This is a genomic window from Cryobacterium sp. AP23 (assembly GCF_054075385.1).
The window spans coordinates 112119-167069 of sequence record NZ_CM133415.1 but is presented as its reverse complement, the minus strand read 5'-3'; the positions used below and the strand labels follow the sequence as shown (position 1 = coordinate 167069).

The window sequence follows — 54951 nt, the reverse complement described above, 5'->3', positions numbered from 1 at the left end:
TCAGCGAATCCGCCCCAGGCCGGGCAGGAACCGGCCCACCCGTGCCGCGTACTCCGAGTACGCCGGATGCTCGTCGACGAGCATCCGCTCCTCCCACCTGGCCTTGCCGGATAACAGGCCCACCAGGGCGAACCAGGCCAGGATGTGCAGCAGAGACGACCCGACCAGCACCAGGCCGAGCCCGGCCGCCATCAGACCGGTGTAGATCGGATTGCGCATGAGGCCGTACACCCCGTGCGTGGCCAGCGGCACGTTCTCGCGCGGGATCGGGCTGGCGGTCATGGCGGGCCCGAGGGTGGTGGACCCCCGCACCGCCAGGGCTATGCCCGCCGCACCGAGTGCGATCGCCGTGGCGAGCACGAAGCCGTTGACCGGCCATACCGTGCCGTGCGGAATGATCAGCAGGGCCACCAGCAGCAGCACCTGACCGAGCACCAGGAGGAACGCGAACGCACGTTTCATGCCCCGAGAGTACGCCCGCCCTCGCTGGTGCGGCAGCCCGTAGCGCAAATGCGCTCGGGCGGACGCCGGAACGGCAAACGGCCCGCGAACTCGAGGTTCGCGGGCCGTTCAGGGCGTAATGCCGGGGCGGTGGGTTAGTACCAGCCGACGGATTCGGACTTGGCCCACGCCGCGCACGGGGTGCCGTAGGTGCCGGAGATGTAGCCGAGACCCCAGGAGATCTGGGTGGCGGGGTTGGTGGCCCAGTCGCCGCCGGCCGAGGCCATCTTGCTGCCGGGCAGCGCCTGCGGGATGCCGGTGGCACCGCTGGAGGCGTTGTAGGCGTTCACGTTCCAGCTGGACTCCTTGTCCCAGAGGCTGACGAGGCAGCCGAACTGGTCGCCGCCCCAGCCGTACTTGGCGCTCATCATGTCGCGGGCGATCGCCTGCGCGCCGCTCGGGTTCGTCGGAGCCGACGGGGCAGACGGGGCCGGTGCGCTGCTGGCCTGCGGGGCGGCCTGGGCTTCCTGGGCGGCGCTCGCCGCGGCGGCTTCCTCTGCGGCAGCTTCCTCGGCAGCGGCCTGCTCAGCGGCAGCCTGGGCGGCGGCCTCGGCTGCGGCAGCGGCAGCGGCGGCAGCAGCGGCCTGCTCGGCGGCGATGCGGTCGGCCTCAGCCGTCGCGGACTGCACCGGCGGCACCTGCGTGTTCGTCGTGTCGACGAGGTCGTAGATGCGCTCGGGCGCCAGCTGCTTGTAGTTGCTCAGCATGGCCACGCTGGTGGCCAGGTCGGTGGCGTCCGTCTTGTTCTGCGCGGCAGTGATCACGGCGGTGGCGCCGGCGATGGTGCCCTCAGCGGCCTTGTCGGCGTGCGCGGTGGCGACCGTGCTGTAGCTGCGCAGCTGCTCGGAGTGCAGTCCGGTGCTCTCGGTGAGCGCGGCCGTCTCGGCGACGCGGTCGTTCTGGGCCGCCATCGCGGGCTGCAGCACGAAACCGGTGCCGGCCATTGCGCCGACGACAAGCACCGCGACACCGGCCGCGGTGCGGCGGGTCATGCGGGCACGGTGGGTGTTCGTGGCCCGGGTGTTACCGGGCGCCTCCCCCACGGTCTCGTCGGGGCTGGCGGATGGGCGGGAAAACGGCGAAGTCAAGGTTCAGTATGTCTTTCACAGGGCGAATCGCAGCGGGCACGGATGAGCTCGGGTGTGGCGCTGTAGCCGGTGCGATTCTTAGTCGACGTTCCACAGGCGGGGGCCCGCCCGGGCGAAGTCACCACCCTGCAACATGTTTCTGCATACATCCTCACTTTGTGCCGAGAATGTCCTCCGAGGCCCCCAAATACCCTTGCCTTTTCCGCGCACTTCTGCAGGGTCAGAGAAAACCCTGATCAGAACGATTTGTCTGCGCGAACCCGCGCCGGTGTTGCCGTGTTTCGCCGCTCAAACCCGCCCAAAATTGGTTCGACTGATTTTCCTCGCCAAACGGGAACGCCGGTCAATCGACGAGTCAGCGGGACCGGCCCGCGTGGCGCCGGGCGGCGCGCGGAGCGAGGGTGACATCGGCGATCGTCTTGAGGGTCGGATGCGCCTCATCGCCGTCCCGGACCACCCCGGTGATCCACCGCATCCGCAGCCCCTGCGGGGTCTCGGCGACACTGGCGAGGCAGTTCTCGAACCAGGGGCCACGGATCCCCCGCCACGCCAGCGGCGCGGACGGCACACCGGCCGACCGGGCCAGCAGTTCGCTGGGCCGGTTCGCAATGGCGTAGGACAGCACCGCGGAGAACGAGCGCAGCTGCAGGGCCAGCGGGTTGCGGATCGGCGAGCAGACGGCCTGCACGATGCGACTGCCGGTGGAGCGCTGCACCTCGGCGAGATAGGAGTAGTGCACGTCCCCGGAGAGGAAGACGATGCTCTCCGGTGCCGGGCCGCGCCGGCCGTCTGCCACCTCGGTGATCATGTGAGCCACGCGGCGGAAGCTCGATTGGAACGCGGCCCAGTGCTCCAGGTCGAGCGCCTGGCGCAGCTTCTCGCTGATTCCGGCCAGCCGCCGGCCCCAGGCCCCCTCGGCGGTCGCCTCGTTCCAGGACTCCAGGTGGTGCAGCCCGGTGGGCAGGAGGAACGGCAGCGACGTGCCCACCAACAGGTGCCGGAAGCCGCCGCGCATCCGCTCGTCGAGCCAGGTCGACTCGTCCTCGTCGATGAGGGCACGCCGAGCCGGGTCGAGCACCCGCGCGGCGCGGGAGTCGACCACGATCAGCCGGCTGTCGCCGAGGTCGCGGCAGTAGCTCCAGCGGTAGCTGGACGGCTCCGAGTCGGCGCGCTCGACGAACCGGTCGAGTGGGTCGCTGAGGTCGAGCTCGGCGTCGTCGTCGTGCGCCGCGACCAGCCGCCAGATCTCATCGGCCGCCCGTTCGGCCGGCGATAGGTTGCCGAGGTGCTGGTACACCCAATACGAGGCCAGGCCGGCGACCAGCCGCCGGTGCCACCAGGAGGTCTGCTCCATCTCGCGCTTCCAGCTCAGCGAGGCGTTCCAGTCGTCGCGGATGTCGTGGTCGTCGAAGATCATCGCGGTCGGCACCGTCGAGAGCAGCCAGCGGTTCGCCGGGTCGGACCAGGCCAGCCCGTAGAGATGGGCGTACTCCTCGAAATCGGCCAGCTCCTCGCCCGGCGGTTCGGCCGGGTCCCGCTTGGCGCGGATGAACTCCTGCATCTGCTCGCTGGTGGTGTCGGCGTAGACCTGGTCGCCGAGGAAGAGCATCAGGTCCGGCCAGGCGAACCGTTCCGGCCGGGCGGCCATCTGCACCGCGAACGTGCGCAACGCATCCACCCCGTGGCTATGGTTGCCGTTCGTATCGTGCGGCACGCTGGTGCGGCAGGACCCGAACCCGATCCGCATCGGAGCGCCCGGCGCCAGTGTGGTGATGAAGGATGCCGGGTATCGCCAGTTCGCCGGCGGCCACACCTCCTCGTCGTCGATGTCGACGGTGTAGGGCGTGACCGTCCCCGGCTCCAGCTCGTCCACGTGCACCAGCGCGAAGTGGTGCCCGTGCACGGCGAAGGTGCGAGCCGACCAGGCCCGGCCGGCCGCCCGCACCGTGACCAGCGCGGCATCGGCCGTTTCCACCCACACCGCAGCGGTGGACGCATCGACGTACCGCAGCATGGGACCGAGGATCAGTGCCGCGCCGGTCATGGCCCGGTCATCGATCTCTCGGCGACCGGCCGCAGCAGGAACAGGCGGACGGTGCGCCCGGAGTCGCGCTCGTAGCCGCGGTAACCCGGCCACTGCGTTTCGATGCGATGCCAGGCCGCGTCGCGGGCATCGGGCGCGATGAGGCTGCTCCGCACCGGCACCGTGCGGCCGTGCACGGTGATGGCGGCATCCGGATGGGCGAGCAGGTTGTACGTCCAGGCCGGGTGTCGTTCGCGGGCGAAACTCGTGCCGGCCACGATCGCCCGGCCGTGCCCGTCGGGGGTGTACATCAGCGCGGACTCGCGCGGCTGGCCGGACTTCGCCCCGGTGGAGTGCAGCACGAGCGACGGCACCAGCAGCGCGCTCAACTGCACCCGCCCGCGGCTGGCCCGGTTCAGGAGGCGTTCGATCGGTGGCAGCACCGTCGGGGCGAGGGCCCGGAACAATCGGGTGCGGGTGAGGGGCGCGATGAACGACCGCACCAGGTGCACAACGGTGGACATGCGGACAGTCTGTACCCGTTGCCGCGCCCTCGCACCGATGCCCGGTTCCGGTATCGGCCGGCGTCGGCACCAGAGGCTTTCGCCTCCCCCGAACGGGGGTGACGGTTGTTACCGTGAGACTCCCCGTTCACCCGCACAACTCCCCACAGCCAGGAGCCGGCATGCTGTCCCCCACGTCCCACCCCCTCATCGAAGCCACGCTCCCCCTGGTCGGCGAACGGCTGCCCGCCATCGCCACCGGGTTCTACGCCCGCATGTTCGCCGCGCATCCGGAGCTCTTCGACGGCCTGTTCAGCCGGTCGAACCAGAAAAGCGGCGTGCAGCAGCAGGCCCTCGCCGGCAGCATCGCCGCCTTCGCCGCGCACCTCGTGAAGGACCCCACCAGCGCGCCGGAGATCATGCTCTCCCGCATCGCCCACAAACACGTCTCCCTCGGGATCCTGCCCGAACAGTACGACGTGGTGTACCAGTACCTCTTCGAATCCATTGCGCACGAGCTCAGCGATGTTCTCACCGCCGAGATTGCGGCCGCCTGGACCGAGGTCTACTGGCTGATGGCGCACGCCCTGATCAAGCAGGAGAAGGGCCTGTACGCCGCAGCGGCCAGCGACAAACCGCTCGCGCCGTGGACGGTCACCCGGAAGGATCCCGCCGGAAGCGACGCCATCACCTTCACTCTGGTGCCGGCCGACGACACCCCCGCGTCCGCGTCCCGGCCCGGCCAGTACGTGGGCGTGACGGTGCGGATGCCCGACGGCATCCGCCAGGTGCGGCAATACTCGCTCTCGGCCGGCACCGACACCCGGACCCGGGTGTTCACGGTCAAGCTGGACAACGACGGCGAGGTGTCCCCCGTGCTGCACCGGGACGTGCAGGTCGGCGACCAGCTGACCCTGTCGAACCCGTGCGGCGACATCACCCTCAGCACGGGCAACGGCCCCCTGGTGCTGGCCTCGGCCGGCATCGGCTGCACCCCGCTGGCGTCGATCCTGCGCTCCCTGGTCGAGACCGGCTCCGAGCGCGAGGTACTGGTGCTGCATGCCGAAAGCACCATCGAGCGCTGGGCGCTGCGCGAGCAGATGCGCGCCGATGTCGCGATCCTGGAAGCGGCCGAGCTGGAGCTCTGGCTCGAGGCGCCAAGCGCCAAGGACACCGCGCATGCCGGCTTCATGTCACTGGATTCCGTGACCATCCCGTTGGATGCGTCCGTGTACCTGTGCGGTCCGCTGCCGTTCATGCGCGCGATGCGGGCCCAGGCGCTGGCGTCCGGGGTGCCGGCCGCGAGGATCCACTACGAGGTCTTCGGTCCGGACCTCTGGCTCGCCAGCGCCTGAGCCGACCGGTTACCGGCCGGCCCAGGCATCGGTCGCCACCGGCCTCACGCCGCTAGTCGGCGAGGATGAGGTAGAGCGCCCGGCGAACCTCATCGAGCTTCTCGCTCGCGGCGGCCCGCTGGGCATCCGTCGCGGAGGACCGGAACTGGTGCACGACGCCGAAGAGCTTGCCGACACTCTCGTGGAACGCCGCGTCGGCGTCGGACTGCCCCGGGGTCGCGTCCCAGGCCTTCTGCAGCTCGTCGGCGTGCTCGGCCAGGTAGGCCCGGCCCGCCTCGGTCAGCGCATAGTCGGTGCGCTTGCCGTCGCCGGTCGGTGAGATGAGTTCCTCATCGACGAGCTGCTGCAGGGTGGGATAGATCGAACCGGGGCTGGGGCGCCAGGCGCCACCGGTCTTCTCCTCGATGGCCCGGATGAGTCCGTAGCCGTTGGAGGGCTGGTCGGCGAGCAGCGAGATGATCGCCGAGCGCACGTCGCCCTTGTTGGCGCGGCGCGAGCCGCGGGGACCGCCGGGGCCGAAGCCGGGACCGAAGCCGCCGAAGCCGGGGCCTCCCGGTCCGAAACCGCGGCCGAAGCCACGGCCGTGGCCGGCGCCTGAATCGTGGTGGGCCCGGTGCATCTCCGGGGAGAAGCCGGACCGGCCGAAGTCGGGGTGGCCGAAATCTGAATTGTTGTTGTGATGAGTGCGCTTCATGATCGCAATCGTCCTTTCGCGGTGTGCGCGACCCGGGCAGCTGCCGCGGGCGCGCGTCGCGGAACTTCCGCGATACTTAACGATATATCGGTGAGTATCGGAAAGTCAAGCGTCCATCAGCCGCGCACCCCCAACACGGCTCCTCCAACATGACTGGCCCAGTTTTGCTAGTGCGAAGCACACCGGTACTAGCAAAAATGGGCCACCCACAATGCACGTTCTGTTGGGTGGCCCAGAATTGCTAGTTGACGAGCCGGAACACTAGCGAAAATGGGCCAGTCCGGGCGGGCAGGGCGGATGCGTCGAGACGTCGGCGGGACGTCAGAGGGTCGGCAGCACCTGCTCGCGCACCTTGCGGCGAAGCACCTTGCCGAGCATGGTGCGCGGGGTGTCGGTGATCTGCACGATCCGGCGCGGGATCTTGTACGCCGCCAGGTGCTCCCGGCAGTGATCCTGCAGGGCCTTCTCGTCCAGGGTTGCGCCGGGCTCGAGCTCGACGGCCGCGACCACCATCTCGCCGCCGCGTTCGAGCGTCTTGCCGAAGACCGCGGCATCCGTCACCGAGGCGTGCAGCCGCAGCACGGTCTCCACCTCGGTGGGCGACACGTTGAAGCCGCCCGTGATGATGAGGTCCTTGGCCCGGTCGACGATGGTGGAGAAGCCGTCTTCGTCCACGGTCACGATGTCGCCGGTGCGCAGCCACCCGTCGGGGGTGAGGGTCTTGGCGGTCTCCTCGGGGTTGTTCCAGTAGCCCTGGAACACCTGCGGGCCCTTGATCAGGAGCTCCCCCGGCTGTCCCTGCTCCACCTCGACCGTGGGGTCACTCGGGTCGGTCACCTTCATCAGGGTCGACGAGAACGGGATGCCCACGGTGCCGGGCCGCCGGGTCGGGTAGAACGGGTTGCCCATCGCGACCGGTGACGCCTCGGTCATGCCGAAACCCTCCACCAGTAACCCGCCGGACACCGACTCCCAGAGTTCGACGACGTGGTCGGGCAGATTCATGGCACCGGAGATGCAGAACCGGCAGGAGCGCAGCGAGATGCCCCGCTCCTTCGCGGCGAGCGCGGTGCGCTCGTAGATCGGCGGCACCGCGCAGTACACCGTCGCCGGGGTCTTTTTCATGGTGTCGAGCACGGTCTTCGGGTCGAACTTGGGAAACAGCACGATCAGCGCCTGCTTGTGGATGCCGTAGGTCAGGTACAGCGTGAGGCCGAAGGAGTGGAACATCGGCAGGATCGCGTAGAAGACCTCCTTGCGGTATTCGGCCCCGTGCATCCACGCCTCCCCCTGCAGCGCGTTGCAGTGCAAGTTGTAGTGGGTGAGCATGGCGCCCTTGGGGCGGCCGGTGGTGCCGGAGGTGTACTGGATGGCGGCGAGGTCGTTCAGGCCCGGGCGGGGATGCGCCGGGTCGATGGCGCCGCGGCGGAACAGGTCCTTCCACGGGGTGGTTCCGGCGGCCGAGCCGGTGAGCGCCTGGCGGGACTCGCGCAGGCTCTTCACCGGCAGGCGCAGCGCCAGCCGCTTGAGGGCGGGGAACGCGTGCAGCAGGTTGACGGAGACGATGTGGTCGATCTCGATGTCGGCCGGGAACTCGCGCACCGTGGCGGCGACCTTGTCCCAGGCGATCACCATGCGGGCCTGGTGGTCCTCGAACTGGTGGCGGAGTTCGGGCGAGGTGTAGAGCGGGTTGTGCTCCACGACGATGCCGCCGAGGCGCAGCACCGCGTAGAACGCCACCACATGCTGCGGGCAGTTGGGCAGGATGAGGGCCACCCGGTCGCCGGCCCGCACCCCGAGGTGCCGCAACCCTTCGGCTGCCCGGTCGATCTGGGCGCCCAGCTCGGCGTAGCTGGTGCGGCGGCCGAAGAACTCCAGGGCCGGGGCGTCGCCGGCCTCCGCCACCGCGTGCTCGAGCATCTCGACCAGCGAGGTGGTGGGGTAGTCGATCTCGGCGGGCACGCCCGGTTGGTAGTGCTTCACCCAGGGCTGCTGCTCAGTAATGGCCATGCAGACATCCTCCCGCGAACTGCTCCCCCGTGCTGCACGACCCGGGGCGCGGCGCGTCGGTGCGGGCGCGCGCGGAATTCGGGCGCCAGCGGTTGACCGCTGTGGTCACCCGGTGGCACGGTATCAGCGAACACGTGCGCTCGGCCGCCAGCAGCATCGACCCTGCCGAGACAGCGAAGGAGACACCATGCCCACCGTGACATCCCGCGACGGCACCACGATCGCCTTCGACAGCCTCGGCACCGGGCCGGCCCTGATCCTGGTGGACGGGGCCACCTGCTACCGCGATGCCGGTCCCATGCGCCCGCTGGCCGCGCTCCTGGCCGACCGGTTCACGGTGTACGTCTACGATCGCCGCGGGCGGGGAGCCAGCGGCGATACCCTGCCATTCGCGGTCGACCGGGAGATCGACGACATCGCCGCCCTGATCGGGGCGGCCGGCGGCCGGGCAGCGCTGTTCGGCATGTCCAGCGGTGGTGCGCTGGCCCTCGCCGCCGCCGCCGAACTGGGCACAGCGGTCACCGTGCTGGCCGTCTACGAGGTGCCCGTGAGCATCGACCTCGACCCCGGCGCGATCGCCTACTCCCGGGCGCTCGCCGAGGCCCTGGCCGACGGACGCCGCGGGGACGCCATGGCCCTCTTCCTGGCCCGGGTGGGTGTGCCGGCCGAGCAGATCGCGGGCATGCGGCAGGCGCCGATGTGGGCCGGCTTCGAAGCGATCGCCCCCACCCTCGCCTACGACGATGCCGTCCTCGGCGACGGCCTCCTCCCCTACGACCGGATCGAGGCCATCCGGGTTCCCGCGGTCGTGCTGAGCGGCGAACGCGCGCAGGAATTCATCCGCGAATCGGCCCGGGCCCTGGCCACCGCCCTGGCCCACGGCCGGCACGTCGAACTCGCCGGCCAGACCCACGACGTAGACCTCGCCGTGCTCGCCGCCGCCCTGCACTAGACCCTGGGCTAGCCGCCCCGTGGCCTGAGCCGCTAATCAGGAAATAGTGGAGATAGTAGGACGCCTGCGGCCACACCGTCCTCAATTGCTCACTAAATCCTCTTAATCGGATGCCGCTAGTCGGTATCGGAGGCGGAGGCGGCCGCGTTCCGGGATTCCCGGGCCAGGAAGGTGCCGAGTTCGCTGATGGTGCTCATCAGCGGGGCCGGGAACACGACGATGGTGTTCTTGTCGACGCCGATCTCCACCAGGGTCTGCAGGTTGCGCAGCTGCAGGGCGATCGGATGCGCCATCATGATGTCCGCAGCCTGGCCGAGGGTCGCGGCGGCCAGCTGCTCCCCCTCCGCGTTGATGATCTTGGCCCGCTTCTCCCGCTCGGCCTCGGCCTGCTTGGCCATCGACCGTTTCATGGTGTCCGGCAGCAGGATGTCCTTGAGCTCGACGAGGGTCACCGCCACTCCCCAGCCGAGGGTCTGGGCGTCCAGGATCTCGCGCACACTCACGTTGAGCACCTGGGTGTTGGTCAGGGTTTCATCCAGGGCGTGCTGGCCGACCACCTTGCGCAGGGTGGTCTGGGCGATCTGCTCGATCGCCGACCGCACGTTCTCGATCTCCACGACCGACTTCACCGAGTCGATCACCCGGTAGTACGCGACCGCCGAGACCCCCACGCTCACGTTGTCCCTGGTGATGATGCCCTGGGATTCGATGGGAAGGGTCACGATCCGCAGCGACACCCGGTGCATCACGTCGACGAACGGGATGATGAAGTGCAGGCCCGGCTTCAACATGCCGACCAGCCGGCCGAACCGCAACAGCACGCCCTGCTCGTATTGCGTGACCACCTTGATCGACAAGGCCAGCAGCACGATCAGCAGGATCACCGCGAGTGCCAGGAGCACCCAGAACGCAACCATCAGGATCACCTTCCGACCGGGCGGGACGCCTACTGGCATCCACCGCCCTACCGGTCATTCTGCGCCTCCCCGGTTCCCTCCACCAGTGCCGCGGCAGGCTGCAGGCGGCTACACCGTGCGCTGGGTTTGAGCGGCCAGGAATTGGGCGAAGGTGCGCGGTCGCAACCCGAACACCGCACTGTGCGCCGGGCGAGCCCGGTGATTGACCTGTTCGTACCAGACCTGCTTGGCGACCCAGCCGGGGTGATGGCCGCGCCCGATGAGGTCGTCGGGGCTGGTGTGCACGTAGCGGAAGCTCCGCCCCGATGCCTCAGACATCGCCTGGGCGATCTGTGGGAAGGTCATCACGTCGCCGGCCAGCTCGACCTCCGCCCGGTCGAACACGTCAGGGGCCGCGAACGCCGCCGCCGCGGCCTCCCCGATGTCGTCGACGGCCACCAGCGGCAGCGGCACGTGGGGCGCCGTCGCCGCGGCGAGCACCCCCGTGTCCTGTTCGATGAACATGCCGGCCAGCCGGGGCGGAACGAAATTGTCCATGAAGATGGCCGGCTTGAGCAGGGTGACGATCGGGATGCCTGACTCCCGGGCTTCGCGCTCCACGGCCTCCTTGTCGTTCCAGTAGGCCTCGTCGTAAGCGCGGTCGGCCCGGGAATGTCCCGGCGTCCAACCCGACACCGACGAGTGCACGAGGTGGTGCACCCCGGTGCGCGCGGCCGCCGAGACCAGGGCGGCACCGTGCCGCACCTCGCTGGCGGGGTCGGTGACCTTGGCCGAGAGCACCACCGAGAAGAGGCCCCGTGCACCGGTCAGCAGCTCATCGAGCGACCCCGGATCATCCAGGTCGCCCTCGACCAAACGGACGCCGAGGCCGGCCAGTTGCTGCGCCGCGGGCGTGGAGCTGTTCCGCACCACGGCGACCACGGGAACGTTCCGGCGGCGGAGCGCCCGGGCCACCGCCCCGCCCTGCGCTCCCGTGGCTCCCACGATGGCGATCGGTCCGGCCGCGGTGTTGGTACTCATGGCGATGGTGCTCGTTTCGGTACAGGTCCCAGGTCGAACCCCTTCCGGGTATTCTGCCAAATCCGCTTGCTCAGAAGTCGGTGAGGTTCGCCCGCAACCCACCCCCGCCGAAGGAGTCGCGCAGGATGCCGCGGTGGCGCAGTTCCGGCACCAGCTGGTCGAGCATCCGGTGCACGGTCACGGGGTGCAGGTCCCCGTTGATGATGAACCCGTCGTTGTCGGCGGTCTCACCCAGCTCCTCGATGAAGTCGGCGAACTGCCCGGCGGTGCCCACGAAGCCGGTCCTGTCGCTGATCTTGCCCTTCCGTGCCTTGCGGGAGGCGATCTGGCGCAGGGTATCCGTGCCGATGTCACCGCCGGCGCCCACCAGGTTGTTGATGGTGCCCTGGGAGACGTGCTGGCCGAACACGCCCGGACCGATCGGCTTGTCCAGGTCGAGCACCGTCAGGTCGGTCTCGAGGTCGCTGGACTGGGCCGCCAGGACCTGGCGCAGCGCGTCGTCGGAGGGATGCGCGGCCGCGGACACGATCCTTTCCACTTCCTCCTCGCTCGCCACGATCTCCGGGGTGAGCACGAACAGGATGTTGATGTCAGACGGCACCCGGCCGCGCTCGCGGGCGGCGGCGTGGATCTTCGCCCGGTACGCGGTGACGCTCTCGGTGGTCAACGGCGCCAGGGCCAGCTGCACGTCCGAGTGCGCGCCGGCGAAGCCCAGACCCCGGCCGGAGCCGCCCGGCGACACGACGACGGGGTCGCCGTCGTCGAACGGCAACGCGTTTAACGGACCGTCGAACCGGAAATACTCCCCGTCGTGCTGGAAGGCGTCCAGCTTCGCCGCATCCGCGAACTGGCCGGTGGCGGCGTTGTCCACGTGGGCGCCGGCACCCCAGCTGTGCCAGAGCCGGCGGATGCCGCTGAGCCATTCCTCCGCCCGGTCGTAGGCGGCGTCGTGGCCGAGTTCCGGCACCCCGAAGTGCCGGGCGCTCTTGACGTCGGTGACGACGTTGAGGCCGAACCGGTTGCTGCTGAGGTGCTGCAGCGTCGCGAATTGCCGGGCGGCCAGGTACGGCGGGTAGGCGCCGGCGTTCACGGTCGGGGCGACACCGAGGTGGCTGGTGACGTCGAACAGGTACGGGGCCAGCATCAGCGGGTCGTGCTTCGGGCCGCCGTAGGCCGAGTTCACCCGCAGGTTCAGGGTCTCGGGCGAGCCGAGCGACAGGGCGTCCTCGATGATCAGCAGGTCGAAGCCGGCCTGCTCGAGTTCGCGCACCGACTGCTGGTAGATGGCCGGCTTCTGCCACTCGTAGTTCCAGCGGTAGTCGGGCCGCCCCCAACCCTGGGGGCCGAAGCCGCGACCGAAGAACCATCCGAAATGCTGCAGGTGTGCCATGGTTCCAGTCTCAGCGGCCCGGGCCGGCTGCGCTCGATTGTGTCGCTCTGTGAACCGGGCTGATTGTCGCCCGCCCCTCCGCCACGTAGCGTGGCACGTCAAGCAGGACAGGCCGAGAGGGACCAGCACCATGACCACCACCGCCACACCGTACGGCCAGGACCACTTCGGGTTCGCCACCGAGCAGGTGCACGCCGGCGAGATCGTCGGCGGCGACTTCGGCGCGCGCATCACCCCGATCTACCTCACCGCCGGTTTCGTCTTCGACTCCTTCGACCACGCCCAGGCCCGGTTCGCGGGCCAGGACGGCGGCCTCGTCTACACCCGCTACGCCAACCCCACCAACGCGGCGGTCGAGGCCAAGCTCACCGCGCTGGAACACGGCGTGGATTCGCTGCTGGTCGCCAGCGGCCAGGCCGCGATCACCGTCGCGCTGCTGGGCATCCTGCGGGCCGGCGACCACTTCCTCTCCGCACCCAGCCTGTACGAGGGATCGAAGACCCTGTTCCGGGAGAACTTCGCCCGGTTCGGCATCGAGGTGGAGTTCGTCGACAACCCGCACGACATCGACGACTGGCGCCGCCGGGTACGCCCCAACACCCGCGCCATCTACGGCGAGACCATCCCCAACCCCAAGAACGACCTGATCGACATCGGCCAGATCGCCGCCTTCGCCCACGAGTCGGGGCTCCCGTTCGTGATCGACAGCACGGCCTCCACCCCGTACCTGATCCGGCCCCTCGATCACGGCGCCTCCATCGTGGTGCATTCGGCCAGCAAGTTCCTCAGCGGCCACGGCGCCTCCCTGGCCGGTGTGGTCATCGACGGCGGCACCTTCGACTGGGCCGCGTACCCCGACAAGTTCCCGCAGTTCAACACCCCCATCGGAGGCGCCGGCACCCCGACGCTGGTGGAGAAGTTCGGCACCACCGCCTACCTCGAGTACACCCGCACCATCATCGCCGGGCGGCTCGGGCCGGTGCTGTCGCCCCTGAACGCCTTCCTGCTGCAGCAGGGCCTGGAGACTCTCTCCCTGCGGGTGGGCCAGCACTCGCGGAACGCCCTCACCGTGGCCCGCTGGCTCGAGGCCCAGCCGGAGGTGGAGTCGGTGGACTACCCCGGCCTGCCGTCGAACCCGTCGCACGCCATCGCCCGGCGGTACTACCCTCGCGGCACCGGATCCGTGTTCGGGTTCACCCTGCGCGGCGGCATCGCGGATGCCCGCACCCTGATCGACGCCCTCGAACTGTTCAGCCGGATGTCGCACCTCGGCGATGTGCGCTCGCTCGTGTTGCACCCCGGCACGACCTCGCACGCGCACCTGAGCGCCGAGGAGCGCGACCGGCTCGGCATCTACCCGGGCCTGGTGCGGCTGTCGGTCGGCATCGAAGACGAAGACGACCTGCTCGCGGACCTGCAACAGGCGTTCGCGGTGGTGCGCAGGACCCACGCCCAGGCGGTTCCGGCCGCTGCGGCGGAGTTCGCGGTGACGGATGTGGACGCCGGGTTGTCCCTCTCGGCGTGACCCTGCGGGCACGGATTTTGCTCTCCCGAACGGGGTACGTTCTCCGACCGACTACCGTAGTAGTATGACGCCTCCTGATACATCTGCACCGACCGAGGCAGATGCTGCCCGAACGACCATCAACTTTTCCGAGCTTGGACTGAGCGACTCCGTACTCAAGGCTCTCAAGGACGTCGGCTACGAGACGCCTTCTGCCATCCAAGCCGCCACGATCCCGCCGCTGCTCGACGGCCGCGACGTCGTGGGCCTCGCCCAGACCGGAACCGGCAAGACCGCCGCGTTCGCGCTGCCGATCCTCTCCCGGCTCGACCTCTCCCAGAAGAGCCCCCAGGCCCTGGTGCTCGCACCCACCCGCGAACTCGCCCTGCAGGTCTGTGAGGCGTTCGAGAAGTACGCCGCCCACATGAAGGGTGTGCATGTTCTTCCCGTCTACGGCGGACAGGGTTACGGCATCCAGCTCTCCGCGCTCCGCCGTGGCGTGCACGTTGTCGTCGGTACGCCCGGCCGCATCATGGACCACCTCGAAAAGGGCACCCTCGACCTCACCCAGCTCAAGTACCTGGTGCTGGACGAGGCCGACGAGATGCTCAAGATGGGCTTCGCCGAGGACGTCGAGACGATCCTCGCCGACACCCCGGACGACAAGCAGGTGGCCCTGTTCTCCGCCACCATGCCCGCCGCGATCCGCCGTATCTCCAAGCAGTACCTGAACAACCCCGAAGAGATCACGGTCAAGAACAAGACCACGACCTCGGCGAACACCACCCAGCGCTACCTGCTGGTCTCGTACCCGCAGAAGGTCGACGCGCTCACCCGCATCCTCGAGGTGGAGAACTTCGAGGGCATGATCGTCTTCACCCGCACCAAGAACGAGACCGAGACGCTCGCCGAGAAGCTGCGTGCCCGCGGCTACTCCGCCACCGCGATCAACGGCGACGTTCCCCAGGTACAGCGTGAGCGCACCGTGGAGCAGCTGAAGAGCGGCAAGCTGGACATCCTGGTCGCCACGGACGTCGCCGCCCGCGGCCTGGACGTGGAGCGGATCAGCCACGTCATCAACTACGACATCCCGATCGACACCGAGTCCTACGTGCACCGCATCGGCCGCACCGGCCGCGCGGGCCGCAGCGGCGCCGCGATCAGCTTCGTCACCCCGCGTGAGCGTCACCTGCTCACCGCGATCGAGCGGGCCACCCGCCAGCCGCTCACCCAGATGCAGCTGCCCAGCGTGGAAGACGTCAACGTCACCCGGCTCGCCCGCTTCGACGACGCCATCACCGCGGCCCTCGAAGAAACCGCGCGCATCGCCGCGTTCCGCGACATCGTCGGCCACTACGTGTCCCACCACGATGTGCCGGAGGCCGACGTCGCCGCCGCCCTCGCCGTGGTCTCGCAGGGTGAGACCCCGCTGCTGCTCAACGCCGACGACGTGCGCGCCGCGCAGCGTTTCGACCGTGAGCGCACCGAGCACCGCGACCGCGACCGGCCCGCACGCAACGATCGCAGGGACGATCGCGGCAGCCGCGACGACCGCGGCAGCCGCGACGACCGCCCGCTGCGCAGCGAACGCCCCGAGCGCCGCTCACGGGACAGCAACCGGGCCATGGCCTCGTTCCGCATCGAGGTCGGCAAGCGCCACAAGGTGGAGCCGCGCCAGATCGTCGGCGCCCTCGCCAACGAGGGTGGCCTGAGCCGGGAAGACTTCGGTGCGATCCAGATCCTGCCCGAGTACTCCCTGGTGGACCTGCCCGCCGACCTGTCCAGCGACGTTCTCGGTCGTCTCTCGGCGACCCGCATCAGCGGCAAGCTCATCGAGATCCACGCCGACAACGGCGCCTCCGCGGGCCGCAACGACCGCCCGCAGCAGGGCGACCGGTCCGAGCGGCCGCCGCGCCGCTACTAGGCTCGACGCACTACTCAACCGGGGGGATGAGACATGAGCGCGGAGTCACCGGCACGCCCGGGCCGACCGGCGATCCGGATGCATCAGACGCACGATGCATCCGGGGCGCCGGCACCGGCAGAATTCCTGGAGCAGCTGCCGCCGGCACCGCTTCCCATCACGGTCGGGTCCTCGGCGATGCGGTTCCTCAGCCCGCTGAACCCATCCCGCACCGACCGGGAATTCGCCTACGCCTACTCCGACCCTGCCCGCGGATCCGGCTGGCTCGAGCTCGAGGGGTTCCGGCCCGGTGATGCCCGGCGCGTCCAGGAACTCGTTCGGATGGAGGAGATCGTGCGGGTCGTCGGCCCCGAGCCGCGTAAGAACGCGGACCTCGCCTACGGCAACGCCCTCATCTTCAAGTCGAACAACCCCTGGATCATCATCGTCTTCTCGGCGGCCTTCGTCGGGCTCGGCGCCTACGCCTTCCTCTGGATTCCCACCTACTCGCACCTGATCTGGCTGTACGCGATCACCGGGGGCCTGCTGATGGCGATGGGTGTGCTCCTGGGCGTCGTGACCGCACGGAGGGTCCCCTGGTGGCATCGCGCCCGCCGGTATGCGCGCAAGGACGGCGAGAAGATACCCTCCGACCTTTCGGTCTGGGGCTGACCCCGGGCGTTTTGCCAGGACCGTGCCCTATGCTGGTTTCAGCAAGGGGAGTACTCCCACGCGGCGCACCCGTCAATACGGACTTAACGAAGAGTCCCGGGACGCCGGCTCGATCGCCTCCAGGCGCCCGGGTGGAAGAGACCTTGATCTCCGTCCATACCCCATGCCCTGGAGCTCTCCTTGAATATCACTCCCCTCATCTGGATCATCACCATTGCTGTGACGATCGCCTTCTTCGCCTACGAATTCTTCGCGCATGTGCGCAAGCCGCATGAGCCGACGGTGGGCGAATCCGCCCGCTGGTCCGCCTTCTACATCGGTCTCGCCCTGCTGTTCGGCGTGGGCATCGGCGTCGTCTCCGGCTGGACCTACGGCGGCGAGTACTTCGCCGGGTACCTCACCGAGAAGGCACTGTCGATCGACAACCTGTTCGTCTTCCTGATCGTGATGGCGGCGTTCTCCGTGCCCAAGGCGTACCAGCAGAAGGTGCTGATGTTCGGCATCATCATCGCGCTGATCATGCGCGGCGGGTTCATCGCCGTGGGTGCCGCGCTGATCGAGAACTTCTCCTGGGTGTTCTACCTGTTCGGTGCGCTCCTGTTCGTGCTGGCCTACATGCAGGTGCGTGGCCACGAGGGCAACCCCGCCGACAACCTCTTCGTGCGCCTGGCCCGCCGGGTGCTGCCGGTGACCGACGAGTACGACCGCGACAAGCTCACCACCAAGATCAACGGCAAGCGTTTTGTCACCCCGATGCTGCTCACCATCATCGCGATCGGCTTCATCGACCTGGTCTTCGCCATCGACTCGATCCCCGCGATCTACGGGCTCACGTCGGAGGCGTACATCGTCTTCACCGCGAACGCCTTCGCACTGATGGGCCTGCGCCAGCTGTTCTTCCTCATCGGCGGGCTGCTGGAACGCCTGGTCTACCTCTCGCAGGGCCTCGCCGTGATCCTCGGCTTCATCGGCCTCAAGCTGGTCTTCCACGCGCTGCACGTCAACGAGCTGCCGTTCATCAACGGCGGCGAACCGGTGCTGTGGGTGCCCGAGATCCCGATCTGGTTCTCGCTGGTCTTCATCGGCGCGACCGTTGCCGTGGCCACCATCGCGAGCCTGGCGAAGACCCGTGGGGATGCCGCCAAGGCCGACCGCGGCCAGGTCGAGGGCGAGCCCGTCGTCAAGGCGACGGACTCGCACTAGTCCAGCAGGACGGTGCTGAGGTTGTCCACCGTCACGATGGTGTAATCGCGGTACCCCTTCGGGACCGCGATCACCGTCGTCCACGGGGCCAGCTGCTCGGTGCAGCCGTCTGCTTCGGCGGGGATGATGACCTCGCTCACGATCTCCAGGTTGCCCGCCGCGGCATCGTGCCGGTACGCGGCGGGCCGGGAGGCGCATCCTGAATCGAAAATCACCAGCGTCAGCTCGTGCGGCCCCGGTCTGGCCTGCGCGTAGGAGTCCTGGTCGCCGTCATCGGCCGGGAGGGCCGGCATGGCGGCGTCGGTGCTGATGATTCGCACCGGTGAGAGATCCGCCGGGTCGAACGCCGCCGTGAACATCGCCCGCGGGAAATAGCAGTCGTCGGGGGTACCTGCAGCGGCAGCGGCCGCAGTGCAGTCCGACCCCGCCGGCGGGATCGCCGTGACCACCACCCGTTCCAGACGGATGCCGGTGGGCACCGGCAGGGTCGCTTCGAACGAACCGTCGTCTCCGACCGTGACGGTGGCGGTCTGGCGGACGGGGTCGTTCACGTGCACGGACCGCAGTTCGAGGGTCTGGGTCGTGCCGGGGGCAAGGGTTGTGCAGCGGTCGCCGGGCCCGGCGGGCGGGCGGGAGACCACGACCTCCCCACCGACCAGCGCCGCGGCCGGCGTCACTACAATGCCGCAGCCGAGCCGGTCGGTGTGGGCGATCGGCGGGGCTGGTGTTCCGTCGCTGGCCGAGCATCCGCCCAGCGCCGCCAGGCTGGTCAGCAGCAACGCCGCGAGGACAGCCCGGTCCGGCATCAGGGGACCAGCGAGGCCGGATCGAGGTAGCCGAGCACGGTCACGCCGTCGGCCCGGTAGATGGGCACCTGCCCGGCGGACGCCGGGGACACGCCGGACTCGGCGCTATCGGCGGTGGCACCCAGCAGGAGGAGCTGGGCTGCCTGCAGGTCGCCGCGGTAGGCGTAGCCGGTCTCGCCGTTCAGGGTGAGGATCGGGGCGAGGTCTCCCCCGCCTGGTGCGGAAAGGTCCGAGTCGGCAGCGGCGTCCGACGCGGCGGAATCCGTCTGCCCGCCGCTGAGGCTTTCCGCCCCCTCGAGGCTCTCGGTGACGGTCTCGGTGACCGCCGGTGCGCTGGCGTTTTGGGCGACGATGTCGTCGGTCACCCGGCCGTAGGCCACGACGGTGCCGGCCCCGATGCCGCCGGCGAACAGGAGCGCCGCCGACGCGGCCAGCGCGAACGCCGTCCGGGACAGCCGGGCCCGGCGGGGCCGCGGGGTGGCGGCCACGGTGCGCACCAGCAGGCTGCGGATCTCGGCGCTGCGGCGCGGATCGAAGGGCGCACGATCGGTGCCCTGGTCATCCGGGTGCGGTGTGGTCATCAGAGGCTCCATCCCTCGTGGATGTCGGGCGTGGCCTGCAGCATCAGCTCGGCCATCCGTTTCTTGGCCCGGTACAGCCGTGATTTCACGGTTCCGATCGGGATCCGCAGGGCCAGCGCTGCCTCGGCGGTGGTGAGTTCCTCCAGCACGCAGAGGGTCAGGATGTCTTGGTCGCGTGGGCTCAGCTGGGCGAAGACCTCGCGCACCCCCGGCGCGCTCCGGGCACGGTCCAGCTCGGCACCGAGTTCGTCCGACGGGTCCGGATGGGCCCGCTCCGGTGAGAGTTTCGACAGGGCCAGGCGGTAGCGCCGAGCCGATCGGGCCTGGTTGCGGCAGACGTTGTTGGTGGTGACCAGCAGCCAACCGATCACCGAGCCGTTCACCACCCGCGCCCGACGGCGGTGCCGCCAGAGTTCGAGGAATACGATCGCCGTGGCATCCTCCGCGTCCGCCCGCGAGGCGAGCGCCCGCAGGGCGTGCCCGAAAACCCGGTCCCGGTGCAGGTCGAACAGCTCCCCGAACGCCCCCGCGTCCCCCTCGACGGCTCGCGCCCATACCTCGTACTCGTTGGTCCCCCGGGCTGCGGTCATACCTAATAATGTCCGTCCGGGACGGTCGGTTCCACGCCGGGCGGATTATCCGCTCAGCCGGCCAGGAGGACAGCCTCCACGTTGTCCACTGTCACCGTGCGGTAGCCGGAGAACCCCTCGGGAATCTCGATCACGGTGGTCCACGGCATCGCCAGGGTGTCGCAGCCCTCGCCGGGCGGCACCTCGACGGCGCTGACGAGCTGGAGGGTGTCGGCCGGCGCGGTGCGCAGGTAGGTGGCAGGCCGGGTCTCGCAGCTGGAGCCGTAGACCACAACGGTCAGCTCCTGGGGTCCGGGCCCGGCGAGGGCGTACGACTCCAGCAGGACGTCGTCCGTGGGGAGCGCCGGGGTAGCGACGTCGACGCTCGTGATCCCGAGCGGTTCGAGGTCCTCCGAGGCGAAGCCGACCGCGAAGTAGGCGCGCGGCAGGATGCACTCCCCGGTGTCCTTGGACGTGGCGCCATCGCAGTTCAGTTCCGGCGGAGGGATCGCCGTCACGATCGCGTCCCCCAGGCGGATGCCGGTGGGGATCCGCATCCGCGTTTCGAAGGCCCCGTCGGCGCCCACGATGACCGGCACCGACTGTTCGGCTGTGAACCCGAGGATCGAGGATCGCAGCTCCAGGGTCTGGGTCGAACCGGGGTCGAGCGTGGTGCACTCCCCCGGATCCGTTGCCGGCCTGGTGATCCGCACCTCGTCACCGAATACCGCCGTCGCCGGGGTCACGGTGATCCCGCAGGCCAACGGGTCCACCGGTTGCGCCACCGCTGTGGCATCCGCCTCACCGGTGGTCTCGGCCGCTCCCGCACATCCGATCAGGGTGCCCGCGCCCGCCAGCAGGGCAGCGACCATCGTTCCGTGGAGGAGTGCCATCGTGCGCGTGACCGTCATACCTGGGAATGTCCGCACCGGCCGGTTGGTTCCCGGACCGGGCGAGCGCGCTGGCGCACCGGGCCTTGGGCTACCGGTCCGGCCGGACCACCCTGTCCTGGTCCCAGGGTCCGGCCCAGCCGAGCTCGTCGAACATGCGCGAGAGCACGATCGCGGTGAAGCCCCAGATGAGCCGGCCGTCGACGGTGAAGGCCGGCGCCGAATAGGTGGCGCCGCCGATGGTGTGTACGGTGTTCGCCCGGTTGGCCGGGTCGAGCAGGTCTGCGACAGGCACCCGGAACACGTCGACGGTTTCGGCGTGGTCCACCGCGGCCACCTGGGACGGGCGGGTCCACCAGGCCGGGACCGGGGTGACCAGGTGGTTGCTCACCGGCAGCGCCATGGCGGGCAGGGTGCCGAGCGGCTCAAGGCCGTCCGGGTCGAGGCCGGTCTCTTCCACGGCCTCCCGCAGCGCGGCCGCGATCGGGCCGGCATCGGAGTCCTCCAGCCGGCCGCCCGGGAAGGCGATCTGCCCCGGATGGCTGCCGAGGGTGCTTGCCCGGCGCAACAACAGCACGTCGAGGTCGCGGGGTACGTGGCCCGGCGCGGCGGTCGGCGACTGTGCCGGTACGGTGTCCAGCACGCCGAACAGCACGAGCACCGCGGCCTGCCGGGCGGTGCGCGGATCCTGCAGCACCCGGCTCGCACCGGTTTTCCAGTCCAGGCCGCGCTCGCACAGCGCCGCGAGGTCGGCGCGCGGGCCATGGGAGACAACGAGCATGCTCCCAGCCTACGCAGCACCCGCCCGGGCGCGATGGGGCCGAGCGTTGACGGCGGCACCGGCGGGGTCGACTGTGGTGGGCATGAGTCCGGCGGACGCCGCCGCGCTCGTTCGAACGGCGCAAGACAGGAGGTCACGCTCATGAAGTTCCCGCCGATTGCCGACTACGCGTTCCTCTCCGACTGTGAGGCCAGCACCCTGATCGCACCCGACGGCGCCGTCGAGTGGCTGTGCCTCCCCCGGCCCGACAGCCCCAGCGTGTTCGCCGCCCTGCTCGACCGCTCGGCCGGGCTGTTCAGGTTCGGGCCGACGAACACCGGGGTGCCCCAGCAGCGCCGGTACCTGCCGGGCACGATGGTGCTGGAGACCACCTGGCACACGCCGACGGGATGGCTCACCGTCAAGGACGTCCTGGTGATGGGTCCGCCGGCCGAGCATCGCCGGGACGACTACCGTCGTTCCCCCGGCGATGCGATCGCCCAGCAGACCCTGCTCCGCATCGCCACCTGCTTCGATGGCCGGGTCGAGCTCCAGGTCAACTGTTTCCCCCTGTTCGACTACGCCAGGGAGCAGGGCGTGTGGCACTTCGACGGCGCCGGCTACGACCGTGCCTCCGTCGACGGTCCGGGCGTCTCCCTCACCCTCAGCGGCACGGTGCCGCTGGGCATCATGGGTGCCCGGTGCACCGGGCACCGCACTCTCGAAACCGGCGAATCCGCCTTCGTGGCCCTGAGCTGGGACGGCGGCATTCCCGTGTCCCTCGACGAGGCACACAGCCAGCTCGAACAGACCGAGAAGTCCTGGCGCAACTGGATGAGCACCGCCACCTTCCCCGACCACCGGTTCCGCCCGCACATCGAACGCAGCGCCCTGGCGCTCAAAGGCCTGAGCTACGCGCCCACCGGGGCGATCATGGCCGCCGCGACCACCTCGCTGCCCGAGACGCCGGGTGGCGAACGCAACTGGGACTACCGGTACACCTGGATCCGGGACACCGCCTTCATGCTGCGGGCCCTGCACGTGCTCGGGCTGAACGGCGAGGCCTACGACTACTTTGCGTTCATGATGGATGCCGTCTCGGGCGGGAGGCCGAACGGGCCGTTGAGCCTGCAGATCATGTACGGCATCGGCGGCGAACTGGATCTCACCGAGCAGACCCTCGACCATCTGTCCGGATACCGGGGATCCCAACCGGTCCGGATCGGCAACGGGGCCTTCGACCAACACCAGCATGACGTGTGGGGCATGCTGTTGGATTCGGTCGAGGAGCACCTGCGCGGTGGGGGCCAGATCGCGCCCGCCGCCTGGGGCCACCTGTGCGATCTGGTCGACACCGCCATCCGGCGCTTCAACGAACCCGACCAGGGGATCTGGGAGATGCGCGGCGAACCCCAGCACTTCGTGGCGTCGAAGGTGATGTGCTGGGTCGCCGCCGACCGTGGCGCCATCATCGCCGGCAGCCGCGGCGACACCGTCAGGGCCGAACGGTGGCGGGAGGCCGCCAACCGGATCAAGGCCGAGATCTGCGAGCGCGGGGTGAGCGAGCGCGGCGTCTTCACCCAGCACTACGACAGCACCGACCTGGATGCGTCGCTGCTGCTCCTGCCGATCATGGGGTTCCTGCCGGCCGACGACGCCCGGGTCACAGCAACGGTGCTGGCGATCAAGGATGAGCTCACCGAGCATGGGCTGGTGCTGAGGTACCGGGTGGAGAGCACCGACGACGGCCTGAGCGGCGAGGAAGGCACCTTCACCATCTGCTCGTTTTGGTTGGTGTCCGCGCTGGTGATGATCGGTGAGCACGATGCCGCCGAGGCGCTCTTCGAGAAGCTGCTCTCCTTCGCCGGTCCCATGCTGCTCTACGCCGAGGAGATCGACGCCAGCACCGGCCAGCACCTGGGCAACTTCCCGCAGGCGTTCACCCACCTCGCCCTGATCGACGCCGCCACCCGCCTGATCGACGCGGAACAGCGGGAACACGCGGCGTCGACCGGTCTCGGCTGAGCAGCTACCCCGCGCTGCGCGCCGCCGTCTCGACCGCGAGGACCGCGGCCTCGACACCGCCGTCGAACGGGGTGCCGTGGCCGGGCAGCACCCATTTCGCACCGGTCGGAACGAGCCTCCGCAGCGAGGCGATCGCCTGGTCCGGCTCGTCCGTGAACGGCGCGGGCTGGGGGCCCTTGGTGCCGGTCAGCACATGGCGGGTCGTGAGGCCGTCGCCCACGAATACGGCGTCGGCGATGGGAACGTAGATCGCGATGCTGCCCGCGGAATGCCCGGGCAGGCCGATGATCTGCGGTGCACCGGGCAGATCGAGGGTCTCCCCGTCGTGCGTCTCGACGACCTCGGTCAGGTAGGTGGTGCGCATCCCACCCTTGCGCAGTGAGTACGCCACAAAGCTCAGCAGCCCTCCCGGACGCATCGACTGCTTGGCGTTGGCGGGCTTGGCGCCGCCCTTGGCCCGGTCGGCGTCACCCGGGTGCACGTACACCGGCACGCCGTGGTCGCGGCGGAGACGCTCGGCGAACCCGATGTGGTCGGAGTCGCCGTGGGTGAGGATCAGGCCCTTGACGTCGTCGAGGGTGCGGCCCATGGTGGTGAGTTCGGCGAGCAGGTCGCGCCAGTGGCCCGCGAGGCCGGCGTCGATGACCGTGACACCCTCCGGGGTGTCGATGAGGTAGGCGGCGACGATGTCGTTGCCGATGCGGTGGAGTGAGGGTCCGAGTTTCATGATGGCTATGCTACATAGCCATCATAGCTATCGTCAATAGCTATACTGGGATCATGCCCACGCCAGACAGAACCTCCCTCGACGCGATCGTGCTCGCCGCGTGCGACCTGCTCGAGCACGACGGCCTCGCCGGCCTCACCATGCAGGCCGTCGCCCATCGCGTGGGGGTGCGCACGCCCTCGCTGTACAAGCGGGTGCAGAGCCGCAACCAGCTGATCCAGCTGGTCGCGGAGGCCACGCTGACCGAGGTTGCCGGCCGCTTGAATGCCCAGACCGACCCCGTGCAGCTGGCGAACACCCTGCGAACGTTCGGTCACGAACGCCCGGCGGCGTTTCAGCTGGTGATGACCCCAGGGGCGGGAACCCCCGTCGCCGGCCCCGAATTCGGTGCCGCAGCCAGCGCGGCCGTCTTGCGCGTCGCCGGCGAGCTGGCCGGGGAAGATGACGCGCTCGAGGCGGCCCGTCTACTCACGGCGTGGGCCTCCGGATTCATCAGCATGGAGCTGAACGGCGGTTTCAACCTCGGCGGTGACGTCGACCGCGCGTGGGAGTTCGGCGTGACGCGCATCGTCGCGGCGATCACGGCCACTCGAGCCGTCTAGCCGGACGCGGGTCCGCCTCGCCCAGACTGACCCGACTTGCCCCGCTTCGGACGAGTTGCCCCGGTACAGCGGGGCAACTCGTCCGCACGGGGGCATCTCGCGGCGGTCCGCGTGGTTACTGCGGCGGGATCACGAAGGTGCTGAAGGAATCGGCGGGCAACGTGACCGCGAGCACCCTCTCCCCCACCAGCAGGCTCACCGGCTGCTCGGTGATCGTGTCGTTCTGCATCACGATCACGATGCTGCCGTCCGGATTGACGAACGCCAGCTGGTTCTCGTAGCCGGTATAGCTCAGCGTCTCGATCAGGCGGGCGCCCGGGCTCACGAACCGGCTCACGTGCTTGAGCAGGTGGTACTCGTGGGTGTACTCGAACTGCCCGCTCGCGGCATCCACGGTGATGAGCGAGTTCTGCGACCAGCCCCACCGGCTCACGCCGCCGCGTTCGAGCGCCAGGTTCCAGTACAGGTATGCGGAGGCGCCGCCGCCGAGGAACTGCCTCATCAGCGTCCAGGCGTAGCGGGCGTAGCGCCAGTCGTTCCGGCCGTCGCCGCATTCCTGCTCGGTCTGGAAGATCCGCAGGTCGGGATAGTCGCGGTGTAGGAACGCCACCGCCCCCTTGCCGTGCCACTGGATGCCGAGGCCGGTGACGTGGCGGGCGGCGTCGGCGTCGGCGAAGACGCCGTCCACGAGGGCACTATCGGCACGTTCGAGCGTGCCCAGGAACACGGCCACCCCGTGGGAGGCCATCTCCGGGCCGAGGTGCCGGAGGAACCGGGCCAGCCCGTCGGGGGTCCAGGTACAGCTCGGGAAGACCTGCGCAGAGTTGAACTCGTTCTGCGGCATCACCATGTCGACCGGGATGCCGAGCGCCCGGTACTCGTCGATGAACCGGCCGAAGTAGGCCGCGTACGCCGCCAGGTAGCGGTCGTCCTGGATGAACATGTCGGTGCCCTCACGGCCGACCTGGTCGGGCCGCAGCCCGTTCTCCACCGACTGGAAGCCCGGCATCGGCAGCGCGCCGGCGTAGTGCCCGTTGGTCTTCATCCAGGTGGGCGGGCTCCACGGCGACGCCCAGACCGACAGGTCGGGCTGGTGCCGCTGTGCGGCGCGGATGAAGGGCACCAGCGTGTCCAGGTCATTGGCGATGCTGAAGTGCTCGAGCGCGAAATCGCCGTCGACCTCGTCGTAGGAGTACCAGTCGCGGGAGAAATCGTTCGCACCGATCGGCATCCGCCCCAGGGTGAAGTTGGCGCCGACGCCCGGGGCGAACATCTCCTCGAGGATCTGCTCACGCTGCTGTTCGGTCAACGCGGCCAGGGCGGTCCAGCCGAGTTCGTTGAAGGCTGCGCCGAAGCCCTCGATGGTCTGCCGGGTCTGCTCCGGCTTCACGAAGACATCGGGCATGCCGGTCGGCGCGCTGAACTCTGGGGCGTCCTGGACCTGCCAGGGCGAGGCCTCGGTGGTCACGACCCACTGCACCGGAGTGCCGGGCTGGGCGTCGGGGGTGCTGTCGGTCATGGTGCTCCTTGCTGATGGTTCGATTGAGCTGATGGTTCGGTGGAGCTGATGGTTCGGTCTAGCTGGCGCCGCCCACGATCGGGTAGCTGATGTAGGCGAAGCGTTCGCTGTCGGGCGCCCAGCTGTTGACGTTGATGGTGCCCTGCCCGCCGGGGAGGCGCTGCACCGTGCGGGGTTCCCGCCAGTTGTCGCCGTCGACGAGTTTCAGTTCCACCCAGCGGTCCGCCGGGTGGCCCTCGGTGCCGGTCGGGAACGACAGGTAGACCGCGCTCCGGCCATCCGGGGCGAGGTGGGGAAACCAGTTGACCCGGTCGTCGTCGGTCAGCTGTTCGATGCCGGAGCCGTCCACCCGCATCCGGGCGATCTGCGCGTGCCCGGGTTCGGGTTCGAAGGCCTCGGTGTTGAAGTAGATCCAGTCACCGGACGGGGCGTATTCGGAGCCGTCCGCGGGGCGCGTGCCGGTCGTGAGCTGCACGTCCCTGCCCCCGCCGGCGGGGATGGTGAAGACGTTGCCGCTGGCCCAGACGCCCCCCGCGGCCGGCTCAAGGCCAATGTAGGCGAGCGTGGCCCCGTCGGGGCTCACCCCGTGCAGGAAGTGCATCCGCTGCGGTGTGCCGACGTTGGTGATGCGCGTCACCGGCCCGCCGGAGAGCCGGGCCCGGTAGATGTGCCAGTCGTTCGCCGACAGGTAGATGTGTTCCCCGTCGGGGGCCAGCACGTGGTCGTTGTTGAGCGGCGGCAGGTCGTCGTACCGGATCGGGTTCAGTCCGGCGCTGCCGTCGCTGGCCAGCGACCAGAGCAGGCCGTCACCGTTGACGATGAGGTCGGCACCGTCCAGGGTCCAGTTCGGGGCCTCGATCAGCAGCGCGTCGGTCTCGAACAGCACCTCGGGGGCACGGCCGTCGCGGTAGCCGATGTGGACTCGGCTGATCTGGCCGGGCTGGAGCTGGCGGAAATCCATCTCAGCTTGCGGCCGCCGCCTGCGCGGCTTCAAGCGCCCACACGACGAGGTTGTGGTCGTCCTGCTCCGGCAGCCCGGAGACCCCGACGACTCCGATCAACGACCCATTCACGCGTAGCGGGAAGGCTCCGCCGGCCGGCATGTACAGGGCCGGGGACAGGCCGGTGGATTCGTGGAAGTCGCCGCCCCTGGCGCGGTACTTCGTGCCGATCAGGAAGGTGGGCAGGTTGTAGCGGTTCACCACCCGGAACTTGCGGGCGAGCCAGTCGTCGTTGTCCGCGGATGTGCCCGGCCGGGCGGCGTGGAACACGCGCTGTTCTCCGAAGGTGATCGAAATGGTGACCACCAGTTCCTCAGCGATCGCCCGCTCGACGAGCGCGGTACCCAGGGCGTAGGCGTCGTCGTAGCCGAACGAGCCGAAACCGATCGCGGCGTTCTGCGCGTGCAGGAGCGGGAGGAGATCGCGGGCGGCGGGATCAGGGTTCATCGACATTGAGGGTCCAACTTTGTTCGGTGTCGGCAGGCGCCGCTCTACAAGAACGCTATCGGTGTGCGCCGGAGGGACGCAAAAGTACCGCGCACCTCATCACAACCGGGTGATGCTGCTGCAAACGCTGCCGCGCTACTTTCACCCGGGAGAGCCAGGAGGAAAGTCATGAATCCCGACCGCCACGCCCGCTCGATGCTGCCGATCCCCGACCGCCCGGCACCGGGTCTCACGACCTACGACGCGAAGGATCCGGACACCAACTACCCGCCGATCGAGCCACTGCTGCCGCCGGCGGGCGCGCCGAACGTGCTGGTCATCCTCATCGACGATGCCGGCTTCGGCGCGTCCAGCGCCTTCGGTGGCCCGTGCGCCACGCCCAACGCCGAGAAGCTCGCCGCCAACGGGCTCACCTTCAACCGGTTCCACACCACCGCGCTGTGCGCGCCGACCCGGCAGGCGCTGCTCACCGGCCGCAACCACCACTCGGTGGGCATGGGCAGCATCACCGAGACGGCCACCTCGGCGCCGGGCAACAGCTCGTTGCGGCCCAACACCAAGGCGCCGCTGGCAATGACCCTGAAACTCAACGGCTACTCCACCGCCCAGTTCGGCAAGTGCCACGAAGTGCCCGTCTGGCAATCGTCGCCGATGGGCCCGTTCGACGCCTGGCCATCGGCCGGTGGCGGATTCGAGACGTTCTACGGTTTCATCGGCGGGGAGAACAACCAGTGGGATCCGGCCCTCTACAACGGCACGACCCCGGTGGAACCGCCGGCCACCCCGGAGGAGGGTTATCACCTCACCGAAGATCTGGCCGATCACGCGAGCAACTGGATCCGCTCGCAGAAGGCCCTGATGCCCGACAAGCCGTTCTTCGTGTATTTCGCGCCGGGAGCCACGCACGCGCCGCATCACGTGCCCACGGAGTGGGCCGACAAGTACGCCGGAAAGTTCGCCGACGGCTGGGATGTGCAGCGCGAACGCACCTTCGCCAGGCAGAAGGAACTCGGGGTGGTGCCCGCCGACGCCCTCCTCACCCCGCGGCACGCGGAGATTCCCGCCTGGGACGACATGCCCGCCGACCTCAAACCGGCGCTGGAACGGGAAATGGAGGTCTACGCCGGCTTCCTGGAACACACCGATTTCCACGTGGGCCGGGTGATCGACACCATCGCCGACCTCGGCATCCTCGACGACACGATCATCTACTACATCATCGGCGACAACGGGGCCTCCGCCGAGGGCACCGTCAACGGGGCCTTCAACGAGATGGCGAACTTCAACGGCATGGCCGCCCTCGAAACGCCCGAGTTCATGGCCGCCAAGGTGGCAGAGTTCGGCACCCCGAGCTCGTACAACCACTACGCGGTGGGCTGGGCGTGGGCGATGGACACCCCCTTCCAGTGGACCAAGCAGGTCGCTTCGCACTGGGGTGGCACCCGCAACGGCACCATCGTGCACTGGCCCACGGGGATCGCCGAAAAGGGCGGCCTGCGCGAGCAGTTCACCCACTGCATCGACATCGCCCCCACGATCCTCGAGGCGGCGGGCCTGCCTGAGCCGACCATGGTCAACGGGGTGCAGCAGTCCCCGATGGAAGGTGTGAGCATGCTGTACACCTTCGACGACCGGGCGGCCCCGGAACGCCACGACCTGCAGTACTTCGAGATGTTCGGCAACCGCGGCCTGTACTACAAGGGCTGGAGCGCGGTGACGAAGCACCGCACGCCGTGGGTCATGGTCGGCGGCGAGATTCCCGCCTTCGACGACGACGTCTGGGAACTCTATGACGGCCGCACGGACTTCAGCCAGGCCCGCAACCTGGCCGCGGAGAACCCGGAGATGCTCGCCAAGCTGCAACGGCTCTGGCTCATCGAGGCCACGAAGTACAACGTGCTACCGATCGACGACCGTGGCATCGAGCGGGCCACCCCCGAGGTGGCCGGCCGGCCGACCCTGATCAGGGGCAACAGCCAGCTCCTCTTCGCCGGCATGGGCCGTCTCTCGGAGAACAGCGTGGTCAGCATCAAGAACAAGTCCTTCTCGGTCACGGCCGAGGTCGTCATCCCGGATGGCGGCGCGAACGGCGTGATCATCGCCCAGGGCGGCCGGTTCGGCGGCTGGAGCCTCTATGCCACGGCCGGCCGGGCCGTGTTCGTCTACAACGTCCTCGGCATCCAGGAGTTCAAGTCCGAAGCGGATTCACCGATCCCGGCCGGTCAGTGCCAGGTGCGGATGGAATTCGCCTACGATGGCGGCGGGCTCGGCAAGGGCGGCGACGTGACGCTGTACTACGACGGCAAACCGGTGGGCACCGGCCGGGTGGGCGCCACCCAGGCCATGGTCTTCTCCGCCGACGAGACCACCGATGTGGGCTACGAATCCGGCACGCCCGTCGCCGCCGACTACACCACGAGGAACAGCCGCTTCACCGGCCGGATCAACTGGGTGCAGATCGACCTGGGCGACGACGACAACGACCACTTCATCGACCCGGACGAACGGCTGCGCATCATCATGGCCAGGCAGTGAGCCGCTCCGGCGGGGTCAGCCCTCGATGGTGAGGTTGGGCATCCGCTTGTCGAGCCAGCCAGGCAGCCACCAGTTGGCCCGGCCGAGCACGGTCATCACCGCCGGCACCAGGAGGGCACGCACGACGGTCGCGTCCACCAGCACGGCGGCGGCCAGGCCCACGCCGAACATCTTCACGACCGGGTCGGGGTTGGGTACGAACGACACGAACACGCTCACCATGATCAGTGCCGCCGAGGTGATCACCCGGCCGGTCGTGCCGATGCCGGCCACCACCGCGCGCCGGTTGTCGGCGAAAGTGTGCCAGTGCTCCTGAATCGCGCTGAGCAGGAACACCTGGTAGTCCATCGACAGCCCGAACAGGACGGCGAAGAGCAGCAGCGGCACGTAGGCCTCGATCGGCACCGGGGCATCCAACCCGGTGAGCTGGATGCCGTTGCCCTCCTGGAAGACGAAGACCAGCACCCCGTAGGCGGCGAGGATCGACACCACGTTCATCGCCGCCGCCGTGAGCGGGATGGCCACCGAGCGGAACGCGAAGAAGAGGAGCACCGCGCTGGCCGCGATCACCGCGACGATCACCAGCACCAGGCTGTTGCCGATGATCACCGCGAAGTCGGCCTTCGCGGCGGTCTGGCCGCCCACGAGCGGGTCCAGGTCACCGGCTGCTTTGGGAAGCACGCTGCTGCGCAGGTGGTCCACCAGTTTCTCGGTCTTCGGGTCGCTGGGTGCCGTGATCGGGATGACGGTCCACTGCACCGCGGTGCCGTCGGTGCTCACCGTGGGGCCCACCACCGAGTCGACACCCGTGGTGCCGCCGAGCGCCGAGGTGATGGCGGCCTCGGCCGGGTCAGGGGTCACCCCCTGCCCGGCCGGTTCGGGGGTGGGCAGTGTGGAGATCACCAGGAGCGGCCCGTTCACGCCGGGGCCGAAGGCGTCGCTGAGGACGTCGTAGCTCTGCCGGGTGACCTGGCTCTTCGGCGCGTTGCCGGCATCCGTCTGGCCCAGCTGCAGTGACGCGGCCGGAAAGGCCAGCAGGCCGAGCACGATGACGCTTGCGCCGAGCGAGATCCAGGGGCGTTTCGACGTCGCGCCACCGAGCGCGAGCCAGAAGCCGGGCTTGTCGCGTCCGGTGGTGCGTCGGCGGATGGAGAGGCGTTCCACCCGGTCGCCGAGCAGCCCGAGGACGGCGGGGAGCAGGAGCAGGCACGTGAGCATGGCGCAGAACACGCCGGTCGCGGCGACCCAGGCCAGGGAGTTGAGGTACGGAACCCCGGCCAGCAGCAGCCCGGCGAGGGCGATCATCACGGTGATGCCGGCGAAGAGCACGGCGGAGCCGGAGCTGGCCATGGCGCGGCCCACCGCCGCGGGCACCGTGGCACCGCTGGTGCGCACCGATCGGTACCGGGTGAGCACGAAGAGCGAGTAGTCCAGCCCGACGCCGAGGCTGAGCATCGCCGCGATCGTGCCCGAGACGCTGGGGATGGCACCGAGGTGGCTGAGCAGGGCGATGGCGCCGAGCCCGAAGACCAGCCCAATCAGGGCCGACAGGATCGGCAGCGACATCGCCACGACGGTGCCGAGCGAGAGCAGCAGGATGATCGCCGCCGCCACCAGCCCGACGACCTCGGCGCCGTGGGTGGGTTCGGCGGCGAGGGTGGTGGCGATCTGGCCGCCGGGCAGCACCGAGGTGCCCGACGGCGCCCCGTCGGTGGCGGTGTCGAGCACCGGTTGGGCGATTTCCGGGGTGATCTCCCGGGTCACCACGTCGAACGACACGCTGATGTAGGCGACGCTGCCGTCGGAGCTCACCGCGGTGGGCAGCACCACCGCCTGGGTGACGTGCTTGTCGGCGGCGATGCTGGTGGCCAGCGTCTGCAGCGCGGTGGTGCCGTCCGCCGAGGAGAAGGTGCCGGCATCCCCCGACAGCACGATCGTGCCGGAGCCCTTCGCACTGTCGGGGAACGACGTGTTGAGCGCATCCTGCGCGTCGGTGCTCTCGCTGTTCGGCAGTGTCACGGTGTCGTCGGTGGCCTGGCCGATGCTCAGGCCGATGCCCGCGACGAGGCCGAAGATGACCAGGCAGACGGCCAGGACCGGCCAGGCGTGGGTGGCTGCGAAGGTGCCGTAGCGCGCCAGGAGCGAGTGCATGGCCATCGGCCTCCGATGCCGGTCACGTAGATGCCGCTGGGAAGGCTACGCGCCCGCACCCGAGTCGGCAACCCTGTGTGCTCGCTCCGCCGAAAACCTCCCTAACATGGCCTGATGGAGTCGCAGCAGCACCCGGAGAGCGCGGCGAAGCCCCGGGCTCGACGCGTCTCGCACTGGTGGCCGCTGGTGAGCGGCCTCGTCGCCCTGGGTCTCAGCGTCGGCCTGGGTGCCCTGATCGTCGTGCGCGAACAGGGCATGCCGATGGCCATCGACACCCGGTGGCTGAACGACGTGAGCGCCAATCGAGCCCCGGGCTGGGATGCTGCCGCCCTGGTGATGGACACCCTCGGCGGCGGCCTGGTCGGGACCTTTGTGCTCCCGGCGGTCATCACCGTCGCCCTGCTGCTGGCCAGGCGCCCGTGGGCGGCCGGCTTCTACCTCGGGGTCAGCCTGGTCACCGGCGCGGCGGTGCAGCTGATCAAGCACTTCTTCGGCCGGGACCGCCCGGAGAACGTCCTGACCAACCTCGACTTCGGTTCGTTCCCGTCCGGCCACGTGGCCAATGCCACTATCACGGCCGCGGTCCTGGCGATCCTGGTGCCGCGGGTGTGGGTCTGGGTGGCCGGGGCGGTGTACACGGTGGCGATGATGCTGAGCCGCACCTACCTGGGCGCGCACTGGCTCACCGACACCGTCGGTGCGTTGCTGCTCGGGGTCGCGGTCACGGCGATCCTGTGGGCCCCGGTCGCGGCCCGGCTGGACGGTGAGCGTCACCTCGCCGCTGCACGAAGGTCCGGGGCGACGTCCGGCCCGAACGCTCCCTAGCCTGACCTGTCGCTGGCCCGCTGTGTCACTGGGTGTCCGGCGTGGCCTGAGCGGCGCCGGCGTGATCGCTCTTGAGGTCGGCCGGGTCGTTCTGCCGCCGGCTGGCCAGCATGATCGGGATGCCGATGAGCTCGACCAGGCCGCCGATGACCAGCGAGCTGCCGTAGCCCCAGAGGTCAGCCGAACGGCCGAGCGCCGGCTGGATGAACACTCCGCCGAGGCTGCCGAACAGCGAGTCGAACGAGAGCACCGTGGCCCGTTGCTTCGATGGGATCATGTCGTTGAGGTAGGCCTGCCGAACCGGTTCGGCGACCGCGAAGACGAAGCCCCACACCATCAGCAGGATCACGGCCAGCCAGAACAGGCTGTTCACGCCCAGGATCACCAGGGAGATCACGCTGAGCAGAGACGCCAGGATCACCGTGCTGGTGCGCTTGGCGAACAGGTTGCGGAGGCGGGGCGCGATCACCCCGCCCGCGATCTGCGCCAGCGACAGGATGGCCGCGGCCAGGCCGGCGATGGAATACGCCGACGGGTCGCCGTACAGTTCGAGCAGGTACGGCTGCAACGCGTAGAAGGCGTAGATGCCGACCCCGGAGGCGAACGGAGCGGACAGGATCATGTACCGCACCGAGCGGCGCTTGAGGCCGTGTTCCACCGACTGGGTGAGCACCGTGCGGGTCGCCTTCAACGGGCCCTGCGAATGGTCGGGGGTGAAGCCCAGGTCTTTCATCACCAGGAAGGCGTAGATGAACATCACCACCAGGACCCCGGCGCGCACCAGGAACGGCACCCCGAGGTTGGTCGCCTGGGCGATCACCCCACCGAGCACCGAGCCGGCGAACATGGCGACGCCGGTGACCACCAGCCCGCGGCCGAACACCGCCTCCAGGCTGCCGCTGTACCCCGTCGAGGTGAGCGCATCGACCAGCCACGCCTCCACCGCGCCGGAGAAGAAGGTGAACCCGAGGCCGAGCAGCACCGACACGATCGCCCACCAGACGAACGGTGAGCGCCAGACCCACAGCATCCAGTACAACGCCGTGGTGACCGAGAGCGTGATCGTGCCGAGCAGGTAGGAGGCCTTGCGGCCCACGGTGTCGGCGACCACCCCCGTGGGGATCTCGAAGATCACCATGCCGGCGGTGAAGAAGGCGTTCGCGGCGAAGGCCTCGAAATTGCTCAACCCGGCGTCGAGCAGGAACAACGTGTTGATGCCCCAGATGAAGGAGGCCGCGAGCGTGTTGCCGAGCAGGAGGATCAGGTAGATGCGCTGCACGCGCCGGGATGCCGGGTTCATGACCCGGGTCCAATCCACGCTCCCCATCCCGTCACACCAGCATCATCGACCCGGGTGCGGCCGATGGCTAGGGCGGCGGGTGCAGACTATCGGGATGACACCTGAACGCACCCTCCTCGTGCTCCGGCACGCCAAGTCCGACTGGTCGGGCGGCGAGGCCGACATCGACCGCACCCTCAACCCGCGCGGGCAGAGCCAGGCCGCGGATGTCGGCGGCTGGCTGGCCGAGCAGTTCGCCACCATCGACGTGGCCATCGTCTCCCCCGCCACCCGGGCCCGTGCCACCTGGGCGTTGGTTTCGGCAGAACTCGGGTTCAGCCCCGAGGCCCGGGTCGACGAGCGAGCGTATGCCGCCTCCGTCACCGACCTGCTCCAGATCGTGCAGGAACTTCCCGACGATCTGCGCACCGTGATTCTCGTGGCCCACAATCCCGGACTCGAGGAACTGGTCTACCTGCTCAGCGGCGAGGACATCAGCATGCCCACCTCGGCCCTGGCGGTGCTCACGCTGCCCGGCAGCTGGGCCGAGGCGGCCCCGTCGACGGCCGCCCTCGTGGCCTCCGGGCGCCCACCCGCCCTCGCCTAGCTCATGACTCGCCCAGTTTTGCTAGTCGGTGAGGCGGTCACACTAGCGAAAATGGGCCAGTCACAAGGTGCGCACTTATGACTGGTCCGGTTTTGCTAGTCGGGCAGGCCGGCACACTAGCGAAAGTGGGCCAGTCATGACGGGGCGGGCCGGGGCGGGCGGCGGGCCGGGGCGGTCAGGCGGCGGCTTCGGCCGCCATAGCGCGCTGGATGGCCTCGAGGGAGGCCTCGATGTCGGCCGCGTCGGTCGACCAGTTGCTGACCGAGATCCGGAGCACGTCGCGGTCGGCCCAGCGCGATCCCGACATCCAGGTGGTGCCGTCCGCAAGCAGACGCGCGGTGATGTTGCGGGTGCGCTCGTCCGAGCCGAAACTCACGCAGACCTGGGTGAAGACGACGTCGTTGACCACCTCGACCCCCGGGATGCCGGCCAGGCGCGACGCGAACGTCTGGGCGACCTCGGCGAGGCCGTCGATCAGGGCGACCACCCCGGAGCGGCCCAGCGAACGCAGGGCAGCCCAGACGGGCACACCCCGGGCCCGGCGGGAGAACTCGGGCACCTTGTCGAACGGGTCGCCCGGGCCCTGCTCGGTGGTCTGCAGGTAGCTGGTGTGCACGCCGAACACCGTTCGCACGGCTTCGGGCCTGGACACGATCGCCACCCCGCAGTCGTACGGCACGTTGAGCGTTTTGTGCGCGTCCGTCGCCCAGGAATCACAGGTCTCCACGCCGGCCACGAGTTGGCGGTGCCGGGGGCTCGTGGCGGCCCAGAGGCCGAACGCTCCGTCCACGTGCACCCACGCGCCCCGGTCGTGGGCGATCCGAGCCGCCTCGTCGAGCGGGTCGCTGGCCCCGGAGTGCAGATTGCCGGCCTGAAGGCACACGATCGCCGGACCGGGAACGGCGTCCATCGCCTCGGCCAGGGCGCCGGCGACCAGGCGCCCCTGGGCGTCGGCCGCGACCACGACCGGTGCGCCCAGGCCGAGGTATCGCAGCGCCAGGTCGACGGATGCGTGCCGCTCCGCCCCCACGAACACGCGCAGCGGGGGCGCCCCGATCAGCCCGTTCGCTGCCACATCCCAGCCCGCCTCGGCGAGCACCCACTGTCGCGCGGCCGCCAGGCCCACGAAGTTCGATCCCGTCGCGCCGGTGGTGAACCCGACATCGCACCCGGCGGGCAGGCCGAGCAGGTCGAGCAGCCACCCGCCGGCGGCCTCCTCGGCCGCCGCGGTCGCCGGGGTGGCGTAGCGCATCGCGGCGTTCTGGTCCCAGGCGCTGACCAGCCAGTCCGCTCCCAACGAGGCCGGCAGGGTGCCCCCGATCACCCAGCCGAAGAACCGGCCGGACGGCATGGCCATCAGCCCGGGCTCGGCCAGCCGGGCCAGTTCGTCGACCACCGCGGCGGCCGGCAGCGGCTCCTCCTGCAGCGGGAACGCGAAGTCGGCCAGCAGTTCATCCGCCGTGCGACTCGGTCCGACCGGCCGGGTGGGCAGTGAGTTCAACCACCCCGTCGCGTGGGCGTGTGCACGCTCCAGAGCACGGTCCAGGGCACGGTCATGAGCATGGCCGGGCACCGGGGCGACATCGTCGGGCGGCGCTGGCATGGTGACAGTGTAGGCACGACCCGGTCATTCCACGAGGCCGGTTTCGGCCCGGAGCGGCAGGGTCCGCACGCTCTCGAAGCGTCGCAGTGCACCGTCGATCGGGTCGGTGAAGGCCAGTTCGCTGGCCAGGAGCTGCAGCGGGCGGCTGAAGTCGTGCACAGAGACATCCGTCACCACCGGGTAGAGCGGGTCGTCAAGAATCGGGATGCCCAGCCCCAGCATGTGCAGCCGCAACTGGTGCGTGCGCCCGGTACGCGGGGTCAGCTTGTAGAGCCCCGCTCCCCCGTGTTCGCCCTCGCGCTCGACCAGCGACTCGGCGTTGACCGGCAGATCGGGTGCGACCTCGCCCTGCCACTGGCCGGGCCGGGCCCGTAGGTGGTTGCGCACGGTGACGGGCAGCTCGAGCCGTGGGTTCAGCGGCGCCAGCGCCCGGTAGATTTTGGTCACCTCGCCGCGTTGGAAGAGCGATTGGTAGGCCCCACGCCAGCGCCGTTCGGTCGCCAGAACCAGCAGGCCACTGGTCACCCGGTCCAGCCGGTGCAGGGGTGAGAGTTCCGGCAGGTGCAGCTGGGCGCGGAGGCGCACCACGACGCTCTGCAGCACGTGCCGGCCGCGCGGGATGCTGGAGAGGAAGGGTGGCTTGTCGATCACGATGATCCGGTCGTCCCGGTAGACCAGGTGGATCGGCCCGGGCACGACCGGTTCGTCGGCCAGGTCGCGGTGGAACCAGACGAAGGTGGTCGGCCGGTAGGGGTCCGCACCAAAGACGGGTGCACCGGTCTCGTAGACGAATCGACCCGTTGCCAGGAACCCGGCGACGGGTACACGCTCGCCCAGCCGTTCCTCCAGCCACGCGCTCATGTTCGGCCAGGTCGGTGCCGGTGCGCCCGGCCGTTCGCGCTCCGGCGTGCACACCCAGGCGGCATCGAGCCCGTGTCGTTGCGGGAGGGGCGAGCGCGGGGGCATCCCCTGATCGTACGTGTCCCGCCGGCGCCGCACCGACGGCCTCCCGGCTAGCCCTGCAGGGCCACGCTGTCGGCCCTGACCGCCTGCTCTGCGGGCAGCATCGCCCCGGTGTGACGGAGGAATACGATGAGCCAGCTGAAGATCAGCACGAACGCCACCAGTTCCACGGCGGTGAGGGTGTAATAGCCGGTCGCAAACCACACGCCCAGCACCAGGATGATGCCGACGTAGACGTAGCCGAGCAGCAGGAACACGCGCGGCATCGCGGGGATCCACGTGCGCAGGCCGACAACCACCGTGATGAAGGCCACCAACATGCCGGAGGCGGACACGTTGTGCGCCACCGGATTCTGATCCAGCGGGAAGAGCCCCACGCAGGCCAGGAGCACTCCGAGGAGAACGAGGGCGCCTCGCACGCGGGCGCGGCCCCGGGCGTCGTCCGGCGTGCCGACGGGGATGGCCGCGGTCGCGTAGTGCGCCAGCGTTGTGACGATGACCCCCGCGACCAGGACGGTGAGGTTGAAGGCCAACGCCGAGATGTCGTCGGAGATGCCCAGGGTGCTGAGGTTCTCCTGCCACCACAGCGGATCATCGGCGCTCAGCATGCTCGCGAACGTGCCCACCACCACGAAAACGGCCAGGATGACCGACATCAGGATCGGGGTCAGGCCCACGGCGGAGAGGAACACGCTGTATGCCGTGACGGCGATGGCGACCGCGGCCAGCAGCGTCGCGGGCACGGGGAAGACGACGGCGCCGATGAAACTGCGACTGAGCAGGCCCGCGACCGCGAGCCAGGCCAAGAGGGCGATCACGCCGTGTGCCAGCGCGAAAGCACCGATGTCGTACCACCGCAGGAGCCCGCCGCGGCCGGATGGCCCGGGGTCAAGGAGGGTGCCGGCGGCCCGGCTGGCGTGCATGACCACCCGGGTGGCGATGAAGATCACAATCGCTGCCACGGCGCTCGCCAGGGCGACGAACTGCCCGACCGACCCGGGCCCGGCGATGGGTACGTCGGTTCCCCAGAAGACGATCGCGGCGGGAATGGCGGCCACCACGAACACGGCCGCGCCCACCATCAGGGCGGCCGATTCTCGCGACTCCGCGTTGGCGACCGGGTGCCGGAGCAACCAGCTGATGGGTGCGGACCGGTTCATCCGATTCTCCTGTCGCTGCACCGCCGCCGGTAACGGAGCGGTGGCAGCGACAGTATCTCGCCTGCACCGTTCCCGAAATGCCCTCGCCCCGTGGTCGTCCACCGGATGCGGCGGGTGGGCTACGCCCGGGCTGCGCGATCGGCGCCGGTGGTGGTTTTCGCCGCCGCGACCACGCCGGCCACGGTGCCGCCCAGGCTCTCGAGCTGGCTGCGCAGCAGGGCGACCCGGTCACCGCTCCAGTCGACGGCCGGGTCGGGTTCGATCGCGTCGAGGAAGATTCCCGCGGACGCCAGCGTCGGCGGGCTCCACCGTGCCTTGTGGGTGGATCCGAAGGCGGGGAACTCCGTCGTGCCGGTCACGGCGGCGGGGTCGGAGTAGCCGCGGATCAACATGCCGGTCGCGACGGCTCCGAGGGTGAGGGAGAGCTGGTCCCAGGCTCCGGCTTCCGGGCGCCGCAGCCGGTAACCCATGCCGTCGGCCAGCATCCGGAAGGCGGCGGCTCGTGCGCCGGTGAAGCGCCGTTCGGTGTCGGATAGCGCCTCGGCGACCCGGGTGCGCAGCTCACCGTCGGGCAGGCCGATGTGCGCGGCGCGCAGCGCGATGTACGAGCGCCAGTCGGTGGAGCGGAGCATCGCCACGAAATCGGTGTCCAGCAACACGCGCAGCACCTCGACAATCGCGTTCCGGCGGCCCTGCCCCGAGTCGAGATCGGGTAGGAGTGCCGTTGAGCTCGCCGCCAGCGCGGCGGGCAGGCCGGGGATGTCGCCGGAGAGATCGGCGGCGCGGGCGAGGGTGAGCAGGAGGTCGGCGGCGAAGGTGTCCTTGGTGGGCCACCGCCGGTATGACGAGGTGCGGGAGACGCCGGCGGCCTGGATCAGGTCCTCCATGCTCAGGTGCTCCAGGCTGAGTGAGAGTCCCTGGCTGGCGACGAAGCGCATGCCGGCCTCCAGCATGCGCTCCTCGGTCTCGGCGTCGGACAGCCTCGGGCGGCGACCCGGGTTCCTCGTCAGTTGCAGCGCATCGGCCATGCGCCTAGTCTAGCTATGGGCTTTGGTATTCCGAATACCAAACTGTCGCGTGGTCACCGCGTCGGGCCCGCTCACTCGAGGAGCCCCAATGAACGTGCTGATCGTCACCGAGTCCTGCTTCGGCAACACCGCCCAGGTCGCCGACGCCATCGCCACCGGGTTGCGGTCGCGCGGGGCGCTCGTCACCATGGTCGACGCCGCATCCGCCCCCGACCCGGACGGCGTCGACCTGCTGCTGGTCGGCGCCCCGACCCACAGCATGGGGTTGCCCGGACCCGTGTCCCGCAGGCAGGCCGCGGTCAAGGGCGGCCGGGCGGCCGTCACCGGTGTCGCGGAGTGGCTGGACGCCGTGCCCGCACAACCCGGCGTGCGCGGCGCGGCCTTCGACACCGTCTCCAGCCGGGGATTCTTCTCCGGCTCGGCGGCCAAGGCCATCGAGAAGCGGCTGCGCCGCCGGGCGGTCGTCCCCGCCGGCCGGGAGAGCTTCCTGGTGAGCGGCGTGACGGGTCCGCTCGGCGACGACGAGCTGGCCAGGGCCGAACAGTGGGGCGTCGCCCTGGCGTCCTAACCGGCACCGCGCCCGCCGCGCGTCACAGCGATCGGCCCCCTCCCCTGCTTCGACGGGTCTCAACGGCCGCGGGCCGCCGCGAGGTACGCGGCCCTGGCCGGCTTGTCGAGCTTCTCGGTCGCGGCACGGACGGCCGCCGGGGAGAGGCTGGCAGCGTCGGCGTCGAGGAATCCGAGCAGCGCATCCCGGTTGACATCGCCGAGGTAGCGCAGCATCCACCCGGTGGCCTTCTGCACGAGGTCGTTGTTGTCTCCCCCGAGCATCCGGGCCAACTCGAGGGTGTCGGTGATGTCGTTACGCCGGAGAAATGCGGCGGTCGCCACGATGGCGGTGCGGCGTTCGGGCCAGAAGGTGGAGCGGGCGAGGGCATAGAGCGGGTCGCGTGGTTTGTCGACGAGCCAGCTGCCGACCACCTGGTGCGCCGCCAGGTCGACGAGGTCCCAGGTGTCGATCCGGTCGTGACGGCGCAGGTACAGCTCGTAGAGCTCCTGGTGCCGGTCGGCGGTGACCGAACGGTTCGTCGCCGCCTTGCCCATGATCGAGCAGGCGCCCGCCCGCACCTCGTGCACCGGGCTGTCCAGCAACTGCTCGATGTCGCTGGCCGGCATGGCGAGCGCCCGGCCGGCCAGCGTGAAGACGTCGCCCATCCGCACCCCGATGAACGACTCGTCGCCGGGAAAGTACCGGGTGTATTTCTGTCGCTGTTCCGGGGTGGCCAGGGCAATCAGGTTCCGGTGGAAGGCCGCCGCGGTCGCGTCATCCGTCATGCAGTCAGGATGCCACCGGCGCCGGCCGGCCTCAACGCTCCCGCTTCGCCCGACGGCGTTCCCGCCAGCTCATCGCGGCGAGCGCGGCCTCTTCGCGTTCCCGGGCCGCGGCGCGCTCCTCCGCTGCCGCCTGTCGGCGTTCGCGCCAGCGGGCGAGTTCGGCGTCGACATCCCGCACCGGGGTGACGACGGGCGGCCCACCGAGCAGCTGCCGGCGGGCCTCGATCACCCGACGATTGAAATCGGCAAGGATCTCGCGCACCTGCTGTTCGGTGAAGACGGTGTCGAGGCGGGCGTCGAGCGCGGCGTTCTCGGTGCGTAACGTCAGGGCCGGCGGGCCCAGTCCGGTGATCTGCTCACGCTCGATCTTCCGGCGAATCCACCAGTCCGGGTCGTTGCTGTCGGTGAGCCCGGTGAGCGGCTTTCCCGTACCGGGCAGGTTGTCGAAGTCACCCCGACGCATGGCCTGCTGGATTGAGATCTCCACGTACTGGGCACGCGCCTCCATCATCGATTGCCCGGCCTCGTTGGTCTCCGGCTCGACCGGATCGGGCCGCTCCGCCTCGGGAATCTCACGGTTGATCTTGTACCGCGCCACATTTATCGGGGTGTCGCTGGGCTCGCGCTGTGCTGCCATCTCTACAGCCTAGATTCTCATCGGGCCGGCAAACTGAAGGCCGGCCGGGGATTCCCGGTCAGACCGCCCGCACGTCGGGCGTGGCCTGCTCGAGCGCCCGGATCAGGGATTGCGCGTCGAACGGGCCGATGTGCCGCCGGCCGTTGACGAAGAAGGTGGGGACGGCGGTGATGTCCATCGCTTCGGCGTCGAGCATGTCATCCCGCACCCGCGCGGCGACCTCGGCCGACTCCAGGTCCGCCGTGAACCGCTCCACGTCCAGGCCCAACTCCCCTGCCCGGCGGAGGATGTCCGACGGCAGCTGCCGCTCCTGGTCGGCGAACAGGCTCCGTTCGAACTCGAAGAACTTGCCCTGCCTCGCGGCGGCTTCGGAGGCTTCCGCCGCGGCCAGCGCATTCGGGTGGAACCGGGTGAGCGGGGCGTGCCGCCACACGTACCGCAGCCTGTCGCCGAATTCGCGGTGCACCTCCTCCACCGATCCAGTGGCCTTGAGGCAGAACCCGCACTGGAAATCGCCGTATTCGACGATCGTGTACGGCGCGTCGTGCGGGCCGTACACGTGGTCCCTGGCCGGGTCGACGGGCCGTTGCAGGGTGCGGCCGGTCGTCGTCGGCGGATGCGCGGCGTCGGACAGCCGGAAGATCACCGTGGCCAGCACCAACGCGATCACGGAGGCCGCGAGCACGCCCACCCGGGCCTGGTTCTGGCCGGCGGCGTCATCGATGGCGAGGTCCACAATGAAGAGGGAGATGGTGAACCCGATACCGCAGAGCGCCGCACCGCCGAGGATGCGGTCCATGGTGAGGCCGGGACCGAATTCGCCCAGACCGGTCAACCGCATCAACGCCGTCGACCCGAACACTCCCACCAACTTGCCGACCACAAGTCCCACGATGACACCCCAGGTGATGGGTGAGCGCACCGCGGCGGCGAGGATCTCGGGCGAGAGCTGCACGCCGGCGTTGGCGAGGGCGAAGACCGGGAGGATTACGTACGCCACGTACGGGGCGTAGGCCGATTGCAGCCGTTCGTTGATCGAGATCGACTCGCGCAGGCTGTTCGCGGCGGCCCGGGCGTACTCGGTGTTCGGTGACTGCCGGAAGGTACGGGCGAGGTCGAGGGCGTGCTCGACGTCGCGCCGGTTCGGCCGGTACACCGGCACGAGCAGGGCGATGGCCACCCCGGCCAGGGTCGGGTGCACGCCGGAGGCGAGGAACGCCATCCAGACGATGATGGCGAGGGTCGCGTAGACGGGGCCGCGTCCGCCGCGCAGATACCGGGTGAAGTACACCCCGGCGAGACCGACGGCGGCGATGACGAGAGGCAGCGGGTTGAAGTCCGCGGTGTACACCAGCGCGATGATGGCCAGCGCGCCGATGTCGTCGACGACGGCAAGCGCGAGCAGGAAGATCCGCAGCCGGCCGGGCATCCGCGGCCCGATGAGCGCGAGCGCGCCGACCAGGAACGCGGTGTCGGTGGAGATCACGACCCCCCAGGCGTGTTCCGCACCGGAGCCGGTGCTGATGAGCAGGTACAGCAGTGCCGGCAGGGCGAGCCCGGCGACCGCGGCGACCATCGGCACCACCGCCCGGGACCAGCTGGTGAGCTCCCCGATCGCGAACTCCCGCCGCACCTCCAGCCCGACGGTGAAGAAGAAGATCGCCATCAGCGCATCGTTCACCAGCGCGTGCAGGGTGAAGTTCAGTTGCAGGTCGGCCACGCCCACGCTCAGGTGGGTGTCCCAGAACTCGGTGTAGGACCCGGACGGTAGGTTGGCCCAGAGAATTGCCGCCAGCGTCGCGACCAGCAACAGCAGGGCGCCGATGCGGGTCTGCCCCAGCGCCCGGATCTGCTCCGCGACGGACCGGCGACGGCGGTCCGAAACGTGGGCGTGGTCCGGATCCGGCGACTGCCGGATGACCGTCAGTTCGGGCATTGCCACCCCTTTCGCAGACCTCTCAAAGCGCCAATTCTCGTTCGTCGACCGCGTTCTTTCAAGGGAGATGGCGGGGAAATCTCCCGTCATCATCAAACGGCATTACGCTGCCTGAAAATCCGGTCGGTTCTCCGGCCGAACGTGCGACGAAAGGCAACCCATGAACAACGTCGACAGGGCATCACTCCCACACGCCGGCGCGGTATCCATCGACGGCCGGCGGTTCCAGTTCGCCGGTACCAGCTCCGACAGCTTCGAGCCTGGCGGGCTCGTGGTTCTGGTCGCCTCGGGCGACCTCGACGCCGGGGCGACCCAGCTGGGCCAGGTGGAGGACGTCAGCGTCACCGTCGACGGGGCTCCGAGCGGCTCCGGCCGAATTCTGGGCCTGCTGTCGGAGGACGGCCGGGATCTCGACGTTCGACGGTCGGTCGCCTTCGCCGCCGCCACCGTGCGGGCAGCGGATGCCCGCACCACGGAGTCCCTGTACGGCGCCTCCGCCGCGACGCTGCCCATCGGTTCCTTCCTGGCGTCCCGGGACATCCCCGCCCGGCTCTTCGCCCAGCGCTTCAACCGGCACACGTTCTGGTGCGGGCAGAGCGGTTCGGGCAAAACCTACGCCCTCGGCGTGGTGCTCGAGCAACTCCTGATCCACACGGCGCTGCCCATGGTGATCTTCGATCCGAACGCCGACTTCGTGCAGATGCGCCAGGCCCAGTCCGAGGGAGACGTATCGGATGCGCAGCGGGCGCTGTCGACCCGCGACATCCGCATCCTGCGGCCGTCATCGCCCGACCCCGATGCGCTGAGGGTGCGGTTCACCGACCTGTCGTGGCCGGCGAAGGCCGCCGTCTTCCGACTCGATCCGCTCGCCGACCGGGCCGAGTACAACGAGCTGATGCACATCGAGGAAACCGTGGGTCTGGTTGACGCGAGCAGGGTCGTGCCGAGTCTGCGGGAGCGGGGTACGCCGGCGGCTCGCGACCTGGCGGCGCGCACCGACAATCTGCGTGTCACCGACTGGGACGTGTGGGCGAAGGGACTGGTCCCGGTCACCGAGATTCTGGACGCCCGCCCGGATGCCACGGTTCTCGACCTCGGCGGTTTCGAAAACGCCGAGGAGTCCCTCGTGGTGGCGCTGGCGGTGCTCGACGACCTGTGGGACAAGCGGGAGCAACGCCGGCCGTTGCTGATCGTGATCGACGAGGCGCATAACTTCTGCTCGCCCGAAGCGACCAGCCCGCTACAGGTTGCGGTGCGGGAGCGGATCGTGCAGATCGCGGCCGAGGGGCGCAAGTTCGGACTGTGGCTGCTGTTGTCGACCCAGCGGCCCTCCCGGGTGCACCCGAGCATCGTTTCGCAGTGTGACAACCTCGCCCTGATGAAGATGACCTCCCCGGTCGACCTTGGCGAACTCGCCACGATCTTCGGTTTTGTGCCGCCCGCCATGCTCTCGCGGGCCTCGTGGTTCAAGCAGGGCGAGGCCCTTTTCGCCGGCGGCTTCGTACCCGCTCCGACCATGGTCGGCATGGGGCAGCGGCTCACCCGGGAGGGCGGGGCGGATGTGGCCGTGCCGCTGCGTGCCGGCCGGAACGCCCCAGCGGCATGAGGGCGGTCGTGTACGACCGCTACGGCCCGCCCGACGTGCTCAGGGTCGAGCAGGTTCCGAAGCCGGCGCCGGACACCAACGAGGTGCTCGTTGAGATCGCCGCGACCTCGCTCAACCTCTCCGACTGGGAGTCGCTGACCGGATCACCGATGTACGCCCGGATCGGCGGGCTGCGCGCCCCGCGGCGCCGGATACTGGGGTCGGATATCGCCGGCCGGGTCGCCGCCGTCGGCTCCGGCGTCACCCGGTTCCAGGTGAACGACGAGGTGTACGGCGACAATCTGGGCCTGCTGGGCGGATTCGCCGAGTACGCCGTCGCGCCGGTCGCGGCCCTCGCCCACAAGCCTCCGGGGTTGACGTTCGCCCAGGCGTCGACGCTGCCGCAGTCCGGAGCGATCGCACTTCAGGGCACACGGGACGCCCGAACCGGGCAGCGGGTGCTGATCAACGGGGCAGGTGGCGGGTCGGGATCGTTCGCGATCCAGCTCGCCAAACGCGCGGGAGCCCATGTGACCGGTGTCGACAACGCGGGCAAGCTCGACTTCATGCATAGCGTCGGGGCCGACGCCGTCGTCGATTACACCCGCTCGGACTTCACCCGGCTCGACCCGTTCGACCTGATCCTCGACCTCGTCGCCCACCGGTCGGTCTTCGCCTACCGGCGGGCCCTCGCCCGCGGCGGGCGGTACCTCTGCGTCGGCGGCACGGTGCGCAGCGTGCTGCGGGTCGTGACGGTGGGCGCGGCGCTCGGCCTCGCCTCCGGGCGGCACCTCGGCTTGCTGATCGCCCGGGAGGGACCGACCTACTTCGAGCCCGTCGCGGACCGGTGCCTCACCGGCGAGCTGGACATCCACATCGACCGCACGTTTCCGTTGGACGAGGTGCCGCGGGCGCTCGCATACCTCGGCGAGGGGCGTGCGCTCGGCAAGGTGGTCATCACGGGTTAGGGAGGACAGATGGAATCGGCAGGGAGCATGCGCATCGAGGTCGCGGACGGCACGGTGTCGGCTGCCTACGCCCGGCCGGCCGGCGCGTTCGCCACGTTGGTCGTGGCGCCGGGTGCGGGCTCCAGCTTCGACCATCCGTTCCTCGTCGGGTTCACCCGGGCGCTGAACGAGGCCGGTGTGGCGACCCTGCGGTTCAACTTCCCGTACCGGGAGGCCGGCCGGCGGCTGCCGGACCGGGCACCGCTGGCGATCGACGCATGGCGCGCGGCGATGGCTGCGGCGAGCGGCCGGTCCGCCGAAGAACCGGTCTGGGCGGCCGGCAAGTCCTTCGGCGGGCGGATGGCCTCGATGGCGGTCGCGGCCGGAATGGAAGCGGCCGGACTGGTCTTTCTCGGCTACCCGTTGCATCCGCCCGGCCGGCCGGACAAGCCGCGCGACGAGCACCTCTACGGGATCGAACGGCCCATGCTGTTCCTGCAGGGAACCCGCGACCCGTTCGCGGCGCCGGACGAACTCACCCCGGTGGTGGAGAGAATCGGCAGCCGGGCGACGCTCTGGTGGGCGCAGGACGCGAACCACTCCTTCGAGGTGCGCGGCGCGAAGCGACCGCAATTCGGCGTGGGGGCGGCCCTGGCCGCCCCGACGGTGGAGTTTTTGCGCGCCGCCGCGGCGTAGGCCGGCGCTATTCGGCGGAGGGGCGCTGCCGCTGCCGTTTGGTCGCGGACCGCTGCGTCTTCGCGGCCATGTGCCGACGGCCGGAGCCCTTCGTGGGCTTGGTCGCCCGGCGGGGTGCGGCGTCGGGGGCGAGGCCGACGCTCACCAACTCGGCGAGCTTGGCCAGCGCGATCTCACGGTTGCGCAGCTGGGAGCGTTGTTCGGAGGCGGCCACGGTAACCACCCCGGCGATGAGCCGCCGGTCGAGGCGGGCGAGCAACAGGGCGCGCTGGTCGTCGGAGAGCACTGCGGAGTCGGCGATGCTCCACGACACCTGCACGCGGCTGTCGGAGGTGTTCACGTGCTGGCCGCCGGGTCCGGATGACCGGGAGAACCGCCAGCCGAGTTCCGTCGCCGGAATCGTCAGCGCGGGTGACACCTCCAGATCCATGTACCAAGGGTCCCACGTTGTGGGAGCGGCCGGGGCCGGCGGGGCGAATCGTGCGACGGCAGGGTCAGAACAACGGCCAGGGCACCGCGGGCATCTCGCCCTCGGGGGCGGGAAACTGGCCGGTGGCCCGCAGCCGGTCGCACCGTGCGGTCAGCGCCGCGATCTCGGCCGGAGTGAGGAGCCCGGTGAGCGTGTTGCCGAGGTCACCGGCGAGGTCGGCGCTGACCCGGTCGATGCCGGCCAGCTCGTCCGCACTGAGGTCGTCGCCCAGCCAGCCCCAGAGCACGGTGCGCAGCTTGTGCTCGGCGTGGAAGGTGAGCCCGTGGTCGACGCCGTGCCGGTGGCCGTCGGGCATGGCCAGGATGTGGTCGCCCTTGCGGTCGGCGTTGTTCACGATGACGTCGAACACCGCCATCCGGCGGAGCGCCACGCTGTCCTCGTGGATGAGCGACACCACCCGGTTGCGCTCGTCCTGGCCGTCGAGCACGTGCCGCCAGCCCTGCTCCGGCATGTCCTCGGCCGGCACCAGGTCGACGGCGTCCTGCTCCGGGTCGGCGTCCTGCCAGAGCTGCGTCATTCCCGGGCCCATCGGGCCGTCGCGCAGCCAGGTGCGCGGCACCACGTTCCAGCCGAAGCTCTGCGAGACCAGGTAGGCCGCGACCTCACGGTTGGCCAGGTTGCCGTCGGGGAAGTCCCACAGCGGGCTCTCCCCGGCGATGGGCTTGTAGACCACCGTGACGCCGTCGATGCTGCCGAGGAAGGTGGCGTTCGACGCCGTGGTGATCCGCCCGGTCAGTTCGAGGTCACCGTCGAGGAGGTCGGCATCGGGCACGGGTCAGTCCTCGGGCAGGATGCAGGTGTGCCCGTCCGCGTCGATGGGGTGACCGCAGAGCGGGCAGATGGGCCGGCCGGCGCCCACGACCTCGCGGGTGCGCTTCGCGAACGCCCGGGCGGTGCCCACCGGCATCCGCACCAGCAGCATCTCGGCCGGCTCGATGACGGCCACGTCGAGCAGCTCGTCGTCCTCGTCGTCGTCCTCCACAATCGGGAAGGCCTCGAGCACCACCTGCACCGTGGTCGGGTCCCAGCCCAGGCTCATCGAGCCGGTGCGGAACTCCTCCTGCACGGGTTCGAGCGGGTCGTTGTCGACCAGTTCGATCGGCGTGGTGGTGGGGATGCTGAACGGGTTGCCCTCGTAGTTGATCAGCTGGTCGAGGATCTCGTCGATCTTCTCGGCGAGTAGGGCCGATTGCTGCTTCTCCAGGGCGATGCTGACGATCTGGGCGCCGGTGCGCACCTGCAGGTAGAAGGTGCGGGATCCGGGGAGACCGACGGTGCCGACGACGACGCGATCCGGCCAGGCGAACTCATGGACGATTGTAGGCATGCAGGTATTTTAGGCGTGCCGGGCGCCAGAAGGATGATGACCCGCTCCGCCGCCGACCGCGGCATCGGCCGCCGGGGCGGTTCCGGCGAGCCACGACAGGTCGCCGGCGTCGGTGTTGGTGGCGTGCACGGTCGGCCGGTTGCTGCCGTATCGCACGATCGAGACGGATGCGGGGCCGACGTTGATGCGCTGGAACAGGTCCAGGTGCATGCCGAGGGCGTCGGCGAGGATCGACTTGATGATGTCGCCGTGGCTCACCGCCACCCACACCGCCCCGGGTCCGTGCTCCGCCTCGAAGGCGGCGTCGTGCCGGCGGATCGCCGCCACCGATCTGGCCTGCATGGTGGCCATCGACTCCCCGTTGGGGAAGGTCACCGCGGTCGGTTGGGTCTGCACGACCGGCCAGAGCGCCTCGCTGGTGAGCTCGCTCAACGTGCGGCCCTGCCAGTCGCCGTAGTCGCACTCGGTGAGGTCGTCCTCCACCGGCGTCACCGGGGAGCCGCCCTGCCGGTCGAGGATCAGCTGCGCCGTCTGCCGGCAGCGCTCCAGCGGGCTGGAGACGACGCCGACCAGCGGCACCGCGGCCAGCCGGGTGCCCGCGAGGGCCGCCTGCTCCTGCCCGATCTCGTCGAGCCGGACGCCGAGGGTCCGGCCCGCGAGGATTCCGGTGGCGTTGGCGGTGGTGCGGCCGTGCCGCACGAGGATGACTGTGGCCATGCCCCCAGCTTAGACAGCCGCCGGTGCGCCATCCGTTTGTAAGGACCTGGTGAGTTTCTGGGACGAAATGCCGGCGGATTCAACCGGTCAGCGCACCACCGGTCGGTTGTGTGTTCTCCAGCCAGTCGACTCCGGCGAGTTCGTTCGCCTGGACCTACAGGTCCAGTGTGGTGCCGTTGTTCCGCACTGTGAGGCTGATCGACGTGGGTTCGTCGGGCACCGTTGTCGCCGCCGCTTCGGAGGTGTGGGCGCCGGTCGAGCCATGCCAGGAAAACACGAGGTGAGCAGCATTGCCATGCTCACCGCTGCGACCACAGCCGTCATCGAACCAAGCCGTCGGGTCGTCACGCCGAAGCTCAGCCTGCCGGCGGGGTGGGCACGGCGCCCGGCCAGGAGCCGAGGTAGTCCACCGGGTTCAGGTGCACACTGTGCAAACGCGGGGATGCAGTTTGGTCGACTCCGGCGATGGCGTTCGCCTCATCCTGCAGATCCAACAGTGCTCCGTTGTTCACCACCGACAGGCTGATCTGGGATGGTTCCTTGTCCAACTCGGTGGCCCAACCGACACGCAAGACGTAGTCCAGCACGCCTTCGGCCAGGATAGATGCCTCATCGCCGGCGGTCACCTCGATGACAGCCTCTGTACTGAGGCCGGATATCTGCGCCGAAACCGAGGCGTACCTGAGTCCAGGCACTGCATTGAGGAGCTCCTCGGCGGCCTCGCGGCTCAGTTCTGGACCAGCTGCCGATTCAGAGGGAGCCGAGGACGGGCCGGCCACGACGGGAAAACACGAGGTCAGCAGCGCTGCCATGGTCACCGCCAGGACCACTGCGGTCATCGAACGACGCCTGTGTGTCATCTTCTGGGGACATCCGCTCTGACGCCGTATTTCCCGATCAGCGAGGTGATCACGGCGTGGGTTCGCCCGGCCCGCTGGTCGGCGGTGAGGTCAGCTGTCCACTGCTGCAGGAACCGCGCGGGTAGCCGAAGCGTGGGAACCCGTTCCTGGACAACGTGCAGTTCATCGGCCGTGAGCAGGACCCGTGGAGCTCGACGGCGCTCCCCCGACAATGCCTTGATCTCCATGCGTTCCCCCGTATGTTGATTTACAGCTTATCGAGACGGGCCGAGATCAGGGGTTTTCCGAGCGAGGAGTGGGGGCGTGGGTCAGGAGCGCCAGCCGAGCGCGGCGGATGTGCCGCGGGCGGCCATCCGCACGCCGAGCGCGAATTGGGGTTCGGCCAGCCGCTCGACGTGGGCGATGATCGACACGGCACCCACCACCGCACCGGTCACATCCCGCACCGGTGCGGCAACGGAAAACGCCCCACGGGTGAGCTCCTCCACGCTCTGGGCGATGCCGGTGGCTCGCGCCGACGCCAGCCGGGCCCGCAGTTCACGTTCGGTGGTCATGGTGTTGGGCAGGAACTTCCGGGGCTTCTCCGCCAGGACCGCCTCGAAGACGTCGGGCGGCGCATACGCCAGGAGCACCAGGCCCACGCCGGTGGCGTGCAGGGGCAGCCGGGATCCAACATCGGAGATCACCGGCACGGCGTCCGGTGCCGAGAGCCGTTCCAGGTACGTGGCCCAGAGGCCGTCCCGCACCGCCAGGTGCACGTGCTCCCGGGTCGACTCGAGCAGGTCTTCGAGGTAGGGCAACGCGGCGTTGCGCATCCGCCGTGCCATCGGCTGACGCACGCCGAGGTGCCAGAGCTTCAGGCCCACCCGGTAGCGGCCGTCGTCCCCGCGCACCAGGCCGCCCCATTCCACCCACTGGGCGAGCAGGCGGTGAGCGGTGGACAGCGGCAGCCGGGCGCGGGCGGCGACCTCGCTCAGGGTCAGCGCACCGCCGGTCTCGAAGGCGTCGGCGATGGCGAAGATCTTGTCTGCGACACCCCGGTCGTCTCGCCCGCCACCCGCCATGCGCACAGTCTAGGTGCGCCCACCCCGGCGGCCGGCGGGCATGTCAAGCGTGGCCTCAGTGCTCGAGCCGCGGGCCGCCTTCGCAATCGAAACTGCCGTCAGGTTCGAGTTCGCTGCGCCCCCAGTGGGCGACCGCGCCCGCTATAGCGGGCGCGCTCGCCGATAGGAGGTGCAGTGAGCGGAAACCCCGCGAGTGGTGCGCACAGCACAGGGTGCGCATAGCGCGGGATGCGCTGCCACGTCGATCCCGCAGCAGGTGGCTCCGCGGCCCGGCCGAGCGCACTTCCGCCGGCTATGCCGCCGGGTTGAGCGCCGCGACGGTGGCCGGATACCGTCCCTCGACCTCCGCGAACCGCAGGAATTTCACGGTCTCCACCAGGATCTCCTGGGCGTCGGGCTGCGTCTCCAGGAGCATCATGACCTCGTCAGCGAACGCGTCGAGGGGCATGAAGTGCTCGTTCACCGAGTTGCCGGCCATGAGTTCGGTCTGCACAGCCGGCGGCACGAGTTCGATGACCTGCACCGTGGTCGCGGCGAGCTGCATGCGGATCGTCTCGCTGTACTGGTGGATGAACGCCTTCGTGCCGTTGTACGTCGGGGTGTACGCCAGCGGGGTGTGGGCCAGACCGGAGGACACGGTCATCAGGGTCGCGTTCGGGCGGGTCTGCAGGTGCTCGATAAACGCCGAGATCAGGCGCAGCGGGCCGTTGATGTTGGTCTCGATGATGCGCTCGGCCACCGTCAGGAAGCCGGCGTCGCGCACATCCTCGGCGTCCATGACCCCGGCCATGGCGATGAGCACGTTCAGGTCGGCGTGCTGGGCCAGCACCTGGTCGCGGGCGGCCAGGACGGCGGCGGGGTCGGTGGTGTCGATGGTGACGGTGGACAGGCCGTGCTCGGCGGCGAGGCGCTGGAGCACATCGGTGCGGCGTCCGCCGATGATGACGGTGTTGCCGGCGGCCTGCAGGCGCAGGGCGAGAGCGAGGCCGATGCCCGCCGTGGCGCCGGGGACGAAGATGGTGTTTCCGGTGATGTTCATGTCTCGAGTCTGCGGGGCACCGGCCGAAGTCGGGAGAGGAGCCGTTGTCGTAGGACTGCCAGTCCCTGGAGAGCGGCCCGTCAGTGGCGGATGATGGAACCATGGATCAACCAGCCCTCGCCGACTTTCTCCGCTCCCGCCGGGACGGGCTGCGCCCGGAAGATGTGGGGCTGCCCGCCGGGCCCCGACGACTGGTGCCCGGATTACGCCGAGAAGAAGTCGCGGCGCTGGCCGGGATGTCAGCGGACTACTACGTGCGGATGGAGCAGGCGCGCAGCCCGCAACCATCCGAACAGATGCTGGCGGCACTTGCGCGGGCGCTGCGGTTGAGCAACGACGAGCGCGACTACCTCTACCGCCTCGCCGGGCAGAATGTGCCCGCCCGCACCCCGCTCGACACCCACGTTGCCCCCGCCCTGATGCGGGTCTTCGACCGGTTGGAGGAGACCCCGGCGCTGATCCTCTCCAGCCTCGGTGAGACGCTGGCGCAGAACTGGCTGGGGGCGGCGCTGCTGGGCGACCATTCCCGCTACACCGGGCTGGCTCGCAGCAGCGTCTACCGCTGGTTCACCGACCCCACCGATCGGGAGATCTACCCGCCGGCCGACCGGCAGCGGCACAGCCGAGCGCAGGTGGCCGGCCTCCGCGCGGCCTTCGGTGCGGCGGGTCAACATTCCCGCGCGGCCGCGCTGGTGCGGGAGTTGAGCCGGGTGAGCACCGAGTTCGCCGAGATCTGGGAGCTGCAGGATGTGGCCACCCGCTTCGAGGACCACAAGACCCTGCTCCATCCGGAACTGGGTGCGATCGAACTGGACTGCCAGACGCTGTACACCGAGGACCAGGGCCAGGCATTGCTCATCCTCACCGCGGCGCCACGGAGCGAGGCCGCCGAGAAGCTGGCGCTCCTGGCCGTGCTCGGGCACCAGACGTTCGCGTCGGCGACGCTCCCCGACCGGCCAGCAGCTGACTGACCCGCTCGGCGCAACTCTGGGCGGCCAGTGTTGCACCGAAAACACCGCGTGTATTTTCGTCGTTAACGACAGCCTCGGCCGAGTCGTGAGGTAAGAGCGGTAGCACCGGGTTTCAGGCGGCCCTCGGGGTTGCGCCAAGCAGACCGCGGCTGGTCCCGACCGCCGCCGAGTGCCTGTCGATACTCAGGGAGCCGCTCAGCGGTGCAGCCGCAACTGCCAATCGGCCGGCACAGCACCGCGGGGCCCCGGCACGGCCTGCTCGATCGGATGGTGCGTCGGTTCGGCCAACTCCGGACCGTCGAGGTACCCCTCCGCGGCATAGTCCCAGAACCAGTCCTCGTCCGGCTCGAAGGTGCGCACGACCCGGTGCCCGGTGTGGGCGGAATGGCCACGGGCATGCTGGTTCGGCGAGCTGTCGCAGCAGCCGATGTGACCGCACGCCGCGCACCGCCGCAGATGGAACCACCAGCTGCCGTCGTCCAGGCATTCGACGCACCCGTCACCGCTCGGCGCAACCGTCGGGTCCACATCCGTCATCGCCATGTCGTTCTCCTTGGGTTGTTCTCGGCGTAGCAGCCGGTCCGTGCCCGTGTCAGGCTCGCTCAGGAAGGTGCACTTGCCACGGGGAGATCCGGGCGCCCGTCCCGACTCCTGTCCCGATCAGTAGGAGGATTCTAATGAGCACAGACCCCAAGTTCCAAGGGTTCGAGTACCCCGACCGGGCCGGGTATCCGGACGGGACCGGCTTCCTCGACGAGGGCACCGCCGCCCTCGTGGACGAGGTGCTGGCCGACGCGGTGCGCGACATCGACGAGCCGTCGGCGGACGCTGACGCCGAGATCGATGTGCGCCGGGACGCGCGTGCGTACGTCGCCACAATGGGTGACCGCGAACTGGCCGACGTTCGATTCGACGAAGCGGATGGCCGGGTGGTGATCCTGACGACGACCGTCGCACCCGAATTCCGCGGCCGGGGCATCGCTACCGCGCTGATCGCCGACGCGTTGGATGACATTCGTGACCGTGGCCAGCGCGTCACGGTGTATTGCCGGGTGGTCGCCGCCTTCATCAGCGGGAATCCGGAGTATGCGGGCCTGATCGACCCGGAGCATCCCGGCCGGGACTCCCGGGGATCGGCGTCATAGGCTGGACGCACACACGAGGAACAGGACGGTGCGATGGCCCAGACAACGCTGACCGGCACGACGGCGGCCGAGGTGATGGCCGAGCTGGCCGCGCTGGAGAACCCGAAGATCCGCGCCGTGAACGCCAACCACGGCGACGACCACGGCGTGAACCTCACCCAGTTGCGCGCGGTCGCCAAGCGGCTGAAGACCCAACAGGACCTGGCACGCGACCTCTGGCACACCGGTGACACCGCGGCGCGGCTCCTGGCCCTCCTGATCTGCCGGCCGAAGGAGTTCGAGCGGAACGAACTGGATGCCATGTTGCGCGGCGCCGGCACGCCCAAGGTGCAGGACTGGCTCGTGAACTACGTGGTGAAGAAGAGCGCTCATGCCGAGCAGCTGCGCGT

Annotated in this window: 55 protein-coding genes (1 of these 55 cut by a window edge); 18 read left to right on the top strand and 37 right to left on the bottom strand. The window is 69.6% G+C overall.

Going from position 1 to position 54951, the window contains the following annotated elements:
* The 4 genes from ACU5E9_RS00805 to ACU5E9_RS00790 form a co-directional block, all read right to left on the bottom strand.
* Window positions 1-462: a methyltransferase family protein gene (locus ACU5E9_RS00805; protein WP_456811756.1), complete on the bottom strand. Its 462-nt coding sequence runs from the start codon at window positions 460-462 to the stop codon at window positions 1-3.
* 134 nt (window positions 463-596) lie between these two features.
* Window positions 597-1589, bottom strand: coding sequence for an aggregation-promoting factor C-terminal-like domain-containing protein (locus tag ACU5E9_RS00800; protein WP_456811755.1), 993 nt, complete (start codon window positions 1587-1589; stop codon window positions 597-599).
* 355 nt (window positions 1590-1944) lie between these two features.
* A complete protein-coding gene (locus tag ACU5E9_RS00795; protein ID WP_456811754.1) occupies window positions 1945-3633 on the bottom strand; it encodes an alkaline phosphatase D family protein in 1689 nt (562 codons plus the stop codon).
* Entirely contained in the window at window positions 3630-4136 is a 507-nt protein-coding gene (locus tag ACU5E9_RS00790) for a nitroreductase family deazaflavin-dependent oxidoreductase (RefSeq protein ID WP_456811753.1), read from the bottom strand. Before ACU5E9_RS00790 ends, ACU5E9_RS00795 begins: the two co-directional genes overlap by 4 nt.
* 161 nt (window positions 4137-4297) lie before the next feature.
* On the opposite strand from ACU5E9_RS00790, the gene ACU5E9_RS00785 reads away from it, so the two are divergent.
* Window positions 4298-5470 (top strand): globin domain-containing protein, encoded by a 1173-nt coding sequence (locus ACU5E9_RS00785; protein WP_456811752.1) that lies wholly within the window; start codon window positions 4298-4300, stop codon window positions 5468-5470.
* 52 nt (window positions 5471-5522) lie between these two features.
* Here ACU5E9_RS00785 and ACU5E9_RS00780 read toward each other — a convergent pair whose 3' ends face one another.
* On the bottom strand, window positions 5523-6164 hold the full coding sequence (locus ACU5E9_RS00780; protein ID WP_456811751.1) for a PadR family transcriptional regulator: 642 nt from the start codon (window positions 6162-6164) through the stop codon (window positions 5523-5525).
* A gap of 321 nt (window positions 6165-6485) precedes the next feature.
* Entirely contained in the window at window positions 6486-8174 is a 1689-nt protein-coding gene (locus ACU5E9_RS00775; protein WP_456811750.1) for a long-chain-fatty-acid--CoA ligase, read from the bottom strand.
* A gap of 187 nt (window positions 8175-8361) precedes the next feature.
* Here ACU5E9_RS00775 and ACU5E9_RS00770 point away from each other — a divergent pair, with 187 nt between their 5' ends.
* The gene (locus tag ACU5E9_RS00770; protein ID WP_456811749.1) at window positions 8362-9126 is read left to right on the top strand and encodes an alpha/beta fold hydrolase; all 765 of its coding nucleotides are present in this window, start codon (window positions 8362-8364) and stop codon (window positions 9124-9126) included.
* Between the two features lie 116 nt (window positions 9127-9242).
* Here ACU5E9_RS00770 and ACU5E9_RS00765 read toward each other — a convergent pair whose 3' ends face one another.
* From ACU5E9_RS00765 to ACU5E9_RS00755, 3 genes are all read right to left on the bottom strand, one after another.
* A complete protein-coding gene (locus tag ACU5E9_RS00765; RefSeq protein ID WP_456811748.1) occupies window positions 9243-10043 on the bottom strand; it encodes a slipin family protein in 801 nt (266 codons plus the stop codon).
* A 108-nt stretch (window positions 10044-10151) separates the two neighbouring features.
* The gene (locus ACU5E9_RS00760) at window positions 10152-11063 is read right to left on the bottom strand and encodes an NmrA family NAD(P)-binding protein (protein ID WP_456811747.1); all 912 of its coding nucleotides are present in this window, start codon (window positions 11061-11063) and stop codon (window positions 10152-10154) included.
* Between the two features lie 70 nt (window positions 11064-11133).
* The gene (locus ACU5E9_RS00755) at window positions 11134-12453 is read right to left on the bottom strand and encodes an LLM class flavin-dependent oxidoreductase (protein WP_456811746.1); all 1320 of its coding nucleotides are present in this window, start codon (window positions 12451-12453) and stop codon (window positions 11134-11136) included.
* A gap of 130 nt (window positions 12454-12583) precedes the next feature.
* Here ACU5E9_RS00755 and ACU5E9_RS00750 point away from each other — a divergent pair, with 130 nt between their 5' ends.
* The 4 genes from ACU5E9_RS00750 to ACU5E9_RS00735 all read left to right on the top strand — a co-directional run bounded on the left by ACU5E9_RS00750 (window position 12584) and on the right by ACU5E9_RS00735 (window position 17735).
* Window positions 12584-13978 carry an O-acetylhomoserine aminocarboxypropyltransferase/cysteine synthase family protein gene (locus ACU5E9_RS00750; protein ID WP_456811745.1) on the top strand — a complete coding sequence of 465 codons (1395 nt, stop codon included), beginning with the start codon at window positions 12584-12586 and terminating at the stop codon, window positions 13976-13978.
* A 64-nt stretch (window positions 13979-14042) separates the two neighbouring features.
* Window positions 14043-15881, top strand: coding sequence for a DEAD/DEAH box helicase (locus tag ACU5E9_RS00745; RefSeq protein ID WP_456811744.1), 1839 nt, complete (start codon window positions 14043-14045; stop codon window positions 15879-15881).
* Window positions 15882-15959: 78 nt separating this feature from the next.
* Window positions 15960-16532, top strand: coding sequence for a hypothetical protein (locus tag ACU5E9_RS00740; protein WP_456811743.1), 573 nt, complete (start codon window positions 15960-15962; stop codon window positions 16530-16532).
* Between the two features lie 180 nt (window positions 16533-16712).
* The gene (locus ACU5E9_RS00735; protein WP_456811742.1) at window positions 16713-17735 is read left to right on the top strand and encodes a TerC family protein; all 1023 of its coding nucleotides are present in this window, start codon (window positions 16713-16715) and stop codon (window positions 17733-17735) included.
* On the opposite strand, the gene ACU5E9_RS00730 is transcribed toward ACU5E9_RS00735, so the two are convergent.
* The 5 genes from ACU5E9_RS00730 to ACU5E9_RS00710 form a co-directional block, all read right to left on the bottom strand.
* Window positions 17732-18541 (bottom strand): hypothetical protein, encoded by an 810-nt coding sequence (locus ACU5E9_RS00730; RefSeq protein ID WP_456811741.1) that lies wholly within the window; start codon window positions 18539-18541, stop codon window positions 17732-17734. The genes ACU5E9_RS00735 and ACU5E9_RS00730 overlap by 4 nt on opposite strands.
* The gene (locus ACU5E9_RS00725) at window positions 18541-19122 is read right to left on the bottom strand and encodes a hypothetical protein (RefSeq protein WP_456811740.1); all 582 of its coding nucleotides are present in this window, start codon (window positions 19120-19122) and stop codon (window positions 18541-18543) included. The genes ACU5E9_RS00730 and ACU5E9_RS00725 overlap by 1 nt, the downstream gene beginning before the upstream one ends.
* Complete coding sequence (locus tag ACU5E9_RS00720; protein ID WP_456811739.1) at window positions 19122-19712, bottom strand: RNA polymerase sigma factor; 591 nt, start codon at window positions 19710-19712, stop codon at window positions 19122-19124. Before ACU5E9_RS00720 ends, ACU5E9_RS00725 begins: the two co-directional genes overlap by 1 nt.
* Window positions 19713-19765: 53 nt before the next feature.
* On the bottom strand, window positions 19766-20602 hold the full coding sequence (locus tag ACU5E9_RS00715; RefSeq protein WP_456811738.1) for a hypothetical protein: 837 nt from the start codon (window positions 20600-20602) through the stop codon (window positions 19766-19768).
* A gap of 70 nt (window positions 20603-20672) precedes the next feature.
* A complete protein-coding gene (locus tag ACU5E9_RS00710; protein ID WP_456811737.1) occupies window positions 20673-21362 on the bottom strand; it encodes an NUDIX hydrolase in 690 nt (229 codons plus the stop codon).
* A 141-nt stretch (window positions 21363-21503) separates the two neighbouring features.
* Here ACU5E9_RS00710 and ACU5E9_RS00705 point away from each other — a divergent pair, with 141 nt between their 5' ends.
* Window positions 21504-23366: a glycoside hydrolase family 15 protein gene (locus tag ACU5E9_RS00705; RefSeq protein ID WP_456811736.1), complete on the top strand. Its 1863-nt coding sequence runs from the start codon at window positions 21504-21506 to the stop codon at window positions 23364-23366.
* 4 nt (window positions 23367-23370) lie between these two features.
* Here the strand turns inward: ACU5E9_RS00705 and ACU5E9_RS00700 are convergent, their stop codons facing one another.
* On the bottom strand, window positions 23371-24093 hold the full coding sequence (locus ACU5E9_RS00700) for an MBL fold metallo-hydrolase (protein ID WP_456811735.1): 723 nt from the start codon (window positions 24091-24093) through the stop codon (window positions 23371-23373).
* Window positions 24094-24146: 53 nt separating this feature from the next.
* On the opposite strand from ACU5E9_RS00700, the gene ACU5E9_RS00695 reads away from it, so the two are divergent.
* Window positions 24147-24695 carry a TetR/AcrR family transcriptional regulator gene (locus tag ACU5E9_RS00695; RefSeq protein ID WP_456811734.1) on the top strand — a complete coding sequence of 183 codons (549 nt, stop codon included), beginning with the start codon at window positions 24147-24149 and terminating at the stop codon, window positions 24693-24695.
* 115 nt (window positions 24696-24810) lie between these two features.
* On the opposite strand, the gene ACU5E9_RS00690 is transcribed toward ACU5E9_RS00695, so the two are convergent.
* The 3 genes from ACU5E9_RS00690 to ACU5E9_RS00680 are packed head-to-tail and all read right to left on the bottom strand — an operon-like array spanning window position 24811 to window position 27668.
* Window positions 24811-26214: a glycoside hydrolase family 30 protein gene (locus ACU5E9_RS00690; RefSeq protein WP_456811733.1), complete on the bottom strand. Its 1404-nt coding sequence runs from the start codon at window positions 26212-26214 to the stop codon at window positions 24811-24813.
* Between the two features lie 58 nt (window positions 26215-26272).
* On the bottom strand, window positions 26273-27175 hold the full coding sequence (locus tag ACU5E9_RS00685; protein WP_456811732.1) for a TolB family protein: 903 nt from the start codon (window positions 27173-27175) through the stop codon (window positions 26273-26275).
* A gap of 1 nt (window position 27176) precedes the next feature.
* Complete coding sequence (locus ACU5E9_RS00680; RefSeq protein ID WP_456811731.1) at window positions 27177-27668, bottom strand: heme-degrading domain-containing protein; 492 nt, start codon at window positions 27666-27668, stop codon at window positions 27177-27179.
* Between the two features lie 162 nt (window positions 27669-27830).
* Here ACU5E9_RS00680 and ACU5E9_RS00675 point away from each other — a divergent pair, with 162 nt between their 5' ends.
* A complete protein-coding gene (locus ACU5E9_RS00675) occupies window positions 27831-30197 on the top strand; it encodes an arylsulfatase (RefSeq protein ID WP_456811730.1) in 2367 nt (788 codons plus the stop codon).
* 15 nt (window positions 30198-30212) lie between these two features.
* Here the strand turns inward: ACU5E9_RS00675 and ACU5E9_RS00670 are convergent, their stop codons facing one another.
* The gene (locus ACU5E9_RS00670) at window positions 30213-32354 is read right to left on the bottom strand and encodes an MMPL family transporter (protein WP_456811729.1); all 2142 of its coding nucleotides are present in this window, start codon (window positions 32352-32354) and stop codon (window positions 30213-30215) included.
* A gap of 108 nt (window positions 32355-32462) precedes the next feature.
* Between ACU5E9_RS00670 and ACU5E9_RS00665 the strand changes: the two genes are divergently transcribed.
* On the top strand, window positions 32463-33173 hold the full coding sequence (locus tag ACU5E9_RS00665; protein WP_456811728.1) for a phosphatase PAP2 family protein: 711 nt from the start codon (window positions 32463-32465) through the stop codon (window positions 33171-33173).
* A gap of 25 nt (window positions 33174-33198) precedes the next feature.
* Here ACU5E9_RS00665 and ACU5E9_RS00660 read toward each other — a convergent pair whose 3' ends face one another.
* Window positions 33199-34473 carry an MFS transporter gene (locus ACU5E9_RS00660; RefSeq protein ID WP_456813469.1) on the bottom strand — a complete coding sequence of 425 codons (1275 nt, stop codon included), beginning with the start codon at window positions 34471-34473 and terminating at the stop codon, window positions 33199-33201.
* A 94-nt stretch (window positions 34474-34567) separates the two neighbouring features.
* Here ACU5E9_RS00660 and ACU5E9_RS00655 point away from each other — a divergent pair, with 94 nt between their 5' ends.
* On the top strand, window positions 34568-35059 hold the full coding sequence (locus tag ACU5E9_RS00655; RefSeq protein ID WP_456811727.1) for a SixA phosphatase family protein: 492 nt from the start codon (window positions 34568-34570) through the stop codon (window positions 35057-35059).
* Between the two features lie 175 nt (window positions 35060-35234).
* On the opposite strand, the gene ACU5E9_RS00650 is transcribed toward ACU5E9_RS00655, so the two are convergent.
* The 4 genes from ACU5E9_RS00650 to ACU5E9_RS00635 form a co-directional block, all read right to left on the bottom strand.
* Window positions 35235-36662, bottom strand: a complete 1428-nt coding sequence (locus ACU5E9_RS00650; RefSeq protein ID WP_456811726.1) for a pyridoxal phosphate-dependent decarboxylase family protein — start codon at window positions 36660-36662, stop codon at window positions 35235-35237.
* 24 nt (window positions 36663-36686) lie between these two features.
* Window positions 36687-37628 (bottom strand): pseudouridine synthase, encoded by a 942-nt coding sequence (locus ACU5E9_RS00645; RefSeq protein WP_456811725.1) that lies wholly within the window; start codon window positions 37626-37628, stop codon window positions 36687-36689.
* Window positions 37629-37675: 47 nt separating this feature from the next.
* Window positions 37676-38785, bottom strand: coding sequence for a hypothetical protein (locus ACU5E9_RS00640; RefSeq protein WP_456811724.1), 1110 nt, complete (start codon window positions 38783-38785; stop codon window positions 37676-37678).
* Between the two features lie 119 nt (window positions 38786-38904).
* Complete coding sequence (locus tag ACU5E9_RS00635; protein ID WP_456811723.1) at window positions 38905-39813, bottom strand: TetR/AcrR family transcriptional regulator; 909 nt, start codon at window positions 39811-39813, stop codon at window positions 38905-38907.
* Window positions 39814-39901: 88 nt separating this feature from the next.
* Here ACU5E9_RS00635 and ACU5E9_RS00630 point away from each other — a divergent pair, with 88 nt between their 5' ends.
* On the top strand, window positions 39902-40381 hold the full coding sequence (locus ACU5E9_RS00630) for a flavodoxin family protein (protein ID WP_456811722.1): 480 nt from the start codon (window positions 39902-39904) through the stop codon (window positions 40379-40381).
* A gap of 59 nt (window positions 40382-40440) precedes the next feature.
* Here ACU5E9_RS00630 and ACU5E9_RS00625 read toward each other — a convergent pair whose 3' ends face one another.
* From ACU5E9_RS00625 to nhaA, 3 genes are read right to left on the bottom strand one after another with little or no spacing between them, the layout of a single operon-like run.
* Entirely contained in the window at window positions 40441-41148 is a 708-nt protein-coding gene (locus tag ACU5E9_RS00625; RefSeq protein WP_456811721.1) for a DNA alkylation repair protein, read from the bottom strand.
* A 31-nt stretch (window positions 41149-41179) separates the two neighbouring features.
* Entirely contained in the window at window positions 41180-41785 is a 606-nt protein-coding gene (locus ACU5E9_RS00620) for a DnaJ family domain-containing protein (protein WP_456811720.1), read from the bottom strand.
* Between the two features lie 58 nt (window positions 41786-41843).
* Complete coding sequence (gene nhaA / locus ACU5E9_RS00615) at window positions 41844-43721, bottom strand: Na+/H+ antiporter NhaA (RefSeq protein ID WP_456811719.1); 1878 nt, start codon at window positions 43719-43721, stop codon at window positions 41844-41846.
* A gap of 160 nt (window positions 43722-43881) precedes the next feature.
* Here nhaA and ACU5E9_RS00610 point away from each other — a divergent pair, with 160 nt between their 5' ends.
* From ACU5E9_RS00610 to ACU5E9_RS00600, 3 genes are read left to right on the top strand one after another with little or no spacing between them, the layout of a single operon-like run.
* Entirely contained in the window at window positions 43882-45327 is a 1446-nt protein-coding gene (locus ACU5E9_RS00610; protein WP_456811718.1) for an ATP-binding protein, read from the top strand.
* Entirely contained in the window at window positions 45324-46274 is a 951-nt protein-coding gene (locus tag ACU5E9_RS00605) for an NAD(P)-dependent alcohol dehydrogenase (protein WP_456811717.1), read from the top strand. The genes ACU5E9_RS00610 and ACU5E9_RS00605 overlap by 4 nt, the downstream gene beginning before the upstream one ends.
* 9 nt (window positions 46275-46283) lie before the next feature.
* The gene (locus tag ACU5E9_RS00600; RefSeq protein WP_456811716.1) at window positions 46284-46949 is read left to right on the top strand and encodes an alpha/beta hydrolase family protein; all 666 of its coding nucleotides are present in this window, start codon (window positions 46284-46286) and stop codon (window positions 46947-46949) included.
* Between the two features lie 7 nt (window positions 46950-46956).
* On the opposite strand, the gene arfB is transcribed toward ACU5E9_RS00600, so the two are convergent.
* The 9 genes from arfB to ACU5E9_RS00555 all read right to left on the bottom strand — a co-directional run bounded on the left by arfB (window position 46957) and on the right by ACU5E9_RS00555 (window position 52446).
* Window positions 46957-47379 (bottom strand): alternative ribosome rescue aminoacyl-tRNA hydrolase ArfB, encoded by a 423-nt coding sequence (gene arfB, locus ACU5E9_RS00595; protein ID WP_456811715.1) that lies wholly within the window; start codon window positions 47377-47379, stop codon window positions 46957-46959.
* 64 nt (window positions 47380-47443) lie between these two features.
* Window positions 47444-48211 (bottom strand): SCO1664 family protein, encoded by a 768-nt coding sequence (locus ACU5E9_RS00590; RefSeq protein ID WP_456811714.1) that lies wholly within the window; start codon window positions 48209-48211, stop codon window positions 47444-47446.
* A 3-nt stretch (window positions 48212-48214) separates the two neighbouring features.
* Window positions 48215-48766, bottom strand: a complete 552-nt coding sequence (locus ACU5E9_RS00585) for a DUF3090 domain-containing protein (RefSeq protein ID WP_456811713.1) — start codon at window positions 48764-48766, stop codon at window positions 48215-48217.
* A gap of 9 nt (window positions 48767-48775) precedes the next feature.
* Window positions 48776-49483: a histidine phosphatase family protein gene (locus tag ACU5E9_RS00580; protein ID WP_456811712.1), complete on the bottom strand. Its 708-nt coding sequence runs from the start codon at window positions 49481-49483 to the stop codon at window positions 48776-48778.
* A gap of 154 nt (window positions 49484-49637) precedes the next feature.
* On the bottom strand, window positions 49638-49760 hold the full coding sequence (locus ACU5E9_RS00575) for a hypothetical protein (RefSeq protein ID WP_456811711.1): 123 nt from the start codon (window positions 49758-49760) through the stop codon (window positions 49638-49640).
* A gap of 79 nt (window positions 49761-49839) precedes the next feature.
* Window positions 49840-50322, bottom strand: coding sequence for a hypothetical protein (locus ACU5E9_RS00570; protein ID WP_456811710.1), 483 nt, complete (start codon window positions 50320-50322; stop codon window positions 49840-49842).
* Between the two features lie 17 nt (window positions 50323-50339).
* Window positions 50340-50570: a hypothetical protein gene (locus ACU5E9_RS00565; protein WP_456811709.1), complete on the bottom strand. Its 231-nt coding sequence runs from the start codon at window positions 50568-50570 to the stop codon at window positions 50340-50342.
* 81 nt (window positions 50571-50651) lie between these two features.
* Window positions 50652-51407, bottom strand: a complete 756-nt coding sequence (locus ACU5E9_RS00560) for an IclR family transcriptional regulator (protein WP_456811708.1) — start codon at window positions 51405-51407, stop codon at window positions 50652-50654.
* A gap of 292 nt (window positions 51408-51699) precedes the next feature.
* Window positions 51700-52446: an SDR family oxidoreductase gene (locus ACU5E9_RS00555; RefSeq protein WP_456811707.1), complete on the bottom strand. Its 747-nt coding sequence runs from the start codon at window positions 52444-52446 to the stop codon at window positions 51700-51702.
* A 101-nt stretch (window positions 52447-52547) separates the two neighbouring features.
* On the opposite strand from ACU5E9_RS00555, the gene ACU5E9_RS00550 reads away from it, so the two are divergent.
* Window positions 52548-53417, top strand: a complete 870-nt coding sequence (locus tag ACU5E9_RS00550; RefSeq protein ID WP_456811706.1) for an MmyB family transcriptional regulator — start codon at window positions 52548-52550, stop codon at window positions 53415-53417.
* Window positions 53418-53612: 195 nt separating this feature from the next.
* On the opposite strand, the gene ACU5E9_RS00545 is transcribed toward ACU5E9_RS00550, so the two are convergent.
* Window positions 53613-53960, bottom strand: coding sequence for a UBP-type zinc finger domain-containing protein (locus tag ACU5E9_RS00545; protein ID WP_456811705.1), 348 nt, complete (start codon window positions 53958-53960; stop codon window positions 53613-53615).
* A gap of 134 nt (window positions 53961-54094) precedes the next feature.
* Here ACU5E9_RS00545 and ACU5E9_RS00540 point away from each other — a divergent pair, with 134 nt between their 5' ends.
* Entirely contained in the window at window positions 54095-54562 is a 468-nt protein-coding gene (locus ACU5E9_RS00540; protein ID WP_456811704.1) for a GNAT family N-acetyltransferase, read from the top strand.
* Between the two features lie 33 nt (window positions 54563-54595).
* Window positions 54596-54951 carry the 5' portion of a DNA alkylation repair protein gene (locus ACU5E9_RS00535; protein WP_456811703.1) on the top strand. 331 nt of this gene lie beyond the right edge of the window, so only the first 356 of its 687 coding nucleotides appear in the window; the start codon lies at window positions 54596-54598; its stop codon lies off the right edge, out of view.

Bases quoted from the DNA above. Each gene is read 5' to 3' on its own strand.
- ACU5E9_RS00685 (WP_456811732.1), bottom strand. From the start codon at position 27,175: ATGGATTTCCGCCAGCTCCAGCCCGGCCAGATCAGCCGAGTCCACATC.
- ACU5E9_RS00740 (WP_456811743.1), top strand. From the start codon at position 15,960: ATGCATCAGACGCACGATGCATCCGGGGCGCCGGCACCGGCAGAATTC.
- ACU5E9_RS00550 (WP_456811706.1), top strand. From the start codon at position 52,548: ATGGATCAACCAGCCCTCGCCGACTTTCTCCGCTCCCGCCGGGACGGG.
- ACU5E9_RS00725 (WP_456811740.1), bottom strand. From the start codon at position 19,122: ATGACCACACCGCACCCGGATGACCAGGGCACCGATCGTGCGCCCTTC.
- ACU5E9_RS00665 (WP_456811728.1), top strand. From the start codon at position 32,463: ATGGAGTCGCAGCAGCACCCGGAGAGCGCGGCGAAGCCCCGGGCTCGA.
- ACU5E9_RS00570 (WP_456811710.1), bottom strand. From the start codon at position 50,322: ATGACCGCAGTGGTCCTGGCGGTGACCATGGCAGCGCTGCTGACCTCG.
- ACU5E9_RS00715 (WP_456811738.1), bottom strand. From the start codon at position 20,602: ATGACGGTCACGCGCACGATGGCACTCCTCCACGGAACGATGGTCGCT.
- ACU5E9_RS00790 (WP_456811753.1), bottom strand. From the start codon at position 4,136: ATGTCCACCGTTGTGCACCTGGTGCGGTCGTTCATCGCGCCCCTCACC.
- ACU5E9_RS00580 (WP_456811712.1), bottom strand. From the start codon at position 49,483: ATGGCCACAGTCATCCTCGTGCGGCACGGCCGCACCACCGCCAACGCC.
- ACU5E9_RS00695 (WP_456811734.1), top strand. From the start codon at position 24,147: ATGCCCACGCCAGACAGAACCTCCCTCGACGCGATCGTGCTCGCCGCG.
- ACU5E9_RS00560 (WP_456811708.1), bottom strand. From the start codon at position 51,407: ATGGCGGGTGGCGGGCGAGACGACCGGGGTGTCGCAGACAAGATCTTC.
- ACU5E9_RS00770 (WP_456811749.1), top strand. From the start codon at position 8,362: ATGCCCACCGTGACATCCCGCGACGGCACCACGATCGCCTTCGACAGC.
- ACU5E9_RS00620 (WP_456811720.1), bottom strand. From the start codon at position 41,785: ATGGCAGCACAGCGCGAGCCCAGCGACACCCCGATAAATGTGGCGCGG.
- ACU5E9_RS00585 (WP_456811713.1), bottom strand. From the start codon at position 48,766: ATGCCTACAATCGTCCATGAGTTCGCCTGGCCGGATCGCGTCGTCGTC.
- ACU5E9_RS00635 (WP_456811723.1), bottom strand. From the start codon at position 39,813: ATGGCCGATGCGCTGCAACTGACGAGGAACCCGGGTCGCCGCCCGAGG.
- ACU5E9_RS00720 (WP_456811739.1), bottom strand. From the start codon at position 19,712: ATGACCGCAGCCCGGGGGACCAACGAGTACGAGGTATGGGCGCGAGCC.
- ACU5E9_RS00660 (WP_456813469.1), bottom strand. From the start codon at position 34,473: ATGAACCCGGCATCCCGGCGCGTGCAGCGCATCTACCTGATCCTCCTG.
- ACU5E9_RS00565 (WP_456811709.1), bottom strand. From the start codon at position 50,570: ATGGAGATCAAGGCATTGTCGGGGGAGCGCCGTCGAGCTCCACGGGTC.
- ACU5E9_RS00545 (WP_456811705.1), bottom strand. From the start codon at position 53,960: ATGGCGATGACGGATGTGGACCCGACGGTTGCGCCGAGCGGTGACGGG.
- ACU5E9_RS00640 (WP_456811724.1), bottom strand. From the start codon at position 38,785: ATGAACCGGTCCGCACCCATCAGCTGGTTGCTCCGGCACCCGGTCGCC.
- ACU5E9_RS00645 (WP_456811725.1), bottom strand. From the start codon at position 37,628: ATGCCCCCGCGCTCGCCCCTCCCGCAACGACACGGGCTCGATGCCGCC.
- ACU5E9_RS00690 (WP_456811733.1), bottom strand. From the start codon at position 26,214: ATGACCGACAGCACCCCCGACGCCCAGCCCGGCACTCCGGTGCAGTGG.
- ACU5E9_RS00630 (WP_456811722.1), top strand. From the start codon at position 39,902: ATGAACGTGCTGATCGTCACCGAGTCCTGCTTCGGCAACACCGCCCAG.
- ACU5E9_RS00605 (WP_456811717.1), top strand. From the start codon at position 45,324: ATGAGGGCGGTCGTGTACGACCGCTACGGCCCGCCCGACGTGCTCAGG.
- ACU5E9_RS00670 (WP_456811729.1), bottom strand. From the start codon at position 32,354: ATGGCCATGCACTCGCTCCTGGCGCGCTACGGCACCTTCGCAGCCACC.
- ACU5E9_RS00675 (WP_456811730.1), top strand. From the start codon at position 27,831: ATGAATCCCGACCGCCACGCCCGCTCGATGCTGCCGATCCCCGACCGC.
- ACU5E9_RS00755 (WP_456811746.1), bottom strand. From the start codon at position 12,453: ATGGCACACCTGCAGCATTTCGGATGGTTCTTCGGTCGCGGCTTCGGC.
- ACU5E9_RS00745 (WP_456811744.1), top strand. From the start codon at position 14,043: ATGACGCCTCCTGATACATCTGCACCGACCGAGGCAGATGCTGCCCGA.
- ACU5E9_RS00795 (WP_456811754.1), bottom strand. From the start codon at position 3,633: ATGACCGGCGCGGCACTGATCCTCGGTCCCATGCTGCGGTACGTCGAT.
- ACU5E9_RS00555 (WP_456811707.1), bottom strand. From the start codon at position 52,446: ATGAACATCACCGGAAACACCATCTTCGTCCCCGGCGCCACGGCGGGC.
- ACU5E9_RS00785 (WP_456811752.1), top strand. From the start codon at position 4,298: ATGCTGTCCCCCACGTCCCACCCCCTCATCGAAGCCACGCTCCCCCTG.
- ACU5E9_RS00760 (WP_456811747.1), bottom strand. From the start codon at position 11,063: ATGAGTACCAACACCGCGGCCGGACCGATCGCCATCGTGGGAGCCACG.
- ACU5E9_RS00705 (WP_456811736.1), top strand. From the start codon at position 21,504: ATGAAGTTCCCGCCGATTGCCGACTACGCGTTCCTCTCCGACTGTGAG.
- ACU5E9_RS00600 (WP_456811716.1), top strand. From the start codon at position 46,284: ATGGAATCGGCAGGGAGCATGCGCATCGAGGTCGCGGACGGCACGGTG.
- arfB (WP_456811715.1), bottom strand. From the start codon at position 47,379: ATGGATCTGGAGGTGTCACCCGCGCTGACGATTCCGGCGACGGAACTC.
- ACU5E9_RS00610 (WP_456811718.1), top strand. From the start codon at position 43,882: ATGAACAACGTCGACAGGGCATCACTCCCACACGCCGGCGCGGTATCC.
- nhaA (WP_456811719.1), bottom strand. From the start codon at position 43,721: ATGCCCGAACTGACGGTCATCCGGCAGTCGCCGGATCCGGACCACGCC.
- ACU5E9_RS00680 (WP_456811731.1), bottom strand. From the start codon at position 27,668: ATGTCGATGAACCCTGATCCCGCCGCCCGCGATCTCCTCCCGCTCCTG.
- ACU5E9_RS00655 (WP_456811727.1), top strand. From the start codon at position 34,568: ATGACACCTGAACGCACCCTCCTCGTGCTCCGGCACGCCAAGTCCGAC.
- ACU5E9_RS00710 (WP_456811737.1), bottom strand. From the start codon at position 21,362: ATGCTCGTTGTCTCCCATGGCCCGCGCGCCGACCTCGCGGCGCTGTGC.
- ACU5E9_RS00765 (WP_456811748.1), bottom strand. From the start codon at position 10,043: ATGGTTGCGTTCTGGGTGCTCCTGGCACTCGCGGTGATCCTGCTGATC.
- ACU5E9_RS00700 (WP_456811735.1), bottom strand. From the start codon at position 24,093: ATGAAACTCGGACCCTCACTCCACCGCATCGGCAACGACATCGTCGCC.
- ACU5E9_RS00775 (WP_456811750.1), bottom strand. From the start codon at position 8,174: ATGGCCATTACTGAGCAGCAGCCCTGGGTGAAGCACTACCAACCGGGC.
- ACU5E9_RS00805 (WP_456811756.1), bottom strand. From the start codon at position 462: ATGAAACGTGCGTTCGCGTTCCTCCTGGTGCTCGGTCAGGTGCTGCTG.
- ACU5E9_RS00650 (WP_456811726.1), bottom strand. From the start codon at position 36,662: ATGCCAGCGCCGCCCGACGATGTCGCCCCGGTGCCCGGCCATGCTCAT.
- ACU5E9_RS00750 (WP_456811745.1), top strand. From the start codon at position 12,584: ATGACCACCACCGCCACACCGTACGGCCAGGACCACTTCGGGTTCGCC.
- ACU5E9_RS00780 (WP_456811751.1), bottom strand. From the start codon at position 6,164: ATGAAGCGCACTCATCACAACAACAATTCAGATTTCGGCCACCCCGAC.
- ACU5E9_RS00540 (WP_456811704.1), top strand. From the start codon at position 54,095: ATGAGCACAGACCCCAAGTTCCAAGGGTTCGAGTACCCCGACCGGGCC.
- ACU5E9_RS00625 (WP_456811721.1), bottom strand. From the start codon at position 41,148: ATGACGGATGACGCGACCGCGGCGGCCTTCCACCGGAACCTGATTGCC.
- ACU5E9_RS00730 (WP_456811741.1), bottom strand. From the start codon at position 18,541: ATGCCGGACCGGGCTGTCCTCGCGGCGTTGCTGCTGACCAGCCTGGCG.